Source organism: Sphingosinicella microcystinivorans (assembly GCF_003634215.1).
Taxonomy (GTDB): Bacteria; Pseudomonadota; Alphaproteobacteria; order Sphingomonadales; family Sphingomonadaceae; genus Sphingosinicella; species Sphingosinicella microcystinivorans.
The window spans coordinates 1759935-1814497 of record NZ_RBWX01000007.1 but is presented as its reverse complement, the minus strand read 5'-3'; the positions used below and the strand labels follow the sequence as shown (position 1 = coordinate 1814497).

59 protein-coding genes and 5 tRNA genes (1 of these 64 only partly in view) are annotated in these 54563 nt (G+C 64.1%); 43 read left to right on the top strand and 21 right to left on the bottom strand.

The annotated features are described in order from the left end of the window. Window positions 1-101 precede the first annotated feature (101 nt). Together DFR51_RS08665 and DFR51_RS08660 are read left to right on the top strand one after the other, a co-directional pair. The gene (locus DFR51_RS08665) at window positions 102-374 is read left to right on the top strand and encodes an HU family DNA-binding protein (RefSeq protein ID WP_121049309.1); all 273 of its coding nucleotides are present in this window, start codon (window positions 102-104) and stop codon (window positions 372-374) included. 138 nt (window positions 375-512) lie between these two features. Continuing rightward, window positions 513-587: transfer RNA gene (locus tag DFR51_RS08660), tRNA-Val, on the top strand. An 8-nt stretch (window positions 588-595) separates the two neighbouring features. On the opposite strand, the gene DFR51_RS08655 is transcribed toward DFR51_RS08660, so the two are convergent. Together DFR51_RS08655 and DFR51_RS08650 are read right to left on the bottom strand one after the other, a co-directional pair. Beyond that, complete coding sequence (locus tag DFR51_RS08655) at window positions 596-1054, bottom strand: hemerythrin domain-containing protein (RefSeq protein WP_121049305.1); 459 nt, start codon at window positions 1052-1054, stop codon at window positions 596-598. Between the two features lie 72 nt (window positions 1055-1126). Continuing rightward, window positions 1127-1202 (bottom strand) — tRNA-Val (locus DFR51_RS08650). Window positions 1203-1297: 95 nt separating this feature from the next. Here DFR51_RS08650 and DFR51_RS08645 point away from each other — a divergent pair. After that, the gene (locus DFR51_RS08645; RefSeq protein ID WP_121050020.1) at window positions 1298-1729 is read left to right on the top strand and encodes a peptidylprolyl isomerase; all 432 of its coding nucleotides are present in this window, start codon (window positions 1298-1300) and stop codon (window positions 1727-1729) included. A 56-nt stretch (window positions 1730-1785) separates the two neighbouring features. Here DFR51_RS08645 and DFR51_RS08640 read toward each other — a convergent pair whose 3' ends face one another. Then, complete coding sequence (locus tag DFR51_RS08640) at window positions 1786-2046, bottom strand: GlsB/YeaQ/YmgE family stress response membrane protein (RefSeq protein ID WP_121049302.1); 261 nt, start codon at window positions 2044-2046, stop codon at window positions 1786-1788. Window positions 2047-2125: 79 nt separating this feature from the next. Then, the gene (locus DFR51_RS08635) at window positions 2126-4192 is read right to left on the bottom strand and encodes a 3-hydroxyacyl-CoA dehydrogenase NAD-binding domain-containing protein (RefSeq protein WP_121049299.1); all 2067 of its coding nucleotides are present in this window, start codon (window positions 4190-4192) and stop codon (window positions 2126-2128) included. A 137-nt stretch (window positions 4193-4329) separates the two neighbouring features. On the opposite strand from DFR51_RS08635, the gene DFR51_RS08630 reads away from it, so the two are divergent. Next, entirely contained in the window at window positions 4330-5502 is a 1173-nt protein-coding gene (locus DFR51_RS08630) for a multidrug effflux MFS transporter (protein WP_121049296.1), read from the top strand. 69 nt (window positions 5503-5571) lie between these two features. Then, window positions 5572-6348, top strand: coding sequence for an SDR family NAD(P)-dependent oxidoreductase (locus DFR51_RS08625; protein WP_121049292.1), 777 nt, complete (start codon window positions 5572-5574; stop codon window positions 6346-6348). Between the two features lie 3 nt (window positions 6349-6351). Here the strand turns inward: DFR51_RS08625 and DFR51_RS08620 are convergent, their stop codons facing one another. Continuing rightward, window positions 6352-6834 (bottom strand): Lrp/AsnC family transcriptional regulator, encoded by a 483-nt coding sequence (locus tag DFR51_RS08620; protein ID WP_121049289.1) that lies wholly within the window; start codon window positions 6832-6834, stop codon window positions 6352-6354. A 157-nt stretch (window positions 6835-6991) separates the two neighbouring features. Between DFR51_RS08620 and DFR51_RS08615 the strand changes: the two genes are divergently transcribed. The 6 genes from DFR51_RS08615 (at window position 6992) to DFR51_RS08590 (ending at window position 14278) form a co-directional block, all read left to right on the top strand. After that, entirely contained in the window at window positions 6992-8734 is a 1743-nt protein-coding gene (locus DFR51_RS08615) for a sensor histidine kinase (RefSeq protein WP_121049286.1), read from the top strand. A gap of 58 nt (window positions 8735-8792) precedes the next feature. Next, window positions 8793-9758, top strand: coding sequence for a thioredoxin-disulfide reductase (gene trxB / locus DFR51_RS08610; protein ID WP_121049283.1), 966 nt, complete (start codon window positions 8793-8795; stop codon window positions 9756-9758). Between the two features lies 1 nt (window position 9759). After that, window positions 9760-10680 (top strand): LysR family transcriptional regulator, encoded by a 921-nt coding sequence (locus DFR51_RS08605; protein ID WP_121049280.1) that lies wholly within the window; start codon window positions 9760-9762, stop codon window positions 10678-10680. A gap of 242 nt (window positions 10681-10922) precedes the next feature. Beyond that, entirely contained in the window at window positions 10923-11954 is a 1032-nt protein-coding gene (locus DFR51_RS08600; protein WP_121049277.1) for a polysaccharide deacetylase family protein, read from the top strand. A 40-nt stretch (window positions 11955-11994) separates the two neighbouring features. Next, window positions 11995-12070, top strand: a tRNA-Ile gene (locus DFR51_RS08595). A gap of 84 nt (window positions 12071-12154) precedes the next feature. After that, window positions 12155-14278 carry a transglycosylase domain-containing protein gene (locus DFR51_RS08590; protein WP_121049274.1) on the top strand — a complete coding sequence of 708 codons (2124 nt, stop codon included), beginning with the start codon at window positions 12155-12157 and terminating at the stop codon, window positions 14276-14278. On the opposite strand, the gene DFR51_RS08585 is transcribed toward DFR51_RS08590, so the two are convergent. Genes DFR51_RS08585 through pgsA form a run of 3 tightly spaced genes read right to left on the bottom strand, consistent with a single transcriptional unit; the run spans window position 14275 to window position 15525 of the window. Next, on the bottom strand, window positions 14275-14715 hold the full coding sequence (locus DFR51_RS08585; protein WP_121049271.1) for a molybdenum cofactor biosynthesis protein MoaE: 441 nt from the start codon (window positions 14713-14715) through the stop codon (window positions 14275-14277). The two genes, DFR51_RS08590 and DFR51_RS08585, sit on opposite strands and share 4 nt — an antisense overlap. Further along, a complete protein-coding gene (locus tag DFR51_RS08580) occupies window positions 14712-14963 on the bottom strand; it encodes a MoaD/ThiS family protein (RefSeq protein ID WP_121049268.1) in 252 nt (83 codons plus the stop codon). Before DFR51_RS08580 ends, DFR51_RS08585 begins: the two co-directional genes overlap by 4 nt. A 4-nt stretch (window positions 14964-14967) precedes the next feature. Then, entirely contained in the window at window positions 14968-15525 is a 558-nt protein-coding gene (gene pgsA, locus DFR51_RS08575) for a CDP-diacylglycerol--glycerol-3-phosphate 3-phosphatidyltransferase (protein ID WP_121050017.1), read from the bottom strand. A gap of 24 nt (window positions 15526-15549) precedes the next feature. Here pgsA and DFR51_RS08570 point away from each other — a divergent pair, with 24 nt between their 5' ends. Together DFR51_RS08570 and DFR51_RS08565 are read left to right on the top strand one after the other, a co-directional pair. Beyond that, a complete protein-coding gene (locus DFR51_RS08570) occupies window positions 15550-16254 on the top strand; it encodes a nitroreductase (protein ID WP_338068300.1) in 705 nt (234 codons plus the stop codon). Then, complete coding sequence (locus tag DFR51_RS08565; RefSeq protein WP_121049265.1) at window positions 16251-16730, top strand: hypothetical protein; 480 nt, start codon at window positions 16251-16253, stop codon at window positions 16728-16730. Before DFR51_RS08570 ends, DFR51_RS08565 begins: the two co-directional genes overlap by 4 nt. Here DFR51_RS08565 and DFR51_RS08560 read toward each other — a convergent pair. Genes DFR51_RS08560 through uvrC form a run of 3 tightly spaced genes read right to left on the bottom strand, consistent with a single transcriptional unit; the run spans window position 16727 to window position 19808 of the window. Next, entirely contained in the window at window positions 16727-17122 is a 396-nt protein-coding gene (locus DFR51_RS08560; RefSeq protein WP_121049262.1) for an MAPEG family protein, read from the bottom strand. The genes DFR51_RS08565 and DFR51_RS08560 overlap by 4 nt on opposite strands. 24 nt (window positions 17123-17146) lie before the next feature. Further along, a complete protein-coding gene (locus tag DFR51_RS08555; RefSeq protein WP_121049259.1) occupies window positions 17147-17839 on the bottom strand; it encodes a glutathione S-transferase family protein in 693 nt (230 codons plus the stop codon). 49 nt (window positions 17840-17888) lie between these two features. Next, window positions 17889-19808 (bottom strand): excinuclease ABC subunit UvrC, encoded by a 1920-nt coding sequence (gene uvrC, locus DFR51_RS08550; RefSeq protein ID WP_121049256.1) that lies wholly within the window; start codon window positions 19806-19808, stop codon window positions 17889-17891. A 147-nt stretch (window positions 19809-19955) separates the two neighbouring features. On the opposite strand from uvrC, the gene DFR51_RS08545 reads away from it, so the two are divergent. After that, window positions 19956-20771, top strand: a complete 816-nt coding sequence (locus DFR51_RS08545) for an SDR family NAD(P)-dependent oxidoreductase (RefSeq protein ID WP_243445423.1) — start codon at window positions 19956-19958, stop codon at window positions 20769-20771. Continuing rightward, window positions 20768-21181: a dihydroneopterin aldolase gene (locus DFR51_RS08540; RefSeq protein WP_121049249.1), complete on the top strand. Its 414-nt coding sequence runs from the start codon at window positions 20768-20770 to the stop codon at window positions 21179-21181. Before DFR51_RS08545 ends, DFR51_RS08540 begins: the two co-directional genes overlap by 4 nt. Here the strand turns inward: DFR51_RS08540 and DFR51_RS08535 are convergent. Next, complete coding sequence (locus tag DFR51_RS08535) at window positions 21169-21855, bottom strand: hypothetical protein (RefSeq protein WP_121049246.1); 687 nt, start codon at window positions 21853-21855, stop codon at window positions 21169-21171. The two genes, DFR51_RS08540 and DFR51_RS08535, sit on opposite strands and share 13 nt — an antisense overlap. Before the next feature lie 446 nt (window positions 21856-22301). Between DFR51_RS08535 and DFR51_RS08530 the strand changes: the two genes are divergently transcribed. From DFR51_RS08530 to DFR51_RS08515, 4 genes are all read left to right on the top strand, one after another. Then, the gene (locus DFR51_RS08530; protein ID WP_121049243.1) at window positions 22302-22952 is read left to right on the top strand and encodes an energy transducer TonB; all 651 of its coding nucleotides are present in this window, start codon (window positions 22302-22304) and stop codon (window positions 22950-22952) included. Between the two features lie 87 nt (window positions 22953-23039). Beyond that, window positions 23040-23834: a MotA/TolQ/ExbB proton channel family protein gene (locus DFR51_RS08525; RefSeq protein ID WP_420853120.1), complete on the top strand. Its 795-nt coding sequence runs from the start codon at window positions 23040-23042 to the stop codon at window positions 23832-23834. A gap of 77 nt (window positions 23835-23911) precedes the next feature. Then, window positions 23912-24379 (top strand): ExbD/TolR family protein, encoded by a 468-nt coding sequence (locus tag DFR51_RS08520; protein ID WP_121049240.1) that lies wholly within the window; start codon window positions 23912-23914, stop codon window positions 24377-24379. 19 nt (window positions 24380-24398) lie between these two features. After that, window positions 24399-24818, top strand: a complete 420-nt coding sequence (locus tag DFR51_RS08515) for an ExbD/TolR family protein (protein ID WP_121049238.1) — start codon at window positions 24399-24401, stop codon at window positions 24816-24818. Window positions 24819-24901: 83 nt separating this feature from the next. On the opposite strand, the gene DFR51_RS08510 is transcribed toward DFR51_RS08515, so the two are convergent. Further along, on the bottom strand, window positions 24902-26122 hold the full coding sequence (locus DFR51_RS08510) for a polyhydroxyalkanoate depolymerase (RefSeq protein ID WP_121049235.1): 1221 nt from the start codon (window positions 26120-26122) through the stop codon (window positions 24902-24904). Between the two features lie 166 nt (window positions 26123-26288). Here DFR51_RS08510 and DFR51_RS08505 point away from each other — a divergent pair, with 166 nt between their 5' ends. The 9 genes from DFR51_RS08505 to DFR51_RS08465 all read left to right on the top strand — a co-directional run bounded on the left by DFR51_RS08505 (window position 26289) and on the right by DFR51_RS08465 (window position 34431). Continuing rightward, window positions 26289-27083 carry a 3-hydroxybutyrate dehydrogenase gene (locus DFR51_RS08505; protein WP_121049232.1) on the top strand — a complete coding sequence of 265 codons (795 nt, stop codon included), beginning with the start codon at window positions 26289-26291 and terminating at the stop codon, window positions 27081-27083. After that, window positions 27080-27802, top strand: a complete 723-nt coding sequence (locus DFR51_RS08500) for an SDR family NAD(P)-dependent oxidoreductase (RefSeq protein WP_197723626.1) — start codon at window positions 27080-27082, stop codon at window positions 27800-27802. The genes DFR51_RS08505 and DFR51_RS08500 overlap by 4 nt, the downstream gene beginning before the upstream one ends. Window positions 27803-28071: 269 nt before the next feature. Then, window positions 28072-29070 carry a TerC family protein gene (locus DFR51_RS08495; RefSeq protein ID WP_121049226.1) on the top strand — a complete coding sequence of 333 codons (999 nt, stop codon included), beginning with the start codon at window positions 28072-28074 and terminating at the stop codon, window positions 29068-29070. 126 nt (window positions 29071-29196) lie between these two features. After that, window positions 29197-29529, top strand: a complete 333-nt coding sequence (locus DFR51_RS08490) for a hypothetical protein (RefSeq protein ID WP_126494840.1) — start codon at window positions 29197-29199, stop codon at window positions 29527-29529. Between the two features lie 41 nt (window positions 29530-29570). After that, window positions 29571-31352, top strand: a complete 1782-nt coding sequence (locus DFR51_RS08485; RefSeq protein WP_121049220.1) for an ABC transporter transmembrane domain-containing protein — start codon at window positions 29571-29573, stop codon at window positions 31350-31352. An 89-nt stretch (window positions 31353-31441) separates the two neighbouring features. Next, entirely contained in the window at window positions 31442-32083 is a 642-nt protein-coding gene (locus DFR51_RS08480) for a PepSY-associated TM helix domain-containing protein (protein WP_121049217.1), read from the top strand. A gap of 11 nt (window positions 32084-32094) precedes the next feature. Next, complete coding sequence (locus tag DFR51_RS08475) at window positions 32095-32610, top strand: DUF2271 domain-containing protein (protein ID WP_121049214.1); 516 nt, start codon at window positions 32095-32097, stop codon at window positions 32608-32610. A 13-nt stretch (window positions 32611-32623) separates the two neighbouring features. Continuing rightward, window positions 32624-33442 carry a DUF4198 domain-containing protein gene (locus tag DFR51_RS08470; protein ID WP_121049211.1) on the top strand — a complete coding sequence of 273 codons (819 nt, stop codon included), beginning with the start codon at window positions 32624-32626 and terminating at the stop codon, window positions 33440-33442. 92 nt (window positions 33443-33534) lie between these two features. Beyond that, window positions 33535-34431 (top strand): FAD:protein FMN transferase, encoded by an 897-nt coding sequence (locus tag DFR51_RS08465; RefSeq protein WP_121049209.1) that lies wholly within the window; start codon window positions 33535-33537, stop codon window positions 34429-34431. Here the strand turns inward: DFR51_RS08465 and DFR51_RS18775 are convergent, their stop codons facing one another. From DFR51_RS18775 to DFR51_RS08440, 4 genes are all read right to left on the bottom strand, one after another. Next, the gene (locus DFR51_RS18775) at window positions 34432-35181 is read right to left on the bottom strand and encodes an energy transducer TonB (protein WP_126494838.1); all 750 of its coding nucleotides are present in this window, start codon (window positions 35179-35181) and stop codon (window positions 34432-34434) included. Window positions 35182-35273: 92 nt separating this feature from the next. Further along, a complete protein-coding gene (locus tag DFR51_RS08450) occupies window positions 35274-35957 on the bottom strand; it encodes a Fe2+-dependent dioxygenase (protein WP_121049200.1) in 684 nt (227 codons plus the stop codon). Between the two features lie 103 nt (window positions 35958-36060). Then, window positions 36061-38421 carry a TonB-dependent receptor gene (locus tag DFR51_RS08445; RefSeq protein ID WP_121049197.1) on the bottom strand — a complete coding sequence of 787 codons (2361 nt, stop codon included), beginning with the start codon at window positions 38419-38421 and terminating at the stop codon, window positions 36061-36063. Window positions 38422-38508: 87 nt separating this feature from the next. Next, a complete protein-coding gene (locus DFR51_RS08440; protein ID WP_121049194.1) occupies window positions 38509-40281 on the bottom strand; it encodes an ABC-F family ATP-binding cassette domain-containing protein in 1773 nt (590 codons plus the stop codon). A gap of 127 nt (window positions 40282-40408) precedes the next feature. Here DFR51_RS08440 and DFR51_RS08435 point away from each other — a divergent pair, with 127 nt between their 5' ends. Genes DFR51_RS08435 through DFR51_RS08425 form a run of 3 tightly spaced genes read left to right on the top strand, consistent with a single transcriptional unit; the run spans window position 40409 to window position 42783 of the window. After that, complete coding sequence (locus DFR51_RS08435; protein ID WP_126494836.1) at window positions 40409-40717, top strand: PepSY domain-containing protein; 309 nt, start codon at window positions 40409-40411, stop codon at window positions 40715-40717. Window positions 40718-40727: 10 nt separating this feature from the next. Continuing rightward, window positions 40728-41396 carry a response regulator transcription factor gene (locus DFR51_RS08430; RefSeq protein WP_121049188.1) on the top strand — a complete coding sequence of 223 codons (669 nt, stop codon included), beginning with the start codon at window positions 40728-40730 and terminating at the stop codon, window positions 41394-41396. Between the two features lies 1 nt (window position 41397). Further along, a complete protein-coding gene (locus DFR51_RS08425) occupies window positions 41398-42783 on the top strand; it encodes a sensor histidine kinase (protein ID WP_243446552.1) in 1386 nt (461 codons plus the stop codon). Between the two features lie 3 nt (window positions 42784-42786). Here the strand turns inward: DFR51_RS08425 and DFR51_RS08420 are convergent, their stop codons facing one another. Continuing rightward, window positions 42787-43458 carry a DUF4197 domain-containing protein gene (locus DFR51_RS08420; protein ID WP_121049185.1) on the bottom strand — a complete coding sequence of 224 codons (672 nt, stop codon included), beginning with the start codon at window positions 43456-43458 and terminating at the stop codon, window positions 42787-42789. A gap of 181 nt (window positions 43459-43639) precedes the next feature. On the opposite strand from DFR51_RS08420, the gene DFR51_RS08415 reads away from it, so the two are divergent. After that, window positions 43640-44419 carry a transglutaminase-like domain-containing protein gene (locus DFR51_RS08415; RefSeq protein ID WP_121049182.1) on the top strand — a complete coding sequence of 260 codons (780 nt, stop codon included), beginning with the start codon at window positions 43640-43642 and terminating at the stop codon, window positions 44417-44419. A 196-nt stretch (window positions 44420-44615) separates the two neighbouring features. Continuing rightward, a complete protein-coding gene (locus DFR51_RS08410; protein ID WP_121049179.1) occupies window positions 44616-45029 on the top strand; it encodes a DUF3597 domain-containing protein in 414 nt (137 codons plus the stop codon). 148 nt (window positions 45030-45177) lie between these two features. Here the strand turns inward: DFR51_RS08410 and DFR51_RS08405 are convergent. After that, window positions 45178-45251, bottom strand: a tRNA-Gln gene (locus DFR51_RS08405). A 191-nt stretch (window positions 45252-45442) separates the two neighbouring features. Between DFR51_RS08405 and DFR51_RS08400 the strand changes: the two genes are divergently transcribed. The 4 genes from DFR51_RS08400 to aguB are packed head-to-tail and all read left to right on the top strand — an operon-like array spanning window position 45443 to window position 49056. Beyond that, a complete protein-coding gene (locus DFR51_RS08400) occupies window positions 45443-46495 on the top strand; it encodes a Ppx/GppA phosphatase family protein (protein ID WP_121049176.1) in 1053 nt (350 codons plus the stop codon). A gap of 1 nt (window position 46496) precedes the next feature. Then, window positions 46497-47240 (top strand): RlmE family RNA methyltransferase, encoded by a 744-nt coding sequence (locus tag DFR51_RS08395; protein WP_121049173.1) that lies wholly within the window; start codon window positions 46497-46499, stop codon window positions 47238-47240. Further along, entirely contained in the window at window positions 47237-48211 is a 975-nt protein-coding gene (locus tag DFR51_RS08390; RefSeq protein WP_121049170.1) for an agmatine deiminase family protein, read from the top strand. The genes DFR51_RS08395 and DFR51_RS08390 overlap by 4 nt, the downstream gene beginning before the upstream one ends. Next, window positions 48208-49056, top strand: coding sequence for an N-carbamoylputrescine amidase (gene aguB, locus DFR51_RS08385; protein ID WP_121049167.1), 849 nt, complete (start codon window positions 48208-48210; stop codon window positions 49054-49056). Before DFR51_RS08390 ends, aguB begins: the two co-directional genes overlap by 4 nt. 6 nt (window positions 49057-49062) lie before the next feature. Here aguB and DFR51_RS08380 read toward each other — a convergent pair whose 3' ends face one another. Both DFR51_RS08380 and DFR51_RS08375 read right to left on the bottom strand, forming a co-directional pair. Then, a complete protein-coding gene (locus DFR51_RS08380; RefSeq protein ID WP_121049164.1) occupies window positions 49063-49641 on the bottom strand; it encodes a lambda-exonuclease family protein in 579 nt (192 codons plus the stop codon). Between the two features lie 3 nt (window positions 49642-49644). Continuing rightward, on the bottom strand, window positions 49645-50298 hold the full coding sequence (locus DFR51_RS08375) for a uracil-DNA glycosylase (RefSeq protein WP_121049161.1): 654 nt from the start codon (window positions 50296-50298) through the stop codon (window positions 49645-49647). A 23-nt stretch (window positions 50299-50321) separates the two neighbouring features. Between DFR51_RS08375 and folK the strand changes: the two genes are divergently transcribed. From folK to DFR51_RS08345, 6 genes are all read left to right on the top strand, one after another. Beyond that, the gene (gene folK / locus DFR51_RS08370; RefSeq protein ID WP_121049158.1) at window positions 50322-50834 is read left to right on the top strand and encodes a 2-amino-4-hydroxy-6-hydroxymethyldihydropteridine diphosphokinase; all 513 of its coding nucleotides are present in this window, start codon (window positions 50322-50324) and stop codon (window positions 50832-50834) included. Between the two features lie 51 nt (window positions 50835-50885). Beyond that, window positions 50886-50961 (top strand) — tRNA-Lys (locus DFR51_RS08365). 211 nt (window positions 50962-51172) lie between these two features. Beyond that, window positions 51173-52231 (top strand): phosphatase PAP2 family protein, encoded by a 1059-nt coding sequence (locus DFR51_RS08360; RefSeq protein WP_121049155.1) that lies wholly within the window; start codon window positions 51173-51175, stop codon window positions 52229-52231. A gap of 100 nt (window positions 52232-52331) precedes the next feature. After that, entirely contained in the window at window positions 52332-53324 is a 993-nt protein-coding gene (locus tag DFR51_RS08355; RefSeq protein ID WP_121049151.1) for a glycosyltransferase family 2 protein, read from the top strand. 16 nt (window positions 53325-53340) lie between these two features. Then, window positions 53341-54048 (top strand): class I SAM-dependent methyltransferase, encoded by a 708-nt coding sequence (locus DFR51_RS08350; protein ID WP_121050004.1) that lies wholly within the window; start codon window positions 53341-53343, stop codon window positions 54046-54048. Continuing rightward, window positions 54045-54563, top strand: partial view of a GtrA family protein gene (locus DFR51_RS08345; RefSeq protein WP_121049148.1) — the 5' end (the start) only. The gene runs 1380 nt beyond the window's last position; the window shows 519 of its 1899 coding nt (coding positions 1-519); its start codon is at window positions 54045-54047; its stop codon lies off the right edge, out of view. The genes DFR51_RS08350 and DFR51_RS08345 overlap by 4 nt, the downstream gene beginning before the upstream one ends.

Sequence of the window (54563 nt, the reverse complement as noted above, 5' to 3'; positions counted from 1 at the left end):
TTCTGGGGTTTTCCCTTTGACTCTCACAAAGCCGGGCACTTACATGGCGCCCGGCTTTTATTCGCCGATCCAACCACTCTTCCGTCTTGGGGGTACAGGGAATGAACAAGCAGGAACTTATCGGCTCGGTTGCGGACGCAGCAGGTCTTTCGCGCGTTGACGCGGGCAAGGCCGTTGAGGCCGTGTTCGAGAGCATCACGAAGGCTCTTAAGAAGGGCGACGAAGTTCGTCTCGTCGGCTTCGGTACCTTCGCGACGGCGAAGCGCAAGGCTTCGACCGGCCGTAACCCGCGCACGGGCGAAACGATGAAGATCGCCGCCAGCGTGCAGCCCAAGTTCAAGGCCGGCAAGGGCCTGAAGGACGCGGTCAACTAAGTCCGCGCCCGCAAGGGTTTAAACGAAGGGCGTCGCATATGCGGCGCCCTTCGCGTTTTGGGATCATGTTTCGGCAGAAACGGACTGGACAGGGGCAGGGGAGGACCGTATCTGCTCCGCCGGTCCGGTACATCCGGCGGGCGCGTAGCTCAGCGGTAGAGCACTCCCTTCACACGGGAGGGGTCACAGGTTCAATCCCTGTCGCGCCCACCATTCCCCCTTCAAGAACCCGCGCGGATTTCAGCTTTTTCAGCCGTCTTTCGCTTGGTGAATTTCTTGCCGAGTTCGTTTTCGCAGGAGCGGGAGAGCGCCTCTTCCGCCGCTACGAAAATCTCCTCTTCCTCTTCGTCGATGTGATGTTCGTAACGATCCTTCAGCTTTCGGAAGGTCGCCAGCCAGCCTGGGCTCGACATGTCCGTATCCTGCAGCTCTTCGAGGAAATCGTCGATCTCCTTGTGCTCCGCCACGGAATGGCGCCCCTTGTCCTGAAGCTCGGCATCGCCAAGCATCACCGCGTATAAAGATTGTTCCTCGGCGTTCGCATGAGCGCTCACCTCGATACGGAACGCTTCAAACAGCTTGCGCCTCTCCGGGCTGTCGCCGTGCGTCTCATCGATTTTGGCAAGCATTTCCCGGTGACGATCGTGGTCTGCCTTCAACAGCGTGAAAACGTCGGTCATTAGCCATCCTTCCGTTGTACTTTCACGTTCAACGGTCTTGGATGTCCCGGAGTTCCGCCGGAGGAGATGCGATGGTGGGCGGTGACGGGCTCGAACCGCCGACCCTCTCGGTGTAAACGAGATGCTCTACCAACTGAGCTAACCGCCCTTATTCGCTTGCGCGTGCTTTTGCCCAACGGCTAGGGACGCGGCAAGCCCCTATATCAGCAAAAAGGACAAGCCGTGACCGCAGATACACTCGTAATGACGCTCGCAACGGGCGACGTGAAAATTCGCCTTCGCCCGGATGTGGCGCCGGGCCATGCCGAGCGCATTCAGACGCTTGCCGATGAAGGCTTTTACGACGGTGTCGTGTTCCATCGCGTGATCCCCGGTTTCATGGCGCAGGGCGGCGATCCCACGGGCACCGGCATGGGCGGCTCGGACAAGCCTGATCTCAAGGCGGAGTTCAACGACGTGCCGCACGTGCGCGGCGTCTGCTCGATGGCGCGGAGCGCAAATCCGAACTCCGGAAACAGCCAATTCTTCATCTGCTTCGACGACGCGCGGTTCCTCGATCGTCAATACACGGTATGGGGCGAAGTGATCGAGGGCATGGAGCACATCGACGCGCTGCCCAAGGGCGAGCCGCCGCGCGAGCCCGGCAAGATCCTGAAGTTCCGTTCGGAAGCGTGAACAAAAAAAGGGCGTCCCGAAAGGACGCCCTTTTCGTCTTAAGCGAACTTCTGGCCTTAACGCACAGCGCCGCGACGGACCAGGTTGACGATCGCGAGCAGCACAACCGCGCCGAGCAGCGACCACAAGATGGTCATGAGGTTGAGCGGTGCGTTCAGGATCGATGCACCACCGCCGAGCAGGAAGCCCGCGATAAGCGCGCCGACAACGCCAACGACGATATTGAGAAAAAGGCCCTGCTGGGCGTCCGTACGCATGATCATGCTGGCAACCCAGCCGATCAGACCGCCGACAATAAGCACAAGTATGAGATTCATGGCGAACTCCCTCTATTGGCTCAGGCGCTGAACCTGAGCCAATAAAGCGAAGCAAGCGGCGGATTGTTCCGCGTGTGTCTTAGTTAAGGTCGCGGAAGGACTTTCCTTCGCCCGCGAGCCTCGCGAGAAGCGTGGCGGGTGCGAAGGCCGACCCGTGAACCTTCTCGTACTTCTGGAGGCCATCGAGAACGGCCTTGAGGCCCACGGTGTCGCCGTAGAACATCGGGCCACCGCGATAGACCGGGAAGCCGTAGCCATAAATCCACGCGACATCGATGTCGGATGGGCGCTGCGCGATGCCTTCTTCCAGGATCTTCGCGCCTTCGTTGATCATCGGATAGATGCAGCGCTCAAGGATTTCCTCGTCCGAAATCTGCCGACGCGTGATGCCGAGTTCGGCGGACTTCGCAAGGATGATCTCTTCGGCGACCTTGGACGGCGTGCGGTTGCGTTTCTCGTCGTAGTCGTAGAAGCCGCTGCCGGTTTTCTGCCCGCGCTTGCCCGCCTCGCAAAGCCGGTCGCGCACGGTTTCACCCTTCGAGGTCGCCGCGTTCCAGCCGATGTCGAGCCCGGCGAGGTCGGCCATCTGGAATGGCCCCATCGGGAAGCCGAAATCGTAGAGCACGCGGTCGACATCCCACGGCATCGCGCCTTCCAGGATCAGTGCCTGCGCCTGATCCTGACGCGCGCGGAGCATACGGTTGCCGATGAAGCCGAAGCACACGCCCGCGACGACCGCCACCTTGCCGATGGTTTTCGCGAGGCCCATCGCGGTGGCCAGCACGTCGGGCGCGGTTTTCGCGCCGCGCACGACCTCCAGCAGCTTCATCACGTTCGCGGGCGAGAAGAAATGAAGGCCGACAACATCCTGCGGGCGTGAGGTCGCGGAGGCGATTTCATCGACGTCGAGGTAGGAGGTGTTGCTGGCAAGGATCGCGCCGGGCTTTGCGATGCGGTCGAGCTTCGCGAAGATTTCCTTCTTGATGGCCATGTCCTCGAACACCGCCTCGATGATGAGATCGCAGTCCTTCAGCGCTTCGAGATCGAGCGTGGGGGAGAGGCGGCCCATGTTCGCCTCGACCGCTTCGGGCTTCAGTGCACCCTTGGCGGCGCTCGCCTCGTAGTTCTTGCGCATGATGCCGACGCCGCGCTCGAGCGCTTCAGGGTTCGTTTCCACGATCGTCACCGGGATGCCCGCCGACAGGAAGTTCATGGAAATGCCCCCGCCCATCGTGCCCGCGCCGATCACGCCGACCGACTTTATGGGGCGCGGCGTGGTGCCTTCGGGAAGATCCTTGATGCGTGCAGCCTGACGCTCGGCGAAGAAGATGTGGCGCTGCGCGGCGGACTGGGTGCCCGTCATCAGCCCCATGAACAGTTCGCGTTCGCGCTTCATGCCCCCTTCGAAAGGCAGGGTGACGGCGGCCTCGATGCATTTGATGTTCGCCTCCGGCGCGTCGAAGCCCCGGAACTTACGTGCGTTCGCGGCGCGGAATTCGGCGAACAGCGCAGGATCGGCAGTGACGCTGCGGTCCCGGATCTTCTTGAGCGGACGATTTTCAGCGACCACCTTCTGCGCAAAGGCGATCGCGCCGCCACGAAGGTCGGCTTCATCGACCAGTTCATCGACAAGACCCGAATCGAGCGCGGCCTTCGCACCGATCGGATTCCCCGACGTGACCATCTTGAGCGCGGCCTCGGCGCCGACGACGCGCGGCAGGCGCTGGGTGCCGCCTGCACCCGGCAGGAGACCGAGCTTCACTTCGGGAAGGCCGAGCTTCGCGGACGGCACGGCGACGCGGTAGTGCGCGCCGAGCGCGGTTTCGAGGCCGCCGCCGAGCGCGGTGCCGTGGATCGCGGCGATCACGGGCTTCGTCGCGCTCTCGATGACGTCGATCATCTGGTGCAGGCTGGTGCCGCGCGGCGGCTTGCCGAACTCGGTGATGTCGGCGCCGGCGATGAAGGTGCGGCCCGCGCAGATGAGCACGATCGCCTTCACATCGGGGTCGGAAACTGCCGACGTCACGCCTGTCGCGATACCATCGCGCACCGGCGCCGAGAGAGCGTTCACGGGCGGCGAATTCACCGTGATTACGGCGATTTCCCCGTCGCGGGAGAGGTCGACAACGTCGTTGATGGCAGTCATAGCGGCATTTCTCCATCCGATGGCCCGAATCGGCGATCACGCATAGTGACACCTGTGCGGAGAGTCACCCGCCTAGAGGAACAGGAAGCGTGCACGGAACTTCGCGGGAAAACGCGTCGAAAAAATCGACACTGGGCATGGTCGTCCTGCTGGGCGGCCTGACGGCGTTCGGTGCGCTTTCTATCGACATGTACCTGCCCGCGCTTCCCGTGATCGCGGCCGATTTCGGGGCGTCCGACGGTGTTGTCGAACGCTCGCTGGCGACCTTCCTTGCGGGCCTTGCGCTTGGCCAACTGTTCTATGGGCCGCTTTCGGACCGGATCGGGCGGCGGCCGCCGCTGATCGCGGGCATCGCCATCTACGTGCTGGCATCCGTGCTGTGTGCGTTTGCGGCATCGCCAAACATGCTTGCCGCGCTTCGCTTCGGGCAGGGGCTGGGGGCCTGCGCCGGGATGGTGATCTCGCGCGCCATCGTCCGCGACGTGTTCGATCATCAGGAATCGGCGCGGGTGTTCTCGATGATCATGCTCGTGTTCGGGCTGGCGCCTGTGCTGGCACCGCTGCTCGGCAGCTACCTGATGGTGGTGACGAATTGGCGGGCGATTTTCGTCTTCATGACGCTGTTCGGGCTCGTGATGCTCTACGCCATCGTGTTTCGCCTCGGCGAGACGCGCTCCGACGCGACCGAAGCGACAGCGCGGGGCGAGCATCCGATCGCCGCGCTGGCACTGCTGGCGACCAACCGCAAGCTGCTCGGTTACCTGCTCGCGAGCGCCTGCAACAGCGCGTGCCTGTTTACCTATATTTCGGCGTCACCGGCGCTCATCATGGGCACCTATGGCATTTCGCCCACCGGCTTCGGCTGGCTCTTCGGGGTCAACGCGCTTGGCCTTATCGTTGCGAGCCAGCTGAACCGCGTCGCCCTTGCACGCTTCCGGGCCGACAGCGTCCTTGCGGTTGCGAGTATCGTCGCCGCGCTGTTCGGGTTTGCACTTCTGGCGCTTTCGCTACTCAACGTCGGCGGGCTTGCGGCGGTCATGGTGATGCTGTTCGGCATCCTTTCCAGCTTCGGTTTCATCATGGGCAACGCGAGCGCGGGCGCGCTCAGCGTCGACCCGGCCCGGTCGGGCTCGGTGAGCGCGCTGATGGGGGCCACCGGTTTCACCGTGGGCGGCCTCGCGATGACAATTACCAGCCTGTTCGCGGACGGGACCGCGATTCCCATGGCCGCGGTCATGTGCCTGTCGCTCGTGATTGCTGCAGTGGCCTTTTTCGGGCTGACGCGAGAGGGCAGCCCTTCGCGTGGATGACCGTTTTCATAGCTGACGCGGCCGAGATGTAACGTCACAAATGGCCTCCAGACCAGATGGAGGCGCGATATGGGCAAGCTCGCAGGCAAGACGGCGATCATCACGGGCGCGGCGAGCGGCATCGGCCGCGCGAGCGCGATCCTCTTTGCAGAGGAAGGCGCGCGCGTTTTCATCGCCGACCGCAGCGAAGCGGTTCATGACGTCGCAGCCGGGATCGGAGACGCTGCCACAGCCTTCACTGGAGATGTCGGTGATAAGAGCTTCGTCGACGGCCTCGTGGTGGCGGCGACGGCGGACGGTCCGCTCGACATCGCCTTTGCCAACGCGGGCATTTCGGGCGGTATGCACCGCCTTCTCGACCTTGAGGTCAGCGAGTGGGAGCAGGTGCTGCGCGTGAACCTGATCGGCGTGTTTCTGCTCGTACAGGCCGCCGCGCGGGAGATGGTGAAGGCGGGGAAGGGGGCAATCCTCTGCACGGCCTCGGTCGCGGGTATCCGCTCAGGCGCGGGCGGATCGCCCTACAGCGCGTCCAAAGCGGGCGTGATCAATTTCGTGCAAACCAGCGCCTACCAGCTTTCCGGTACGGGCATCCGCATCAATGCGATCTGTCCGGGCGTCATCGAAACCGGCATGACGCAGCCGATGTTTGATATGGCGCGCGAGCGCGGCACCGAAGGCAAGATCGGTCAGCTCAACCCGCTGAAGCGCGCCGCGCAGCCGATCGAGGTCGCGCGGCTGGCGGCGTTCCTTGTCTCGGACGATGCGTCTTACGTGAACGGGCAGGCGGTCGCGGTTGATGGCGGGTTATCCGCCTCGCATCCAGTCGTGCCCGGCAAGATCTGGTAGCGCTCAGGCGTCGTCGACGGGAATGCCCGGCTGGTTCTTCGAGGTGCGGATGGTGAGCGACGTTTTCACGTGCTCGACATTCGGCGCTGAGGTGAGATGCGCGGTGAGGAAGCGCTGAAACTCCTGGAGGTCGTGCGCGACGATTTTCAGGATGAAATCGATCTCGCCGTTCAGCATGTGGCATTCGCGAACCGGTGGGAGCTGCGCGACATGCTCCTCGAAGGCGCGGAGGTCGTTCTCGGCCTGGCTTTTCAGGCTGACCATCGCGAAGACCATGATGCTGTAGCCGAGCGGCTCGGGATTGAGGTCCGCGTGGTATCCGCGGATGATCCCGGCGGTTTCGAGCGCGCGAACGCGGCGGAGTGTCGGCGGCGCGGTGAGGCCCGCGCGCGCCGCCAGTTCGACATTGGTGAGCCGGCCTTCGTCCTGAAGACTTTTCAAAACGATCCTGTCGGTTTCGTCGATAATATGTCGATTCGACGGCATTTGCCGCAACCTTTCGATGATTTCTTGCGAAGTGTTATAATATAGTTGCGGGGAAGCGCAATTCGAACACGTCGTAAAGGCGGATTTAACCGGAACGCTTCAATATTTGCGCTAAACGGGACACATTACGTTCCCGAAAGGACTGCGCAATTCCGCGATGCGGCACGACGATACGATAAGAACGGCCGTTGCGCTGGCGGAGCGGGATTCTCCCGACGCCCGTGCGGCGGCCTTTCGCCAGCTTATCGACCTGTCGCTCCAGCGACGGGATTGCGCTGATGCGCGCCTGCGGCGGCGGGCGCTGCGGGCGTTGTCGCGGCTGAGCCGCGATGTACCCGAATCGCTCAGGAACGCGATGATCGACAAGGCGACGCGCGCCGGCGCGCGCAGCCTGCATCTTCGACTGTTCCGGGACCATGTGTCGCACCACTACGATCGAATGTTGCAAGTCGCCCGCCTCGACGAGCCGGAATGGTGGCGGATGGCAAGGCGCGCGCCGAGGCATCTCCATGCCGGGATGCTTTCCCGTCGCGATTTGCCGGGTCCGGTGCGGGAGTTGCTGTCGGGCGGGGCGGCGTCTGCTTCAGGGGGCGGAGCTGAACGGCTGTTCGTACCGGATGCTGCAATTGCGGCAACGCCCGCAGCCGTGGTCGACAAGGCCCGCTTCGCGCCGGCAATGCCGTCCACGGTGCTTGATGAACCGACCGCTCCGGCGCTCGAGTCGGGGCGCAGCCAGATCAAGGAATTGCTGGACCGGATTTCGGCGTTCCGTTCGCGCGGGCACGAGCCCGAAGAGGATGACGCCCCGGAAGAAGCGGTTCTCGCGCCGCGCGAAACTCAGCCTGTCGAGGAGCTGGAGCGCCGATGGACATGGCGCTGCGACGAGCAAGGTGTTCTTGTTGAAAGCCCCGCGACGCCGCCGCAGCTTGTCGGCCACTGGCTGGTCGAGTTCGATACGCCGGACGGCAGCGGGCAGGTGCGTCGCGCGGCAGAGCGCCGCGTACCGTTCCGCGACGTGATCGTCACCTGTCAGCCGGAGCTTGGGCTTCCCGGCCGCTGGCGCATGTCCGGCCTGCCGCAGTTCGATCGCAAGACCGGGCGCTTCACCGGCTATTGGGGGAGCGCGATCGCGCTTGATCCGCCCGAACGTATCGCCGCGGCGGCATCGCAGGCGGCGGGCCTGTTCGGTACGGGCGCGTCGAGCGAGGCCTTCGCAACGATGGCGCACGAGGTGCGCACGCCGCTCAACGCCATCATCGGCTTCGCGCAGTTGATCGAGGGAGAAATTCTTGGCGAGGCCGGGGCCGAGTATCGGTCGCAGGCCGGCAGCATCCTGAAGCAGGCCGAGAAGCTGCTGAACGCATTCGATGATCTTTCCGATGCCGCGCGCATCGAGCAGGGGCGCTACCGACCGGGACTCGGCACCTTCGATGCGGCGGCGAAGGCGCATGAGGTAATCGCGCGCTACGAAGGTCTCGCCGGCGATCGCGGCGTGGCGCTGGTGCCGTTCGTCGCCGACAATATCCCCGCCGTCGCATCCGATTCGTCGGTTTTCGAGCGCGCGCTGGCGCGGCTGCTCACGGCGGCAGTGGCCTCTGCGGCGACGGACGAATCAGTGCTCGTCATCGTTCAGGCCGAAGGCGGCGCACTGCGCGTTGCAGTGACGCGCCCGCGCGCCACGCTCGGCAAGAGCGAGGACGAACTGTTCGATCCGGCAGGCATCCCGCGCGGCGAGGATGCAGCGCCTATTCTAGGTGTCGGCTTCGGGCTCAAGCTGGTCGGCAGCCTTGCCGCGACTGTCGGCGGGACGTTCCGACTTGCGCCTTACGTCTTCGAGCTTTCGATCCCGCTCGGGCAGCCGCCGCAGCGTCAGGACGAAGACGCAAGCGAGGCCTCGTAATTCGCGTATCCAGCGACTACATCTCCTGTCGACTTTTCGGCAGCAGGGATGCGGTGTGATGGGTGAAACGAAGCAGGTTCGCGTTGCGGTGATCGGTTCGGGTCCGGCTGGGTATACGGCCGGCGTCTATGCGGCGCGCGCCGCGCTCAATCCCGTCATCATCCGCGGCCTGCAGCCGGGTGGACAGCTCACCATCACCACGGACGTCGAAAACTGGCCGGGCGAATCGATGATCTTGGGCCCCGATCTGATGGATAAAATGGCGGCGCAGGCGAAGCACGTCGGCGCGGAGATCGTCGACGACCTCGTCTCCGATGTCGATTTCTCGCAGCGGCCGTTTCGGCTGACGCTCGATTCGGGGAACGTCTATCTGGCCGATACGGTCGTGATCGCGACCGGAGCGCAGGCGCGCTGGCTCGGGCTTGAGAGCGAGGGGCGCTTTCGCGGCTTTGGCGTTTCCGCGTGCGCGACCTGCGACGGCTTCTTTTATCGCGGCAAGACCGTCGCGGTCGTCGGCGGCGGCAATACGGCAGTGGAGGAAGCGCTGTTCCTCACCAACTTCGCGCAAAAGGTCTATCTCATTCACCGCCGTGACGAACTTCGTGCGGACAAGACGAACCAGGCACGCCTGCTCGCCAATCCCAAGGTTGAAGCGGTGTGGAACGTGGAGGTTGCCGAGGTGACCGGCGCCAGCGATCCGCTGGGCGTTACCGGGCTCAAGCTGCGCGGTACGAACGGCGCGGCGGATCGCACGCTCGATGTCGACGGCCTGTTCATCGCGATCGGCCATGATCCGGCGACGTCCCTGTTCAAAGGCAAGCTGAACATGGACGGGGAGGGCTATATCCTCACCGCGCCCGACAGCACCGCGACTTCCGTGCCCGGCGTGTTCGCGGCGGGCGATGTGAAGGACAAGGTGTTCCGCCAGGCTGTGACGGCCGCCGGCATGGGTTGCATGGCGGCGCTCGAGGCTGAGCGTTTCCTCGCGCACCACGAAGCCGGACTCGCGGAAGCGGCCGAGTAACGTGCTCGACTGGGAAAAGCTCAGGCTTTTTCACACCGTATCGGAAGCGGGCAGCTTTACCGAGGCTTCGCGCCGGCTTGGCATGAGTCAGCCGGCGTTGTCGCGCCAGATCGCCTCGCTCGAGGAGGGGCTCGGCGCCAAGCTCTTCCACCGTCATGCGCGCGGGCTCGCGATGACGCACGAGGGCGAGCAGCTTGCCGCAACGACAGCCGAGATGTTCGAGCGTGTCGAGCGGACGCGGCAGGCGATCGAACTGTCGAAAGACCGCCCGACCGGCGAGATCAGGCTGACGACCACCATGTCGTTCGGCTCAACCTGGCTGCCGACCATGCTTCCCGAATTTCTGGAGCGTTATCCCGACATCCAGATCAACATGGTGCTGGCGGACGAAGATCTCGACCTTCAAAAGCGCGAGGCGGACGTCGCTATCCGCTTTCACCCCTCCACGCAGAACGATCTCGTCCAGCGGCAGCTCGCTGCGATCCGCTATCGCCTGTGCGGATCGCCTGAATATTTCGCGCGCTACGGCGTGCCGCAAACCATCGCGGATCTCGATCATCACCGCATCATCGCTTTCGGCGAAACCGCGCCTTCCACGATTCGCGGCGTAAACTGGATTCAGGATGTCGGCCATCAGGGGCCGCCCCGCCGTCCGGCGCTCGTCGTCAACAGTGTCTTCGGTATTCTGCAAGCAGTGGAAGCCGGTGTGGGCATCGCAGCATTGCCGAGCTATCTGATCCGTGCATCCGGGCGTGTGAAGGTGATCTTGCCGGACGTGCAGGGCCCCGTGTTCCGCACGTACTTCGTCTATGTCCCTGAACTTAGAAATGCCATACGAATCAAGATTTTGAGGGATTTTCTCATCGAGAAAATGACTCCCGCGACGCTCGATATCGACGAGAGTTATGCGTTGGGTGCATAGCTGCATTGTGATTTGCGGCAGTGCACAATAGGGCCGACTTTCCGTACATCGGTTTCAACGCAGCAACACACCGCTGCAACGGAAATCGAAGGCCCGCTCCCCTCCCTCCCCGCGGGCCTCGGTAGACGGGTCCCCGGCTTCACCTCCCTCCCTCCCAAGAAGCCGGGGACCTAACCCGTTCCGAAACCTCCCTTTTTTGCAGCTTTACTTGCCGGAAACGTCCGAACGCTTATTGTCGCGACATGCTGGCCCCATCGGACAATCAGTACATCTCATTCGGCCCGGAATTCGGCCAACGCGTGCTCGTTTTCGTCGACACCGAAGAGGAGTTCGACTGGACGCAGCCGAAGAGTCGTGATTCGACATCGGTGAAATCGGTGAAATCGCTGCGCAAAGTGCACAGCCTGATGCGCGGCTTCGATATCAAGCCAGCGTACATGGTCGATTACCCGGTGGCGACGACTCCAGAGAGCGTCGAAGTGTTGCGGGCGCTTTCCGAAAATGATGGCGCCACCATCGGCACGCAGCTGCATCCGTGGGTGAACCCGCCGTTCCTCGAACGCGTCGGCGGCCCGAACAGCTTTCCCGGCAACCTGCCGCGCGAGGTGGAGCGCGCCAAGATCAAGGCGTTGACCGAGGCCATCGACGAGAATTTCGGCGCGGCACCGATCGTCTACAGGGCAGGGCGCTATGGCGTCGGGCCGAACACGGAGGCGCTGCTCGATGAACTCGGTTACCGGATGGATGTGTCGGTCCGGCCGTATTTCGACTACAGCGACGAAGGCGGCCCCAGTTTCCGCAACATCCGCCCGCAGCTCTATTGGACAGGGCCGGAACGGCGCCTCCTCGAACTGCCGCTGACCTCAACCTTCACGGGCGGCCTGCGCGTGATCGGCGAGCGCGCGTTCGAACTGGCCACGCGCGTGCCACGCCTCAACGGCCTCCTCTCGCGCACCTCGCTGCTCGGCCGCGTGGCGCTGACGCCCGAAGGCATTCCGCTCGACGAAGCGATCCAGGCGATCGAACTGCTCGTCGAGGCCGGAACGCAGATCTTCTCCATTTCCTTCCACTCCCCGTCCGTCGAGCCCGGCCACACGCCCTACGTCCGCGATGCGCGCGACCTCGCCGATTTCTACGCCTGGTGGGACGGCGTGCTGACGACCCTGACGCGCGCCGGCGTGAAGCCGGCGAGCGTCGAAGAGGTCGTCGCGGCGGCCCATGCCCAGCGCGACGGCAAGCCCGCCACTCTTGCGGAGCACGCCGCGAGCGTCTAAGCGCTGCGGTCGTCCGGCGCGGGGGAAAAGGCGGGGCGACGGGCCTGTAGCTCAATGGTTAGAGCTGGCCGCTCATAACGGCTAGGTTGGGGGTTCGAGTCCCTCCGGGCCCACCACGCATCGCCTCATCAGACGCCCATGACGATTGAACGGGCCACTGTTTTGCGTAAGTATGACAGTATGAGAATGGCGACTCCGCAATGATCTTCCGCCGCCCGCGCGTCGAGTCGCTCGATCCCGATGAATATCGCGCATGGTCCGCCGAGTTCGGCGGGCAGGAGCCTCCCCAGCCGTCCGAAGCGCCGAAGCCGCGTTCCCGCTGGCTGCGCTGGCTGCCCAAAATCGCTGCGGGACTGCTTCTCGTGTTCTTCGGAATCGTCGCGTGGCTGGCGATCACAGCGCCGCTCGGCAAGGCGCTGGAACCGCTGGAAACGCCCGCGCTTGTACTCACCGCCGCCGACGGCACGCCGATCGCGCGGCGGGGCAGCTTCAAGGCGAAGCCGGTCGATGTGACCAAGCTGCCCGATCATGTTGGCGAGGCATTCGTCGCGATCGAGGACCGGCGTTTCTACGACCATATCGGTATCGATATTCGCGGCATCCTGCGCGCAGCGCAGGCGAACGCGGCTGCGGGCCGCGTGGTGCAGGGCGGCTCCACAATCACGCAGCAACTCGCCAAGACGAGCTTCCTCAGCCTGGATCGCAGCATGGCGCGCAAGGCTCAGGAGGTGATCATCGCCTTCTGGTTGGAAGCCTGGCTGACCAAGGACGAGATCCTGTCTCGCTATCTCTCCAGCGTCTATTTCGGCGACGGCGCTTATGGGCTGCGCGCGGCGTCGGAGCAGTATTTCAGCAAGGAGCCCGAGCAGCTGACGCTTGGCGAGGCGGCGATGCTGGCAGGCCTGGTTAAGGCGCCGTCGCGGCTCGCGCCGACCAACAACTACGAAGCTGCGCGCGAACGCGGCAAGATCGTGATCGCCGCGATGAAGGAACAGGGCCTGATCACCGACGCCGAATGGCGCGGTGCCCGGCGCGCGGCGCTGCGTCCGGGCCGGAAGGGTCTGCCGACCGGAAGCTATTTTGCCGATTGGGCCTGGGGCGAGGCCGCGAACAGCGCGCCAGACACGTTCGGCGAGGTAAAGGTCGCAACCACGCTCGACAGCCGCCTCCAGAAGCTCGCCGAGCGCGTGGTGAAGCGCAACCTTGATCGCGCGGGCTGGCACAATGTCGGGGAGGCAGCGCTCGTCGCCATGCACCCGGATGGCCGCGTCGTCGCCATGGTGGGCGGCCGGGACTACCAGAAGAGCGAATTCAACCGGGCGGTGCAGGCAAAACGGCAGCCTGGCTCGGCGTTCAAGCTGTTCGTCTACCTCGCGGCGCTGCGCAGCGGCATGAACGTCGACAGCGAGATCGAGGACGAGCCTGTCACCATCGGAGACTGGAGCCCAAAGAACAACGACGGCAAGTACCGCGGCCCAATCACGCTGAAGCGCGCTTTTGCGCTGTCGTCCAACGTCGCGGCGGCGCGTCTGGCGAACGAGGTGGGGGCAGGGGCTGTTCGCAAGGCAGCGCGCGATCTCGGCATCAAGGATGAGATCAGCGACGACCTCACCATCGCGCTCGGCACCTCGACGATGTCGCTGCTCGATCTGACCTCGGCGTACGCATCGGTAGCGGGCGGCGCGCCGCCGGTCGTGCCCTACGCGGTTTCGGCTCCGCCGCGGGATGAAGGTGTGATGTCACGCCTGCGCGCGCTTGGCGGGGACAGCCTCCCCGAGCGCGCTGCGCTGCGCGAGATGATGCGCGCGACGATCGATTACGGGACGGGCACGCGCGCCAAGCTCCCGGTCGCGGCCTTCGGCAAGACCGGCACGACACAGGATTCGCGCGATGCCATCTTCGTGGGTTTCGCGGGCGATCTCGTCGTCGGCGTCTGGGTCGGCAACGACGATAATTCGCCGATGAAGGGCGTACTCGGTTCTACGATGCCCGCGGTGATGTGGCACGAGTTCATGATGGAGGCGCTGCCGGAAGTCCGCCAGATTTCTGAGCGCCAGACTGAGGAGCGCCGCGCGCGCGAAGAGGCGGACGCCGCCGCGCAGGTCGATCTCTCGGTCCTGCTCGGGCCGGATGCGGAGGCGGTGCTGCGCGGCGAACCGATTGATGTCGCACGGGCGGGCGCGCTGCTCGGCCAACTCGGCAATGTCATCGCCAACACGCCGGAAGACGCAGAGGGCATCCGTGCCGCGGCGCGTGCGCTTTCGGATCGGATCAACAAGGCGGTCGATGAGCGTGCGCCGGAAGAACCGCCCCCCGGACCCTAGTTCCAGCGGTCGCGCGCGGCGGCGTCTTCGTTCTTTGCCTCGACCCAGCGGCTTTCGCCGCCGGTTTCCTCTTTCTTCCAGAACGGCGCGCCCGTCTTCAGATAGTCCATGATGAACGCGCAGGCGGCAAAGGCGTCGCCTCGGTGCGCGGCTGTGATGGCGACAAGCACAATCGGATCGCCAGGAAGCAGCCGGCCGTGCCGATGAATGAGCGTGCCGCCGAGGATCGACCAGCGCTCTGCGGCCTCGGCGGCGATCGCTTCCAGCGCTTTCCCGGTCATCGCCGGATAATGCTCCAGCGTCATCGCTTCCACCTCGCCGCCGCGCACGAGGCCGACGAAGCTGGCAACCGCGCCAATGTCGGTCCGCCCCTCCGAAAGCACGCGGGTTTCCTCGCCCAGATCGAACGCTTCGGCCTGGACGCGTACGGTGATCATCCGCCGGTCACGGGCGGGAAGATGGCAAGCTCCGCGCCCTCGCGAAGTGCCGCGTCAGCATCGACGAAATCCTGATCGAGCGCGAAGCGCAGGCGATACGGCTCGGCGAATGCGGATGCATAGCCGTCCCCGAGCGCGGACAGCGCCACAAGCGCCTCGCCCACCGTGCGTGCAGCAAGGTCGCGCGTCTCACCGTCAAGGCCGATGCGTTCGCGCACCCATGCGAAATAGAGCAGATTGAGCTTCACCGCTTCAGGCCATGTGCTTGAGGCCGACCCGGAGATAGTCGTACCCTGTGACGAGCGTGAGGAGCGCGGCAGCCCACAGCGAGACGACGCCCACTTGGTACGCCGGCAGCCACGTGAACCTGATCTCTGCGGCACCCGCCAGGATGAGCGCGCCGAGCGATATCATCTGAAACGCGGTCTTCCACTTGGCGAGCTGGCTGACAGGCACGGAGACCTGAATTCCAGCCAGATATTCGCGAAGACCCGACACCGTGATCTCGCGGATGAGGATGATGATCGCGGCAATCACGGTCCAGCCCCGAACGATGTTATTCTCCACGAGCATGATGATTGCGCCCGCGACCATGATCTTGTCCGCGATAGGATCGAGAAATACGCCGAGCTTTGAAACCGTTCCCTGCGCGCGGGCGAGATAACCGTCGAGATAATCCGTCGCACCAGCGATACAGAAAACCACGAACGCAATGAGATAGCCCAACCAGCTCGCATTCCACATCAGGGCGACGAGAAGCGGCACCGCAAGGATGCGCGAGAGCGTGAGCAGATTGGGGAGGCTGGACAACATGGGCGGACGTTAGGCTATCGTATGCGCCTGCTCAACATGGCTTTGGGGAACGAAGTGGACGTCAGTGAAGCGATTGCAACCCGCCGCTCGGTGCGTGGCTTCCTCGATCGGCCCGTTGACCCGGCGCTGCTGCGCGAGATTATCGAGAAGGCGGCGCGTGCGCCTTCGGGCGGCAACCTGCAGCCGTGGCACATCTATGTCGTCGGCGGCGACGAACTGACGCGGCTGAAACAGATCATGTCGGCGCGCATCGTTGAAGCGCCGCGCGGCGAGGAGATGGAATACGACATCTACCCGAAGGGCCTTGCCGAGCCGTATGCCTCGCGCCGCTTTCAGGTCGGTGAGGAGATGTACGGCCACATCGGGATTCCGCGTGAGGATCGGGAAGCGCGTCGCCGTTGGTTCGCACGCAATTTCATGTCCTTCGGCGCGCCCGTTGCGCTGTTCTGCTATGTCAGCCGCACGATGGGGCCGCCGCAATGGTCGGACCTCGGCATGTATCTCGAAAACGTGATGCTGCTGCTGCGCGAAGCCGGGCTTGATTCCTGCCCCCAGGAGTGTTGGGCGATGTATCCGAAGACGATCGGCACGTTCCTTGATGCGCCCGCGGCGTGGATGCTGTTCACCGGCATGGCGATCGGCTGGAAGGATCCCGATGATCCCGCCAACAAGCTCCACGCCAAGCGCGTGCCGCTCGCCGAATTCGCCGAGTTTCGCGGCATATGAAGCGCTTAATCGTTTTTGCCGTGCTGCTGCTCGTCGCGGCGTGCGCGACGCGGCCCGTGACCTACAATCGCGGCTGGGGACTTTTCAACGCCGATGCTGCGGAAGGCAACGCCGTGAAGCTGGTGTACGGTGCCCCGAACAGCGACGACATAGATTTGTTCGCAGTGTGCGACCGGGACGCGAAAGTCTTTGAACTGGCCTTCTTCACAGCCGATTCGAGCGGATCGGTTGCGGAGGGGACGCGCACTCAGCTGCTTGTCGGCCCGCCGGGCAAGATCACGCCACTGATGGCGTCCGTTCAGCGCCATCCCTCGGGTGAAATGATGGTCGTCGCGCGCGTGAGTTTGCCGCCGACCTTCGTGCGCGATTGGGCAGGAAAACGCGTGACGCTCGCGGGGCAGGGAACAGCGATGACGCTGCTTGCCCGCCCCGACAAGGCGATGATCGATGATTTCCTGACGCGGTGTGGAGCCTAACGGACGAGGTCGATCACCACCGAGACGATCGCCCCAACCAGCGCCGCAAGGCTGGGGAGGCCGGAAATCAGGAAGCCGGCCCCGCGCTTTTCCGGATCCTTGATGTAGCCGATCACGTAGGCGATTCGCCCCACGACCCAGGCCGCCGCATAAATGCCGCCCCAGAGATCGCCAAACAGTGTCGCCACAATCCAGACGAGCGGCAGGAACAGCACAAGCTGCTCCATCGTGTTCTGGTGGGCGCGAAAGGCGCGCTCGAATTCGGGCGGACCGGTCACGGAGGGCGCCTTCACGCCGAACTTGCCGCGCGCCTGACCAACCGGGATCGACGCCCATACGTAAACGGCAAGCGCGGCGAGCGTGCCGAGCAGCGTCAGCGGAAACGTCATCATTGGTTTTCCCCTGCTTGAAGGCGATCAGGCGGGTTTGCCCGTCACCACGATCTTGCGTGCCTGTTCGGCAAATTTCTTGGCCGAGTCCTCGTCGTCGTCGCGGATTCGCGCGCGCATGTCCTCGGGCACGGTGATGCCCTTCTGCACGCCCGGTCGCGCCATGATCGCCTCCAGCCAGCGCTGGAGGTTCGGCAAGCCATCGATGGAAATGCCGGACCACTTGTGCGTGCGCACCCAGCACCAGTTCGCCATGTCGGCGATCGAATAGTCGCCCGCGAGATATTCGGTGCGCGAAAGCTGGCGCTCCAGCACCTCGAACAGGCGGCGGCCCTCGTTCTGATAACGGTCGATCGCCGGCTGAATCTTTTCGGGGAAGTAGCGGTAGAAGACGTTCGCCTGGCCCATCATCGGGCCGATGCCGCCCATCTGGAACATCAGCCACTGCTCGACACGGCTCTGCGACTTCGCGTCCGTCCCATAGAATTTTCCGGAAAGGCGGGCGAGATAGAGCATGATCGCCCCCGATTCGAAGATCGGGAAATCGTCGTGGACAAGCGCGGGGATGCGGCCGTTCGGGTTGATCTCCAGGAACCAGTCCTGCTTCTGCACCCCGCCTGTAAGGTCGATCTTCTCGAATTCGTAGTCGAAGCCCATTTCCTCTAGCGCGACCGAAGCCTTGTAACCGTTCGGCGTTGCTGCGGTGTAGAGCTTCATCATGCGGAATGCCTCCCCCCAAGACCCATTCGAGTCGCACTCACGTTAGTCTTTATCCGCGCGGATGGAAGTGGTCGTAGATCGCTTCGGCCATCGCCTTCGAAATGCCGGGTGTCGCCATCAGCGATTCGAGCGCGGCGGAGCGCACGGCCTTTGCCGTGCCGAAGTGCATCAACAGCGCGCGCTTCCGGGTCGGGCCGATGCCGGGCACGTCGTCCAGCGGATTGGCGGCGATGGCCTTGCTGCGCTTGGCGCGGTGCGCGCCGATGGCGAAGCGGTGCGCCTCGTCGCGCAGGCGCTGGAGGTAGAACAGCACCGGCGAATTGAGAGGGAGGGTGAGTTCGCGGCCGTCCATCAGGTGGAAGACCTCGCGTCCGGCATTCCTGTCCGGCCCCTTGGCGACACCGACGAGCGTCACGTCGTCGATGCCCTGTTCGGCAAGGATATCCATCGCGGCGGACAGTTGCCCCTTGCCGCCGTCGATGAGGACGAGGTCGGGCCAGTCCGATCCCTTGCGGTCTGGGTCTTCCTTGCCGAGCCGCGCGAAGCGGCGACCGAGCACATGGCGCATCATGCCGAAGTCGTCGCCGGGCGTGATCGATGCGTCCTTGATGTTGAACTTACGGTAGCTGTTTTTCAGGAAGCCCTCCGGCCCCGCCACGATCATGCCGCCGCCTGCGCTGGTGCCCTGAATGTGGCTGTTGTCGTAAACCTCGATGCGGCGCGGCGGCTCGGGCAGCTCAAAAATGTCGGCAAGCTCGGCGAGCAGCTTCGTTTGCGTCGCGCCCTCGGCGAGGTTGCGGTCGAGCGCCTCGACGGCGTTGCGCGCCGCCTGATCGACAAGGCGCTTCAGTGCGCCGCGCTGCGGCTGACGGATCGCGACCTTGCGTGTGCTGCGGCTGGAAAGTGCCTCGGCGATCAACTCGTGCTCGACGGGCAGGCGGTCGACGAGGATTTCGGGCGGCAGCGGCATGTCCTCGTAGAACTGCACGATGAAGCTCGCCAGCACCTCCTCGGGCGCGCTTCCCGCCGTGTTTTTCGGGAAGAACGCGCGGTGGCCCCAGTTCTGCCCGCCACGGATGAAGAATGCCTGGATCGAGAACTGCCCGGCCTTTTCCGCGAGTGCGATGACGTCAACGTCCTTCACGCCTTCAGCGGTTCCGGTCTGGCCCTGAATGTAGGTGAGCGCGCGCAGGCGGTCGCGGTAGACGGCTGCGAGTTCGTAGTCCTGCTTCTCGGCCGCGATCTGCATCGCCTCACCGAGCTTGCGCTGCACGGCCTGACTCTTGCCCGCCAGGAAGTCCTTCGCATCCCCGACGAGCTCCGCGTACCCCGCCGCGTCGATCCGGTCGACGCACGGGGCTGAGCAGCGGCGAATTTGATAAAGTAGACAGGGACGCGCGCGATTCGCCATGAAGCTGTCCGAACAGCTTCGCAGCAGGAACACCTTTTGAAGCGCGTTCAGCGTGCGGTTGACCGCGCCTGCGCTCGCGAACGGGCCGAAGTAGATGCCTTTGCCTTTGCGCGCGCCGCGATGCTTCGAAATGCGCGGGTAGGCGTGGTCCTCGTTCAGGAAGATGAAGGGGAAACTCTTGTCATCCCGCAGCAGCACATTGAACGCGGGCCGGAAGCGCTTGATGAGTTGCGCTTCAAGGAGAAGCGCCTCGGCCTCGCTCGCGGTGGTGACGATCGTCATCGCCCGCGTCAGCGACACCATGCGCTGCAGCCGCTTCGGTAGCCGCGCGACCTGCGTGTAGTTCGTCACCCGGTTCTTCAGGCTGCGCGCCTTGCCCACGTAGAGCACGTCTCCGCCGGCATCGAGCATCCGGTACACCCCGGGCCGCGTCGGAAGCGTCTTCAGCACGTTACGGATCGCCGACACGCCCGCGTCGAGATCGGGCGCATCGCGACCGCGCACGGCGAAGGTCGCCTGCTCTTCGGAAAACCGATCAATCTGCGGGGGTTCAGCCATTGCCTTCAGATGTAGGCGAGGGAGGCGGCCCCCTCAACTGTCACGGAAATGACTTGTCCCCGGTGCCTGTGGATAAGTCTCTGGAGATGTCGCGCTCATCGGCGCTGGCACTGATCTGCTCGGACTGCCGAAAAAAAGGGCAGCGGCTTGCCCGTTGGTACGCTGGCGGGTAAGCGCTCGCCGATGACACCGGAGTTCGGCATTCCTGCAAGCGCACTCGTCACCGGCGGTGCGAAACGCATCGGCGGCGCGTTGTCGCGCGCGCTCGCAGCGGAGGGCTGGCACGTCCACATCCACTGCAACGAATCGGTGGCCGCGGCAGAGGCGCTCGTTGCAGAGATCGGGTCGTCCGGTGGCAGTGCGTCGCTCGTGCGTGCGGACCTTGCCGACGCGGAGGCGTGCCGCACGCTGTTCGATCGGTTGGAGCCTGGAAAACCGCCGGTTTCCTTGCTGATCAACAATGCCTCGCTCTTCCGCTACGACACGCAGGCGGATTTCAGCACCGCGCAGTGGGATGAGCAGATCGACGTGAACCTGCGCGCGCCCGCGCTGCTCACGCAGCAGTTCGCAGCGCAGTGCGGGGAACGCAATGGCCTCGTCATCAATCTGCTCGATGCGAAGGTCGCTGCGCCGAATCCCGATTTCTACAGCTACTCGGTGAGCAAGCTCGGTCTTGCCGGGCTCACCGAGCTGCAAGCGAGGGCGCTTGCGCCCAATATCCGCGTGAACGGTATCGCGCCTTCGGTAACGCTGGTCAGCGGCCCGCAGACGCGGGAAAATTTCGATCGCGCGCATGTGTATAACCCGCTGCGGCGCGGGGTGCTGGTGGAGCATGTTGTCATGACAATGCAATATTTGATCGCCCTTCCGACGATCACCGGACAGGTAATCGTGCTTGATTCGGGGCAGCGCATGCTCGGTATGCCGCGCGACGTCGCGTTCATGGTGGGAGAGGGCGCATGAGCCCCGCACCGCGCGGCCTCGTTCCCGAAGCGCTTGCGCCGAAGGCGCGGCGGATTCGGCTGCACGGTTATGAGCTTCTCGTGGATATCGGTTTCCACAGCTTCGAGGTGGGGGCGCCGCAGCGGCTACGCGTCGACGTCGATCTCTGGGTGGACGAAGCCTCGTTTCCCACGGACGATCAGGTCAAAAGCGCCTGGAACTACGATTTTCTGCGCGAAACCGTGAAGACGCTGGCGGCATCGCGCCGCTTCAACCTGCAGGAAACCTTCTGCCGCGCGGTTTACGATATCGTCGCGGCCCGCAAGGGCGTGTTGGGGCTGCGCGTCGCGACCGCCAAGCCCGACATCTATCCTGACTGCGATTTCGTTGGCGTCGAACTGTCGTCGCTGCCGATGGCCTACTCCGAATAGGCCCGGTCGCACGGGCCGAGCGAATCGAGTACGAAACGATAATCCGCCTTTGCGGCGGCGGCGGTTTCCGAATCGAGCGTCGATGTGCTGCCGACGGGCAAGCTGCGCGGCAGGCCGCACGCGAGCTGATACCAGAGCAGGCTGCCGTCTTTCACCCCCGCGGCCGCATCGTCGATGATATCGCCGGTCGCGACACTGAACATCTTGGGCTGGCCGGGGCGCGTCAGCACCACGAGTGACATCGGGTCGCCCGCCTTCGTCTGGATGAAGATCTGGCTTTCGGATTCGCCTGGAAGGCTGCCGGGCACATGGAAGGCCTGTCCAAGCCCGGAAATCTCCATGTCGCGAATATCCGGAGAGGCGACGGCCTCGGCCGCGACGGCGCGCACATAGGCGTCGCGCTCGGCTGTCCAGTCCACCTGCGCCCAGGGGCGGACGAGCTGGTACTGCGCTTCGCGGTTCCCCGGCGCAAGGAACAGCAGAACCGGGAGTCCCTTGAGTTTCGGCGTTTTTCCACGTGCGTCAGCGCCGATGTCGACGAGATACTCGATATTTTTCGAAACGAATCCAGGCGCGATCATCACGTTGCTGACCTCCGCGGTGATCAGGAAACGGCGAAAGCCGGGTGCGAGCCCGGGGGATAGCTTTTCGCTGAGCCTTGAGGCCTTCGTCACTGTCGCGCGGACAATAATCGGTGCCTCGGTAGTCAATGCCACGAGGTCCGCACGTCCCGGGTTTGCTGAAGCGCCGGTAAGCGGAATCAGTGCCCCACAGAGAAGAAACGCAAAAAAAGCCCACAGGCGCATCAGGCCGTCCCTTTTGTTATGAAATCGAACAAAATCCATATTTGCTGGCAGCTTAACGCATTTGAGCCATGTTTGACATGACCGTGGCATGAATTGGGCAAGCGGCCAATGCCGCCACAACCCTGCCACAAAGCAGTTGCGGGTGCAGGGCGCCCAAGCTAGTAGGTCGCTCAGGGACGGAATGAGCCGGTTTTCAACCGCTTCATGAGCGTTGCAAAAAGGGATAAGATTGCGGTCTAAGCCGCAACTGGTTTCTGATCGATTCCTGAGGGATCGATGGTTAAGGGTCAGCTAAGAGGGAGTAACCCGCGTCCATGGCATATGCAGATCAAGGCGTAAGCTCGAAGCGCATGGTCTCCTTGGCGCTCGTTGCGCTACTCCACGCCTTTCTCGGCTACGCATTCATAAGCGGCCTTGCGCTGCGTGTTGTTAAGGTCGTGACGGGTCCGATGGAGACGTTCGAGGTCGAGGAGCCAACGGTCGATGAAGAGCCGCCGCCTCCGCCGCCGGAACTCGAAGAGATTCCGCCGTATGTTCCACCGCCCGAAGTGATCGTTGAGACGGCCGCACCGCCGCCTCCCGCGATCACTATCCAGACGGAGGCTCCGCGACCAGAACCGGTCCGCGTTGCGCCGCCGGCGCCGCCGGCACCGCCGCCTGCCGGTCCAACCAAGCGTGCTGAGCCGCGTGGTCGCCTTGGCGCCACCATCACTGCTGACGACTATCCGCAAGCCTCCATCCGCGCAGAGGAAGAGGGTTCGGTGGTCGCGCGCTACACCATCGATGTCGATGGTAAGGTCGTGAAGGGCAGCTGTTCGATTCAGACGTCGAGCGGCTTCAACCGTCTCGACACGCAGACCTGCAGCCTGATCGAGCGTCGCTTCCGGTTCAATCCGGCGCAGCAGAACGGCCAGCCGGTTCAGGAAACGCGCAGCCAGGCGTTCCGCTGGCAGATTCCGAAATAAGCAGGATGTCGCCGTGGGCCGGGCAAGACCGGTCTGCGGCTTTTCTGTTTCAAACCAACATTCTCTATTCAGTCTAGGGGACTACACATGAAGAATTTTGTTTCGCGCGCCGGCCTTGCGGCAAGTGTTGCGCTCGGCACGCTGATGGTTTCGGTTCCGGCGTTCGCGGCGGAAGAGATCGCGACCGAAAACCCGTACGGCCTCCGTGCTGCGCTTGAGCAGGGCGGCCCGATCGCTCAGGGTACGTTCGGCATTCTCGTGCTGATGTCGCTGACGTCGTGGTACGTCATCTTCACGAAGTGGTGGGATCAGCGGAAGCTGCTCATCGAAGCCAAGGAACTCGACAAGAAGTTCTGGTCGGCGCCGAGCCTGAAGGACGGCGCAGCCAAGCTCGACAAGAACTCGGCGTTCCGCCAGATCGTTGACGACGGCCTGCGCGCTGCCGATCATCATGAAGGCCGCCTGACGGACAGCATCGACAAGAACGAGTGGGTGACGATGTCGATGGCGCGCTCGACGCACGCGATCAACGCTCGCCTGCAGAGCGGCCTGGCCTGGCTCGCGTCGGTGGGTTCGACCTCGCCGTTCGTCGGTCTGTTCGGTACCGTCGTCGGTATTTACCGCGCGCTCATCAACATCGGCGTTGCCGGTCAGGCTTCGATCGACAAGGTCGCGGGTCCGGTCGGTGAAGCGCTCATCATGACCGCGCTCGGTCTCGCCGTGGCCGTTCCGGCCGTGCTCGGCTACAACTGGCTCATCCGTCGCAACAAGGACGTTCAGGACCGTCTGAACAACTTCTCGGCCGACGTGCATGGCTACATGATGTCCGGTGCGCGCGTGGCCCGCACGGGTGTGACGCCGACGGCGGCTCCGAAGGCCTGATCGTACGAAGGGGGTGTCGGTGGCTCGGCTGCCGCACCCCCTCCCGAAGTGTTTGATATCAGGAAGGATCGCTAGACATGGCGATGCAAGTAGGACCCTCGGACGACGATGACGCGCCGATGGCGGACATCAACACGACGCCCCTCGTGGACGTCATGCTGGTCATGCTCATCATCTTCCTCATCACCGTTCCCGTGGTCATCCAGACCGTGCCGCTCGAACTTCCCAAAGTGAGCAGCATGCCGACGACGACGAAGCCGGAGAACGTCCTGATCGCGGTCGATAATTCGGGGGACATCTTCTGGGGTGTCCAGCGTCTCGACAGCAAGCAGGAGCTCTTCGACAAGGCCGTTGCGCACCTGAAGAAGGAAATCGAGCGTCAGGAAGCCGCAGGCACACCGATCGAACTGCCTGAAGTCCATATCCGCGGCGACGCGGGCACGGAATTCAGCAACATCGGCGGCGTCATCTACACGATGCAGCGTGCCGGTTTCGTGAAGGTGGGCTTCATTTCGGAACCGCCCGCCGGTTCTGTCAGCCGCTAAGGAAACCAAAACTATGGCAATGAACGTAGGAGGCGGAGCCGAAGGCGGCGAAATGGTGGACATCAACACCACGCCGCTGATCGACGTGATGCTGGTGCTCCTCATCATGTTCATCATCACGATTCCGATCCAGACGCACGCGGTGAAGCTCGACCTTCCGTCGAACCAGAATCAGCCGCAGAACTCTCAGGTCGATCCGGTGATCAACCGCGTGAGCATCGACTTCCTGAACACGATCTACTGGAACGATCAGGAAGTGGACCTTGCCACGCTGCGCTCGTACTTCAACGACGCGGCCCGCATGGAGCCTCAGCCCGAAATCCATCTGAAGCCTGACGCTCTGTCGCGCTACGACGTTGTGAACAACGTCATGGCACAGGCCCAGATGTCCGGCGTCACGAAGATCGGTTTCGTCGGCAACGAGGCCTACGCCAACTAAGGCGAAGTCCTCGATCCAAAAGAAGAGGGGCGGACTTTCGGGTCCGCCCCTTTTTTGTTCGTTCGACGGAAGCGACGGGTGGATCAGTCGTGCTTGGCGATGAAGTCCTCGACGACGGGGGCGATCTTCTCGCGCCAGCGGCGGCCGTTGAAAATGCCGTAGTGGCCGACTTCCATCGCGAGCAGGTATTTCTTCTTCGCGGCGGGAAGCGCGCTCGCGAGCGTTAGGGCAGCCTTGGTCTGGCCCACGCCGGAGATGTCGTCGCGCTCGCCTTCCACCGCCAGCAGGGCGACATCCGTGATGGCGCCGGGGTCGATCCGCGTGCCGCGGTGCATGAACTCGCCCTTCGGAAGCAGATGGCGCTGAAAGACGCTGTCCACGGTTTGCAGGTAGAATTCGGCGGTCATGTCGCAGACTGCGCGGTACTCGTCGTAGAACGCCTTCGTCGAATCGGCGCTTTCGCCATCGCCTTCGACGAGATGCCTGAACATCTCCCAGTGGCTCATCATGTGGTTGCCGAGATTCATCGACATGAAGCCGGCAAGCTGCAGGAAGCCGGGATAAACGCGGCGTCCGGCACCAGGGTAGATCGGCGGCACCGTCGCGATGGCGTTGTGTTCGAACCAGCTGTGCTGGCGCCCGGTCGCAAGCGTGTTGACCTCGGTCGGGGCCTCACGCGTGTCGATGGGGCCGCCCATCATGGTGAGCGATCGCGGCCGCGCCTTGTGCTTCTTGGCGGACATCAGTGCCGCCGCCGCATAGGCGGGCACGGAGGGTTGGCAAACGGCGATTACGTGCGCGCCGGGGCCGATGTGTTCGAGGAATGCGACGATATAATCGATATAGTCGTCAAGATCGAACTGACCCTCGTCAAGGGAGACGAGCTTCGCGTCGCGCCAGTCGGTGATGTAGACATCATGGCCGGGGATCATGCGCTCCACCGTACCGCGCAGCAGAGTGGCGTAGTGGCCGGACATCGGCGCGACGATCAGCAGCTTCGGGCCTGCGGGAACGCCGCCCTGCTTCACGAAATGCTTGAGCTGCCCGAACGGCAGGCGGAAGCTGATCTCTTCCTGCACCGCGACATCGGCATCGCCGATTTTCACGCTGCGGATGCCGAATTCCGGCTTGCCGCGCGGCGCGGATGCGTGGGCGAACACGTCGAGCGCCGAGGCGATCACCGGGCTCATGCCGATGTATGCCAAGGGATTTGACGGGTGTGCCAGCCAGTTGGCGCCCATGCTGGCGAAGGCGCTGGCCCCGGCCATCATGGAACGATGCAGCTCGTAGCTATGATAAATCATTCACAATACCCCGCTCGCAACGCCGAAATTTGCATCGAATGCCGGTCGTTTCCTGATCAGCTTAACCCGTGCAAATCGCGAGTCCATCGATTATTGCATTGCACAATGAGCGGCCCGTTAACGACGGCGCCGCAAGCTGTTCGCAAATGCTGCAAAGGAGAACGCGATGACTGCCAGAACACTCGAAGGCCGCGTGGCCCTTGTTACCGGCTCCACGAGCGGAATCGGGCTCTCCGTGGCGCGCGGCATGGCCGCGGCAGGCGCGAACATCGGCATCAACGGATTCGGCGACGCCGACGCGATCGAGCGTGAACGTGCCGCGATCGAAGCGGACTTCGGCGTGCGCTGCGCCTTCCTGCCTGCCGACCTTTCCAAGGGCGCGGAAGCCACGAAGCTCGTCTCCGACTGCGCGGCGGCGCTCGGCGGGGTCGATATCCTCGTCAACAACGCCGGCATCCAGTACGTGGCGCCCGTGGACGAGTTTCCCCCGGCGAAGTGGGAAGCGATCATCGCGATCAACCTTTCGGCGGCTTTCTACACGACGCAGGCCGCGCTCCCGGCGATGAAGGCGAAGAACTGGGGCCGCATCATCAACATCGCGTCGGCGCACGGCCTCGTCGCATCGCCGTTCAAGGCGGCTTATGTGTCCGCGAAGCACGGCATCGTCGGCCTCACCAAGACGGCGGCGCTCGAACTTGCTGAAACCGGCATCACCGTGAACGCCATCTGCCCGGGCTACGTGCGCACGCCGCTCGTCGCGGGGCAGATCGCTGACCAGGCGAAAGTACACAATATGTCGGAGGAGGAGGTCGTACGGAACGTGATCCTCGCCTCGCAGCCCAACAAGCGCTTCATCGAACCCGAGGAGATCGCCGACTTCGCCGTGTTCCTCGCAGGCGAGACCGGGCGTTCGTTTACCGGCGACATCCTATCGATCGACGGTGGTTGGACGGCGCGGTGAGCTTTCCGACAGACGCTGTGGCTCTCATCACCGGAGCCGCTTCCGGCATCGGCAAGGCGACGGTCGAGCACCTCTACGCCGAAGGCGTCCGGCGTTTCGCGCTGGTGGACGTCAACAGCACGATGCCGACGTTCGATGATGCCGACGTTCTGCACCTCTGCGGCAGTGTCGCCGACCCATCCACCTGGGATGAGGCGGAGCGTGCGATCACGGAGTGTTTCGGCCGCCTCGACCTCGCCGTCGTCAACGCCGGCATCTCCGGCGCCGGGCCGATCGCCGATCTGGCGTTCGAAGACTGGCGCCGCATACTCTCGGTAAACCTCGACGGAGCCTTTCTGACGCTGCGCGCCGCAATGCGCCTGATACCGGGGGAAGGGGCGATCGTGATCGTCTCCTCGATCGCCGGGATCAAGGCCGAGATCGGTGTCGCCGCTTACGGCGCATCCAAGGCCGCCGCCGCGCATCTCGCGAAGGTCGCGGCGAAGGAAGGCGCAGCGCGCCGCCTCCGCGTGAACGCCATCCTTCCGGGCGGCGTCGATACGCCGATCTGGACCGGAATGTCCTTCGAAGCGCTGCAAGCCATGGCCGAGGCATCTACACCGCTCGGGCGGTTTGCCACGGCCGATGAAATCGCTCGGCAGATCGCCTTCCTCCTTTCGGATCGCGCAGCAACGATCACGGGCGCGCTGCTGGCGAGCGACGGCGGGTATTCGCTGTAAGACCGGCGCAATGCGCTCTCCAGCCCCCATTGACAGGAGCACCCGGCGTTCCCATTAAACGGGAGCGGCCCGGGCCCCTCTGGCGAGACACGTCTCGTGATGTCGGACCGCATCGGATGATCCGATGTTCATGGCCCGGTGCAATGTCATCTCCTGGAACACGCGGATCCTCCGGCGACCAAAACGGTCCACAAGAGGAGATTGCGAATGCCGTATCCAGGCCTGATCTTTGAGCGTTTCGTTTCCCTGATTTCCGAACGAGCGCACTGATGGAATTTCTCTTTGCGCTTTGGCTGGGAACCCCGGCCTGGTTCTGGCTGTCCTTCCTCTTCCTCGTGATCGCGCTGACGGCGTTCGATCTGGGCGTGCTTCACAAAGAAGACCGCGAAATGGGGATTGGAGAGAGCCTAAAGCTCTCGGTCTTCTACATCAGTATCGCGCTGCTGTTCGGCGCCTGGGTCTGGTATGCGCGCGGCCCCGAGTCCGGCATGCAATATTACACCGGGTTCTTCATCGAAAAGGCGCTGTCGATCGACAACGTCTTCGTTATCAGCCTGATCTTCACCTATTTCGCGATCCCGCCCAAATATCAGTACCGGGCGCTGCTGTGGGGCATCATAGCGGTGATCGTGCTGCGCGGCCTGATGATCGCGGGCGGCGCCGCGCTGGTGAACGAGGCCTATTGGGTGCTCTATCTGTTCGCGGCTTTCCTGATCTTCACCGGGATCAAGATGTTCTTCGCCGGGGACGAGCCCATGGATGTGGCGAACAACCGGGCGGTGAAGTTCATTTCACGCCATATGCGCGTCACGCCGGACCTGCATGGCCAACATTTTTTCGTGAAGGCGCCGGATGCCCGCACGGGAAAGGTGGTGACGTCGGCCACGCCCTTGTTCCTGGCGCTCGTCGTCATCAATCTTGCCGATCTCGTTTTCGCGGTGGACAGCGTTCCGGCGATCTTCGCGATCACGACAGACACCTTCATCGTTTATACGTCGAACATCATGGCCATCCTCGGCCTGCGGGCACTCTACTTCGCGCTCGCCGCGATGGTGCACCGCTTCCATTATCTGAAATATGCGCTGGCAGCGGTTCTCGTCTTCATCGGGGCGAAGATCTTCGTTGCCGACTTCCTCCTGGGTGGCGACAAGTTTCCGCCCGTGCTGAGCCTCGGCGTCACCTTCGCGCTGATCGCTGCCGGGATCGCCTATTCGCTTTTGAAAACCAGAGGGCAACCGGAGCCCGACTGGCCCACCGACGGGCAATGAGGCACGCCCACACCGGGGAGCGATCGTTGAGGCTCTGTCACGAAAAATTCACGGGCACTTTTCCGAAACCGGAAACCATTGCGCGGCAATTCGGGCGCACGGTCCATCTTGCGGGGAGCAGTGTGCGTGCGTGTGTTGATGGTTCTTCTGGGCTTGGCCGGCGCAGCGCCGGCGACGGCTGCGACAACATGGCCCGAGGCGGCCTCCGGTGCGCTGCGGGCGGCGCAGGCGATGCCGCGTTCGGCGGTGGTGCGGCATGCGACCTGCGTTGCCCGGGTACGCGTTGCCGTGGACGGCAACGGCCTCATCACGCGCTACGACATCGTGAAACCATGTGCGGAGCCGATCCTCACGCGCTCCACCGATGAGCTGTTCTTCAAGGTCGGCCAGCTACCGCCGCCACCTGCACGGCGCCCGGCGAGCCTTGAGATCGAGGTGCGCTGGCCGCCAAAGGGCTGAGCGCCATTGAGCGCGGGCGCGGGCACTGCTAATCCGCCGCTATGAGCACCAGCGAGCCCGGCAAAGAGCCCAAGGAAAAGCGTTCCCTCAGCAACCTGCAATTGCTCTGGAGCTTTGCGCGACGTTACCCCCTGCAGGTGACGGCGTTCTTCGTCTCGCTGTTCATCGCGGCGCTCGCGACGCTGGCGATTCCGCGCAGCTTCCAGCGTATCGTCGACAACGGCTTCGGCGCGGAAACGGACGCGACGATCGCACCCTATTTCTACGGTATGCTCGGCGTTGTCGCCGTGCTCGGCATCGCGACGGCGGTGCGCTTCTATTACGTGTCGTGGCTCGGCGAGCGGGTCGTGGCCGATCTACGGCAGAGCGTCCATGCCAATCTCCTGACGCTCGATCCGGCCTTCTTCGAGGAAAACCGCCCCTCCGAGATCGCCTCGCGGCTGACCGCGGACACGTCGATCATCGAGCAGGTGGTGGGCACCAGCCTTTCGATGGCGCTGCGTAACACGATCCTGGGTATCGGCGGCGTGATCTACCTGTTCACGATCAGCCCGAAGCTGACCGGCATGCTGCTGCTCGGCATCCCGCTTGCCGTGTTGCCGATGGCGCTGATGGGGCGCCGCGTTCAGGCGCTGTCGCGCAGTTCGCAGGACAGTGTCGCGAGTGTCGGCACCATCATCAGCGAGGTGCTCGGCGCGATCCGGATCGTGCAGGCCTTCACGCAGGAACGGAACGAAGCCGAACGGTTCACGCGGGCCGTGGAATCGACATTCGCGGCGGCCAGGCGGCGCATCCGTATGCGCGCGCTGCTGACCGCGATCGTCATCACCATCATTTTCGGCGGCATCACGATGGTGCTGTGGGAAGGCGCCACCGACGTGATCGACGGGGTGATGACGGGCGGCGAGATCACCGCGTTCGTGCTGACCGCCGCGATCGTGGCGGGCGCGTTCGGCGCGCTTACCGAGGTTTACGGCGACGTGATGCGCGCGACAGGCGCGGCGGGTCGCATGATGGAACTGCTCAATTCCGTGCCGCAGATCAAGGCGCCGGCAAACCCCGTGGCGCTTCCGCAGCCGCCGGTGGGCAGCGTGACGTTCGACCGTGTCACCTTCCGCTATCCCACACGGAAGGAAACGGCAGCGCTCAGTGACTTCTCTCTGGACATTGCCCCCGGTGAGACCGTGGCCGTCGTTGGGCCTTCGGGTGCCGGCAAATCGACATTGTTCCAGCTGATCCAGCGTTTCTATGACCCCGAGAGCGGCGCCGTGCGGGTGGACGGCGTATCGCTGCGCGACGCGGACCCCGCCGCCGTGCGCGGGCGCATCGCAATGGTGCCGCAGGAAAGCGTGGTCTTCGCCGAGAGCGCCTACAACAATATCCTCTATGGCCGCCCGGATGCGACCGAGGCCGAGGTGTGGGCCGCGGCAGACGCTGCGAACGCTTCGGAATTCCTGCGCGCAATGCCCAACGGCATCCACACCTTCCTCGGTGAAGCCGGGACGCGGCTTTCGGGCGGGCAGCGGCAGCGGCTTTCGATTGCGCGCGCCGTGCTGCGTGATGCGCCGATCCTTCTGCTCGATGAGGCCACCTCGGCGCTTGACGCCGAAAGCGAACGGCTGGTGCAGGAAGCACTGGAACGGCTGATGCAGGGCCGCACGACGCTGGTGATCGCGCACCGCCTTGCCACCGTGCGCGGCGCCGACCGTATCGTCGTGATGGATGACGGACGCATCGTGGGGCAGGGTCGGCACGACGAACTGATGGCGGGCGGCGGCCTTTACGCACGGCTCGCGCGCCTGCAATTCGAAGATGCGGCCTGATCGCGCGGGTCGCGCCGGAATTATATTGTAATTGATAATCGTTCTCGTTAACGCTGCCGCCAGGCAGAAACGGGATTGATTCAGCGCAGATGCACAGCGTGACGCCCAACAGGGTGGCGAAGAAAAGCCGCAAGGCGTTCTGGCTGAAACAGCTGCACACGTGGCACTGGATGAGTTCTGCCGTCAGCCTTGTCGGGCTGCTGCTGTTCACGATCACGGGGATTACGCTCAATCACGCTGCTGAGATCGAAGCAAAGCCCGTGATCGAAGAGCGCACGGCGCAGCTTCCGGCGGCGCTGCTGGGCGGCATCGCGCCGAAGGACGGCGAGGCGGAGCGGGCACCGCTGCCGGCACCTGTGGCCGCATGGGTTGCGGAGACATTTTCGGTGAAAGCCGTGGGCGAGGCGGAGTGGTCGCCTGATGAGGTTTACCTCGCGCTGCCGCGCCCCGGCGGAGACGGCTGGGTGGCGATCGACCGGGCGACGGGCGAGGTGACCGCCGAAAGCACCGACCGCGGCTGGATCTCCTACCTCAACGACCTCCACAAGGGCCGCAATTCGGGCACGGCGTGGAAGTGGTTCATCGACATTTTCGCAGGCGCCTGCCTCGTGTTCGCATTCACCGGCCTGATCCTGCTGCAGCTTCACGCCGCGAAGCGCCCGAGCACGTGGCCGATCGTGGGGGTGGGGCTGCTCATCCCCGTCCTCATCGCCTTGATTTTCATTCACTGAAGGGTGTCAGAATGCAGCTTTCCACGCGTATCGTGATGACCGGTGCCGCTTTCGCAGGGCTGGCGGCGCCCGCCGCCGCGCAGAGCATCGACCTCACCGTCACCATCCCGCGCCTCAGCGTCGCGGAATATCACCGGCCCTATGTGGCGATCTGGCTGGAGAAGACCGGCGCGTCCGCGAAGACGCTCGCGGTCTGGTACGACCATGACATGCGGGACAACGAGGGCACCAAGTGGCTGCGCGACGTGCGCCAGTGGTGGCGCGCCTCGGGCCGGGGACTGAGCTTCCCGGCGGATGGCATCACCGGCGCTACCAAAGCACCGGGCACGCACAAGGTGAGCTTCGGCGCGGATGCGCTCGGGACGCTCGAAGCCGGGCAATATACGCTGCTGGTGGAGGCCGCGCGCGAGGTGGGCGGCCGCGAGCTGGTGAAGTTGCCGTTCAGCTGGCCGCCGAAAGCCGGAGCCAAGGCCGATGCAGCCGGTTCGACCGAGCTGGGCGCTGTCAGCGCCGTCTTCAATCGCTGAAAGGACAAGACCCATGAAAACCGGAATCCTGCGCGCGCTCGCCATCTCAACAGCGCTGTTCAGCGCGACCGGCGCCCAGGCGCATCGTCAGTGGATGCTGCCGTCGTCGACCGTGCTTTCTGGCCAGTCGAGCTGGGTGACGGTGGATGCCGCCGTCTCCAACGACCTGTTCTATTTCGAGCACCAGCCGGTGCGGCTCGGCAACGTGAAGGCGTGGGCGCCGGACGGCAGCGAGGTGGCGCTACAGAACGCGTCGACCGGTCGCTACCGCAGCACCTTCGATGTCGAGCTGAAACAGCAGGGAACGTACAAGATCGCGAACGCCGGGGGCGGCATCTTCGGCAGCTACAAGGAAGGCGGCGTCGAGAAACGGCTTCCGCGCGGCGCTTCGGTGGCTGACATCGAGACGCTGATTCCGGCAGGTGCGACAGACGTGAAGCTCTCCGAAAGCCTGAGCCGCAACGAGATCTTCGTGACGCTCGGCGCGCCGACGGAGACGGTGCTGAAGCCGAGCGGCAAGGGGCTTGAGCTGGTGCCGGTGACGCATCCAAACGACCTCGTTTCAGGTGAGGCGGCGACGTTCCAGTTCGTGATCGACGGCAAACCCGCCGCCGGGATCGAGATCGAGGTCGTGCCGGGCGGCATCCGCTATCGCGACCAGCTCGGGCAGATGGACATGAAGACCGACGCCGAGGGCAAGGTGACGATCACGTGGCCGAACCCGGGCCTCTACTGGATGAGCGCGGAGGCGAGCGATGCGAACGTCAGCGTGAAGGGCGCCCAGCAGCGCCGCCTCGGCTACGTCTCGACGCTGGAGGTGCTGGCGCCCTGACCGCGCGGATACTCGTCCCGAAGGCGCTCTCCGCCGCGGCCTTCGCGCTGCGGGAGCCTGCGGGGTATATTGCAACGCTTTCCGGCGAGACGATGGGGACGCGCTGGTCGGTGCGGCTTGTCGTGACTGCGCCGCGCAAGATTGCGGATGTCGGCGCGGGGGTGCAGGGCGCGCTGGACGGGGTCGTTGCGGAAATGAGTACGTGGGAGGCGGCGTCCGACATCAGCCGGTTCAACCGCGCGGCGGTTGGGGCGTGGCAGGCGATGCCGCCGGGTTTTCTGACCGTGCTTTCCACAGCGCTCCGGATCGCGGGGGAGAGCGGGGGGGCGTTTGATCCGACGGTCGGGGCGATCGTGGATGCCTGGGGGTTCGGCGCGGCTGGGCCTGTTGCTTCCGTGCCCGATACTGAGACGACCGAGACGCTGTGTCGCGCGGGCGGTTGGGGGCGGGTGGAGTGTGATACGCTGCTGCAGCGGGCGCGGCGGACCGGTACGCTTGCGCTCGACTTTTCGGGGATCGCCAAGGGGTTCGGGGCGGACCGTGTGGCAGCTTGGCTGAAGAGCCAAGGGTTCCGGCACTTCCTTGTCGAGGTGGGCGGCGAACTCGTGGGCGAGGGCGTGAAGCCCGATGGGCAGCCGTGGTGGGTGGACATCGAGATGCCGCCGGGCGCGGCGCTGCCGCCGCTGCGGCTTGCGCTGCATGGCCTCTCCGCCGCGACGTCAGGCGACTATCGGCGCTGGTTCGAAGCGGACGGCCAGCGCTTCGCGCACACGATCGACCCGCGCAGCGGCAGGCCTGCAGAGGGGGTTGCCTCGGTGACGGTGCTCCATCCCGAGTGCATGTGCGCTGATGCTTATGCGACGGCGATCGCGGTTCTGGGTGCAGAAGAGGGGCTTCGGTTCGCAAACCGCCTCGGCCTTGCCGCGCATATCATCTCTCGCGATGGCGGCGAGGCGATGAACCTTGCCTTTACGGCGATGCTCGACTGATCACCCCTGCAGAACGAAGGGAATTTCGACGGTGCCCCGGACGGCAACCGCGACGCCGTCGCGGATCGTAGGGGACCAGCGCCAGTGACGGACGGCGCCGAGCGCGGCGCGGTCGAGCCGATCGTAGCCGCTGCTCTTTGCCAGGTGGATATCGGCGACGTTTCCGTCCGTGCCGAGCGTCAGCGCCAGAACGACGATGCCCTGCTCGCGTTTGCGGCGCGATTCGAGCGGATAGGCGGGCGGCTTTGCGGAGATCATGGTGGCGCCGAGATCGTCGGCGACAAATGTCGGCGGCGCCGCCGGGCGCGGCGCGGGCGGGGCCTTGATCGCCACGGGCGCCGGCGGCACGGCCAGCGGCTGATCGGCGGTTGCGACGATCGGAGGCGTGTCGCGCGCGAACTCGACCGCGGGCGGCGGCACGTAGATTTCAGGCTCGGCAAGCTCGGGCGGCGGCGGCGACTCACGTGCGGGCGGGGGCGCCGAGAGATCGAGCAGATCCATCGCCGTCTGCACAGTGCGAGGCGGGATCACCTGCGTGCGGATGAGCACCGCGCCAAGCGCGACATGAAGACCGGCGACGACGAGCAGGGCACGCCAATCGAGACGGCCCGGCTGGTAGCCGTCCGCGCCTGCCGTCGGCAACCGCTCTGGAAGGCCGATCCGTACGGGCGCCGAGGTCGCCGATACGCGCTCGTGAAACACGATATCGTCGAAACTATCATCTGTGCTGCGTGCGTGAACCGTATGCATCCGAACGCCCCGTTACCGTGCTTTCAAGCCACGCGTGGTCTATAGGGCCTCAACTAATGCAAATCAATCGCATTATTGATTGCGCACGTGCGTCAGGTCGTCGCCCAGCGGCGGAGGAGATTGTGATAGACGCCGGTGAGCTGGATGATCGCGGCATCATCGTGCCCGCGGTCCTGCGCAATTGTCTGGATCGCCGTATCGAGTTCGAACAGCGAGCGGCGCGCTTCCCCGTCGCGGACCATCGACTGAATCCAGAAAAAGCTCGCGGTGCGCTTGCCGCGCGTGACGGGCTCGACACGGTGCAGGCTGGAGGCGGGGTAAAGGATCATGTGCCCGGCGGGCAGCTTTACCTGCTGGACGCCGAACTGGTCCTCGATGGTGAGCTCGCCGCCGTCGTAAGCATCGGGATCTTCGAGGAAGAGCGTTGCCGAGAGGTCGCTGCGGATGCGGAATTCGGTGCCGCGCTGGATGCGAATGGCGTTGTCGATGTGGACGCCGAAGGTCTGGCCGCCCTCGTAGCTGTTGAACAGTGGAGGATAGACCTTGAGCGGCAGCGCGGCAGCGATGAACAAGGGCGCCTTGCCGAGCGCATCGAGGATGATCGTGCCTGCCTCCCGCGCGGCGGCGCCGTCTTCGGGAAGCTGCATGTTGCGCTTGGCGAGCGCCGACTGGTAGCCGGAAGTGACGTTGCCATCGACCCACTCGGCGGCATCGATGATCGCGCGGACACGGGCGAGCGCCTCTGCATCGAGCACGTCAGGAATTGCGATCATCATTTGTGTGAAACCGATCTTCGTTGGACCTAGCGAAACATCAGCATCGCATAATGCTGGTGGGCAAGAGCGATCCCCCTGAACCGCTCTTGCCCCTAGCCCATGCTCAGAAGCTGTAGAACAGGCTGAGCACGGCCGACCGCCCTTCGCCCGGCGTGGCCCAGCCGTTGTTGCGGATGCCGGTGTAGTACTTCTCGTCCGTGAAGTTCTGGACGTTGAGCTGCGCGGTCAGGCCGTTGCCGAACGGATAGGCGAGGAACGCGCGGTGCGTCATCCAGTCCTTCGCCTTCGTGAGCGGCGTCACCGTGTTCGAAAGCACGAAGCTGCCCTGATAGGTGAAGCCGTAGCCGACCTGCAGGCCGAACGGGAGCGTGTAGGTCGTGAACAGGCTGCCCGAGTGCTTCGGCGTGTTGGTGAGCGGATTGCCGGCCTGCGCGTCAGTGAGCGGGCAGGTGATCGCCGTGCCGCCCGGGGGCGTGAACGTCGCGCCGGGATTGGCGAGGCAGTAGTTCGAAACGCTCTGCTTCACCTTGCTGTCGAGGTAGGTGTAGTTCGCGAACACGGCCCAGGCATCGGTGATGTTGCCCGAGGCGCCGAGCGCGAGGCCGTCGACGCGGCTCTGACCATCGAGCACCTGAAGCGTGCCGAGCGTCGGGTCGTTGCTCGCCACCGGATAGTTGGTCCGCTCGTTGCGGAACAGCGCGGCGGTGAGCTGGAGCCTGCCGCCCACGAGGTCGATCTTGCCGCCGATCTCGTAGTTGACGGCCTCCTGCGGCGCGACGGTGCAGGGATCGAGGTTGAGGTTCTGCGCCGTCGGTGATCCGCAGCCGCTGCGGACGGAAGACCCGGCCGGCGTGCGGCTGTTGCCGTAGGCCGCGTAAAGGCTGGCGTTCGGCACCGGCTTGTAGACGAGGCCGACGCGGTAGCTGAACAGATTGTTATCCGACCGCTGCACGGTCCCGCGCGTTACTTGGCCGAAGGTCGCCCCCGGCGTGCCGACGATCTCGTCGACGCGGAAGTCCGATTTGTTGTTTTCCCAGCGGATGCCGCCGTTGATTTCGAACTGATCGGAGAGCTTGATGGCGTCGAAAAGATAGAAGGCGATGTTGCGCGTGTCGCCCTGCGAGAAGCGTGTCGGGATGTAGTTGATCGGCCCCCCGTAAATGGGATCGGGGTCTGAAATGTCGATCGGCGGCAGCGCGGGGTTCGGTGTCGCGCCGCCCGGATTGCGCATCGAGTTGCCGTTCGACAGGTCATAGTCTTCCTGCGCGTAGGAGGCACCGAGCGTGACCGTGTGCTCGATGCCGCCGGTATCGAACACGGCTTTCAGATCGAGCTGGTTGTAGAGCATCTGGTTTTCGGAGAAGCGCGAAACGCCGCGCGGGCCGGAGGGGTAATAGGTGCCGGGGACCTGGCCGTCAGCGCAGGGTGCGCCCGTGTAGAGCGTGCCGCTGTCGAGGCAGTAGGCGCCCTGCGGCGGGTTGACGACGAGGTTCTGCTCGACGCGCTGCCAGCGCGCGAGATTGCGGAGCGAAACGCGGTCGCTGAATTCATGAGCGAAGATCGCGGTTGCCTGATCGATGGTCTGCTTCTGGTAGTCGACATCCTTGTAGCCGTAGTAACCGCCGTAATCGGCGCCGGGGAACAGGCCGCCCACCGAGGCAGAGTAGGGCACGCCGTAAATGGGCGTGTTGTCGTCTTTCTGATGCACATAGAGCAGGGTCAGGCTGGTCGGGCCATCGATGCCGATGGTGACGGACGGCGCGATACCCCAGCGCTCGTAGCTGTCGAAGTCCCGCGCCGGGACGTCGTTCTCGTGGTACATGGCGTTGAGGCGCACGGCGACGAGGTCCGACAGGCGCAGGTTGCTGTCGACGGTGGCGCGGTAATAATTGTCCGTGCCGATGCCGCCCTGGACGACGGTGAGGTCTTCGCCTTTCGGGCGCTTGGTGACGAGGTTGATCGTGCCCGAAATCGAGCCCGCGCCGCTGTAGACCGAGTTCGCGCCGTTCACGACCTCGATCTGTTCGAGATTGAATGTGTCCGAGCGGCTATACTGCGCACTGTCGCGGACGCCGTCGATCTGGAGATCGGTGTCGGCGCTCTGGCCGCGCAGGTTGATCTTGTCACCATAACCGCCGCCGCCTTCACCCGCGCCGAAGGTGATGCCGGGAATGGTGGTCAGCGCCTCGCGCAGCGTCAGCAGGTTCTGCTGGCGGATCGTGGTGTTGCCGATGACGGTGATGCTCTGCGGCGTATCGAGGAGAGGGCGGACGTATTTGGGAGACTCGGCCCTCTCGACCTTGATCTCTTCTTCAATCGCAGTGCCGGTGACGGTGACGCCGCCGAGCTTCTGTTGCTGATCCTGTGCGTGCGCGGGCAGGGCGCTGGCGACGAAGCCGACGCAGGAAAGCGCGAGGAAGGCGGGACCGGCGACGGACGCGCGGGCGGCTGGTTCTGCAGACATTGGAACACCCCCAAACAGTTACAAGGTTTGGGCGTGTTATTGAGAGTGATTTGCAGAGTCAACGCTATTACGAGTCACTCGCAATAATTAGCCGAGTGCCTCGGATTGTTCCGCAAGTTCAAGCCAGCGGTCTTCGCAGATGGCGAGGCGGCTGCGGGCGGCGTCGAGCGCGGCGGAAATTTTCATGAAGCCGTCTGGGTCGCGCGTGTAGAGCGCGGGGTTGGCGAGACTTTCCTCGTGGCGGGCGATCTCCGCGTGCAGAGCGTCGATCTCGCCGGGGAGCATGTCGAGTTCGCGCTGATCCTTGTAGCTGAGCTTGGTTCGGGCGGTACGCGGGGCCTCCGCGGCCGGGGTGCTGCTCGGCTTCGCGGCGGTGCGCTGCGTGCGCTTCTTCTCCCAGTCTGCAAAGCCGCCCGCGACGACATCGGCGCGGCCGCTGCCGTCGAGGCCGACGACCATCGTGACGGTGCGATCGAGGAAGTCGCGGTCGTGGCTGACGATGAGCACGGTGCCTTCGTAGTCCGCGATCACCTCCTGGAGGAGGTCGAGCGTTTCGAGGTCGAGGTCATTGGTCGGCTCGTCGAGGACGAGGAGGTTGGAGGCGCGGGCGAACTCGCGCGACAGGAGCAGGCGGGAGCGTTCACCACCTGAGAGCGCGTCTACGGGCGCGTCGGCATAGGAGGGGTCGAACAGGAACTCCTTGAGGTAGCCGATGACGTGCTTCTTCTCGCCGCGCACATCGATCCAGTCGCCGCCGTCCGCGAGGATGTCGCGCACGCGTTTGCCGGGTTCGAGGAGCTTGCGCTGCTGATCGATGGTGATGCCCGCGAGCGTTTTCGCCCTCTTTACCGTGCCCGTATCAGGCGCGATCTCGCCGGTGAGGAGCCTCAGCAGGGTCGTCTTTCCCGCGCCGTTGGGGCCGACGATGCCGATGCGGTCGCCGCGCTGGATGCGGAGCGTCAGATCCTTGATGATCGTGCGGCCGTCGTAGCTTTTGCTGACGCCTTCGGCATCGATGACGATCTTGGCCTTGGCGTCGTCGGTTTGCAGGCCGAGCTTCGCCTTGCCGGCCTGACCGATCATGCTTGCCCGCTGCGCACGCATCTCGTGCAGCTTGGCGAGACGGCCCTGGTTGCGGCGGCGGCGCGCGGTGACGCCGCGCTGCAGCCAGTGGAGTTCGTCGCGGAGCTTCGAATCGAGCTTCTCGGCGGCGCGCGCCTCTTCGGCATAGACCTGCTCCGTCCACGCTTCGAAACCGCCGAAACCGATCTCGGCGCGGCGGATCTGACCGCGATCGAGCCAGAGCGACGAACGCGTGAGGCGGGTGAGGAAGGTGCGATCGTGGCTGATCGCGACGAACGCGCCCGTGTAGCGGCCGAGCCAGCCTTCGAGCCATTCGATCGCGGCGAGGTCGAGGTGGTTGGTCGGCTCGTCGAGCAGGATCAGATCCGGGTTTTCTGCAAGCGCGCGGGCGAGCGCGGCGCGGCGCCGTTCGCCGCCGCTCGCGGTTTCGGCGGCGCGGTCGAGATCGAGGCCGATCTGCTGAGCGATGGCATCCACCTCATGCGCCTCCGGGGCGCCCGGTCCGCGCATGGCGAAATCGCGAAGCGTCGCGAAGCCCGTGACCTTCGGGTCCTGCTCCAGCAGCACGATGTGCGTGCCGGGGCGGGCCTTGCGCTGGCCCTCGTCGAAATCGACGAGTCCGGCGATGAGGCGGAACAGCGTCGTCTTGCCCGCGCCGTTGCGCCCGATGAGCGCCAGCCGGTCGCGTTCCCCGATGAAAAGATCGAGGCCGCGCAGCAGCCAGCCCGTGCCTTGTACGAGGCCAATGGATTCAAGCGAGACAATGGGGGCGGACACGCGTTAGACTTCCGGTCGAGAGGAACGAGGGGGAGTTAGGGTGATTGCGGCGTCTGCGCAATATTCATGGGCTATTCACCGCGTGGGGGGTAATCGTGTCGGGTGGTCCCAAGGAATGAGTTCGCGTGTGAAGTTTCGTGTCGCCTTTGTCTGGCTTGCCCTTTGCGTCTCCGCGGCGACCGCGGCGCCCGCGCAGGCGCTCGATCCGAAGATGAAGGATCACGATGCAGCGCGCGCGGCGACGAAGAGCGGCGAGATTCGATCGCTCGGCGAGATCAAGAGCCGCGTCGGCAACCGCGTGGGCGGCGAGCTCGTCGGCAGCAAACTCGATATGGATCGGAAGCGCTACCGTCTGCGTTACCTGCGAGAAGGCTCGGTCGTCGAGGTGGACGTTGACGCCAAGACCGGCCATATCATCGATATAGACGGCAACTGAAAGTTTCCCCATGCGCCTGCTGATCGTCGAAGACGAACCCACGCTTGCACGCCAGCTTCGCGAGACGCTGGAAGGCGCCGGCTATGCGGTGGATGTCGCGAACGACGGCGAGGAGGGGCACTTTCTCGGCTCCTCCGAAAGCTATGACGCGATCGTGCTCGATCTCGGGCTTCCCGAGATGGACGGGCTTACCGTGCTCGACAAGTGGCGCAAGGCCGACATCGGCATCCCCGTGCTGGTGCTGACCGCGCGCGACAGCTGGTCAGACAAGGTGGCGGGGCTCGATGCGGGCGCGGACGACTATCTCGCCAAGCCCTTCCAGATGGAGGAGCTGATCGCGCGGCTGCGCGCGCTCATCCGCCGCTCGACGGGCAACGCCTCCTCCGAACTGGAGGCCGGCGACGTGCGGCTCGATACGCGCTCGGGCCGCGTTACGCTGAGCGGCACGCCGGTGCGGCTTACGGCACAGGAATACAAGCTGCTCGCGTATCTGATGCACCACAAGGGCAAGGTCGTCTCCCGCACCGAGCTGATCGAGCACATCTACGATCAGGACTTCGACCGCGATTCGAACACCATCGAGGTGTTCATCACACGCATCCGCAAGAAACTGGGCGCGGACCTCATCCAGACCATCCGCGGTCTCGGCTACAGCCTGGACGACCCGCAAGCTGCCTGAGGTGGCCGCTACCGCGCCGCGCGAATCCCGTTTCGGCCAGCTGTTCCGGCGCGGCTCGCTCAGCCGCCGTATGCTGGCGGTGTCGGCGCTTTGGATCATCACGCTGCTGCTGATCGGCGGATACGCGCTGGAACGCACGGTCGGACGCATCATCGTCGACGGGTTCGACGAGCGTCTGCGCAGCGTGCTCACCGCACTGATCGCGACCGTGGAGCTGGGTCCCGAGGGGGAAATCCGGCTGAATCGCTCACTGGGCGACCAGCGGTTTCAGGAGCCTTATTCCGGCCTCTACTGGCAGATCAGCATGGCGGGGCAGGAGCCGCTGCGCTCGCGCTCGCTCTGGGACCGCGCGCTGACGCCAAGCACCTTCGACGCAAGCAAGGAGCCGGTCGCCTTCGACAGCGACGCCTTCCAGGGGGAACGGCTGCGCATCGTGGAACGCGACATCGTTCTGCCCGACAGTCCGATCATGCTCCATGTGCAGGCCGCGCAGAACCGCGCCGAACTCGACCTCCAGCTCGCGCGCGTACGATCGACCGTGCTGTGGTCGCTCGGCGTGCTCGGCATCGGGCTGATCGGCCTCGCGGGGCTTCAGACCGGCTACGGCCTCTGGCCGCTGCGCCGCATCAGCGACCAGATCGCGGCGGTACGCAGCGGTGCGGCTCGGCGTGTTTCTTCCGATTTCCCCGCGGAAGTCTCCCCCATGGTCGCCGAACTCAACGAACTGCTGGATCATACGGAGGCGCAGGCGGAAGCCGCGCGGATGCACGCCGGCAACCTCGCGCACGCATTGAAGACGCCGCTCGCGATCGTGATGAACGAGGCGCAGGGTCAGACGAACCCGCTCGCGGACACGGTGCGCGGCCAGCTCGCCATCATGCGCCGCCACATCGATCACCACCTTGCCCGCGCCCGCGCTCTCGGCCGCCGCTCAGCGGTGAACGCGCGCGCCGAAGTGTGGCCCGCGCTCGAAGGCCTGCGCCGCGCAATCAGCCGCATCTATCCCAATGTCACGATCGACCTCGACGGCGACCGCGCGGCGGTGTTTCACGGCGAGCGCCAGGATCTGGAGGAAATGGCGGGCAACCTCATCGAGAATGCCGCCAAATACGGCGCAGGGCGCGTGTTCGTCTCAGTCTCGCGCACGGAAGGGCCGACGCGCTTTATCGAAATCCTTGTGGAGGACGACGGCCCCGGCATCGCGGAAACCGAGCGCGGCCGCATATTCGGCCGCGGCGCGCGGCTCGACACGGAAAAGCCCGGCACGGGCCTCGGCCTATCCATCGTGAAGGACGTCGCAGAAATCTACGGCGGCAGCATCAAGCTCGACAGCAGCGAGGATCTGGGCGGCCTTGCGGCCACGCTTCGCCTGCCGGCGGCGGTGTGATCCTTACTTCCTGAGACTTTCCAGGAGCTTCTTGCCGGCGTCGAGCGGGTTGGCGCGCAGCTTCGCCTCTTCGGCGCCGATATATTTGAAGATGCCCTTCAGCGCCTGATCGGTGACGCTGTCCGTCAGGCCGTCGCGGCTGAGGCCTGCGCCCGAGAGGAGCGAAGAGGCGCCGCCCAGCCTGTCCAGCTGATCGAAGGCGCCGACGTTGCCAAGCGCGGCGGCGACGAGCGGGCGGACCTTGGCGTGCAGGTCGGCGCCCGCGCTTTCCTCCAGATACCGGGTCGCGCCGTCGCTTTTCGAAACCACGCCGACACCGTCTTCCAGCGTCATATTATTGATCGCGCTGCGGAAGATCGGCTTGGCTTCCTTCGCAGCCAAACCGGCGGCGTCGTTCAGGCTTTTCGTGAGATTGCCGGTGAGGCCGGCCTGATCGGTGTATTTCAGCAGCTTGGAGGCCTTCTTGAGCGGCCCCGGCAGCAGGATGCGGATCGCCTTGTCGGCATAGAAGGCGCCGGGCTGGGCGAGCGTATCGAGCGCGCTGTCCGAAGCGTCTCCGAGGATGGACTTCACCGGCGCGCCGAAACCCTGCGCCGTGGCGGGCGAAGCGGCGGAAAGCGTGCCGACAAGCACGGTTGCCGCCAAAGCGGTGCGAATAAAAAGGCTGCCGGTCATGCGCTTTCTCCTCACCCAGTGCGCGAACAGCGTACCACAGCGCAGCCGGACGAGAAATCGCACGGCGCTTCATTCGGGCGAATGTCCCTTCGGCTGTTTTTTCGTGCCCTGATGCCGGAACGCGGACGATGGGCTATAGGTTGAGTGCTTGTGGCGCTCCCGCCCGCCTGAACGGAATTCGATGCGCCTCTCGATCGAAACGATGCTGGATTACCAGCTCACTGCGCCTGCCGACCTGCTGCTGGCGGTCGAGGTTGCGCAGATGCCGGACCAGATTCTCGTCAGCGACCAGCTGACGGTGCAGGGCGTCGAGGTGCTGACACCGGTGGCGGCGGAGGAGGCGCTGGGGCGCCGCACGTGGACGCACGCCGAAGGCCGGGTGACGGTGCATTACCGGGCCGAAGTGGATGTCGATCGGCCCACGCCTTCGCTCGGCGGGCTGAAAGCCGACGAGAAGCGGCATTTGCCCGCGCTCGTGGTGCCCTATCTCTTCCCGAGCCGGTACTGCGAGGCGGACCGGTTCGTCTCGCTGGTGGAGTGCGAGTTCGGCGAGCTTTCCGGCGGGGATCAGGTCCGCGCGATCGCGGCGTGGATCCGCGACCATGTCGATTACGTGCCCGGCGCCAGCAATGCCACGACCACCGCGGCGGATACGTTCATCGCCCGCCGGGGCGTATGCCGGGACTACGCGCACCTGATGATCGCCATGACACGCGCCGCAGGTACGCCCGCCCGCATGGTCGCCGCCTACGCATGGCAGCTGGAGCCGCAGGACTTCCATGCCGTGGTGGAGGTGTGGCTCGAAGGCCGCTGGCATCTGGTCGACGCGACGAACCTTGCGCCCTGCGAAGGCATCGTGCGGATCGGCGTTGGACGCGACGCCACGGACATCAGCTTCCTGACGATATTCGGCGAGGCGCAGCTGATCGCACAGCGCGTGGATGTGCGGCAGATCGGGTGAAGCACAGTGTAAAATTTCGTCTTACGTTTTCGCGTAAAGCAGCACGTTACGGGGAGCGCCGGGAAAACCTTTGCGGGAGTTACGCGCGGGCGTTCGTGCTACGTAAAGATCATCTGGTCCGTCCGGACCCGACTCATGGTCTCGTAGGTTATCGCTTCGCCGCCGCATGGGCGGGGAAGAAAGGGATACCCGGGACATGAGCATATTCGGCCGCATCAAGGACGCTATCTTTGGTCGCAAGGCAAAGGCCACGCCGGCTGCGCCTGCGAAGCCTGCCGCTCCAGTCGCGCCCACGGCGACAGCGCCCAAGCCTGCACAGCCTACACCCCCCGTTGCCCCGCAGCCGCTTAGCGAAGTCGATGTAGAAGCGATCCTCTCGGAGCTGGCCAGTGAGAACGGTCAGAAGCTTAACTGGCGGACATCTATCGTCGATCTGATGAAGCTGGTCGGAATGGATTCAAGCCTCGCCGAACGCAAAGAGCTTGCTCAGGAGCTCGGCTATACCGGCGAACTCAACGGCAGCGCAGAAATGAATATTTGGCTGCACAAGGCCGTCATGCGCGAACTGGCGAAGAACGGTGGCAAGGTGCCAGCGAACCTGACAGACTAGCTGTAGTCGGCAACTTCACGGCTCGGTGGCAAGTATGACCCGGCCACTGAACAGCGGGCGTGCTGGGCCGGTGTGGGAGCGAATGTGGGAACGCATCCCGCTATATCCCTATATTTTCCTGTAAATCCCGCAGCTTGCCGGGAATAGATGGATGCCCCGCGAGGATTCGAACCTCGATTGACGGAGTCAGAGTCCGTAGTCTTACCATTAGACGACAGGGCACCAATGGGCGGCGGGTGCCGCCCGATAGCGGTGGGCGTAATATGGGGGCGGCCGCCCAATGTCAAACGGTCTGATGCGGGCGGCACGTGCGCGGAGGTTGCGAATTTTTACAAAAGAGTGTTAGCCTCGCTTTCAAGTGAACGGTGGTGGCCTCTTCGGGCTTTCACCGTCTTGATTACAGGGCGACCATCATGCCTTTCGACGTGAATACCGCGCCCGACACGGGCGTTGCCGATTCCCCGCCCTTGCTGCGGGGCGAGACAGGTCAGACGCAGCGGCGCGCCTATGCCGCGCTCGACCTAGGCACCAACAACTGTCGTCTTTTGATCGCCCGGCCCGCGCGGGGCGGGTTTTATGTGGTGGATGCGTTCTCGCGGATCGTGCGGCTGGGCGAAGGGCTGATGGAGACCGGGCGGCTTTCGGACGCCGCGCAGGACCGCGCCGTGGCCGCACTGAAGGCCTGCGCCGAGAAAATCCGCCGCCGGGGCGTGTGGGTGAGCCGCAACGTCGCGACGGAGGCCTGCCGCCGGGCGAGCAACCGAGACGCTTTTGTGGACCGGGTGTTCGCCGAAACCGGCATCGCGCTCGACGTGATTTCGCCCGAGGAGGAGGCGCGGCTCGCCGTGCTCGGTTGCCGGACGCTGCTGGACCGCAGCGGCGGACACGCGCTGGTTTTCGATATCGGAGGCGGCAGCACCGAGATCATCCTTGTCGAGATCGGGGAGGGCGGGCGCGAGCGGATCGTGAGCTGGGCAAGTGTGCCGTGGGGTGTCGTTTCGCTCACCGAAACCGAGCTGACGCATTTCGAGACCATTGAAGAGCGCGCGGCCGCCTATGCGCGGATGACGGCGCGCGTGGCCGAGCATCTTTCGGCCGTGCGCGAAGACCTGCATCCGCCTTGCGGCCCGGAAGCGCTGCAGCTTCTGGGCACATCGGGGACGATCACGACGCTTGCGAGCCTGCACCTTGGCCTTGCGCACTACGACCGGCGCAGGGTGGACGGTTGCAACGTGCCCGCCGCGGCGCTTCGCGAGGTCGGCACGTCGCTCTCGCGCATGGCGCACGCGGAGCGTGCCGCGCTTGCCTGCATCGGAAACGAGCGCGCCGACCTTATCATCGCGGGATGCGCCATTCTTGATGCTATCCTTGCGATGTTTCCGGCGCGCGAGGTGTGCGTTGCCGATCGCGGTATCCGCGAGGGCATTCTGCGTACGCTGATGCGGCGCGACGGACACAGGCTTTAACATGACAAACGGTATCGGCGGCCGCTCCGTGGGCGGCAAAGTGCGGGTGAAGACGGCGCGCCGACGTTCGGCGGCCTCGACACGCTGGATCGAGCGGCAGCTCAACGATCCCTATGTGAAGGCGGCGAAATCGCAGGGGTATCGCTCGCGCGCGGCGTTCAAACTGCTGGAGCTTGACGAGAAATATCATTTCCTGCGCGGCGTGCGCCGTGTGGTGGACCTTGGCGCGGCGCCCGGCGGCTGGTGCCAGGTACTGCGCGAGAAGCACCCCAAGGCGGCGGTGGTGGGCATCGACCTTCTGGAGATGGAGCCGCTGGCCGGCGTGACCTTCCTGCAGATGGACTTTCTTGCCGATGAAGCGCCGGACGCGCTGAAAACCGCGCTTGGCGGCGCGGCGGACCTCGTGCTTTCAGACATGGCGGCGAACACCATCGGCCACAAGCAGACCGACCATCTGCGCACAATGGCGCTGGTGGAGGCGGGGCTTCATTTCGCGTGCGAGATTCTGGCGCCCGGCGGTACATTCGTCGCCAAGGTGCTGGCGGGCGGCGCAGACCATGCGCTTGTCGCAGAGCTGAAACGCAATTTCCGCACGGTGAAGCACACGAAACCACCCGCAAGCCGCAAGGATTCGTCCGAATGGTATGTGGTGGCGCAAGGCTTCAAGGGAACTGCGTTGCCTGGGGAGGGTTCGAGTGGCAGAGGCGCGGACGAAACCGACTTCGTGCAAGAGGAGAATTCATGAAACGTCAGCCTGCCGAATGGGCGCCGCACGCCGCGATCTGGACGGCGTGGCCCTCCGACGCATCGCTTTGGCAGGAAGACCTTGAGCCTGCGCAGGCCGAGGTCGCCGCGATGGTGGCCGCGATCATTGCGGATGGCGGAGAGCCCGTAGAGCTCCTCGTCGATGGTCCCGAGGCGGAGGCGAGCGCGCGGTTCGCATTGGCCGACCACCCCTCCGTGCGTATCCATCAGCGCAAGTTCGGCGACATCTGGCTGCGCGACACCGGGCCGCTGTTCCTTTCAGACGGCAGCGCGGCGGGCTTCCGCTTCAACGGCTGGGGCGGCAAATTCGACCTGGAAGGTGACGATACGGTCGCCGAGTTCGTCGCAGAAACGCAGGGCGTGCCGCTCGTACGCAACGACTGGGTGCTGGAAGGCGGCGGAATCGAGCCGGACGGCACAGGGCGCGTGGTGACGACGCGGCAGTGCCTGCTCAATCCGAACCGCAATCCGGATCTGTCGCAGGCAGATGTCGAGGCGCGGCTGGCCGCCGATCTGGGGCTCGATACGGTGATCTGGCTTGGCGACGGGCTTATGAACGACCACACTGACGGGCATGTCGACAACCTGGCGCGGTTCGTTGCCGAGGGCGTCGTCGTGGTGCCGGAAGCGGCGGGCGCGGACGATCCGAACGCCGAGGTTTATGCCGAGGCGCGGCGGACGCTGGAGGCCGCGGGGCTTGAGGTGAAGACGATCCCGTCGCCGGGTCTGCTGGAGGTCGACGGCGAGGCGGTGCCCGCGAGCTACATGAACTTCCTGATCACCAACAAGAAGGTGATCGTGCCGATCTACGGTCAGCCGAACGACGAAGCCGCCGTCGCGGCCGTGCAGGCGCTGTTTCCCGGCCGCACGGCGGTGGGGCTTCCCGCCAACCATATCCTGACCGGGGGCGGCTCCTTCCATTGCATCACACAGCAGGTTCCCGCGCTATGAGCACCATGAACGTTGCCGCGCTCCAGCTTCCGCTGGGGGGCGATATCGACAGCAATATCGCGCGGGTCAGCGAACTTGTGCGTGAAGCGGCGGGGAAGGGCGCGAAGATCATTCTGCCGCCCGAGCTCTTCGAAGGGCCGTATTTCTGCCAGGTGCAGCACGAGCGCTTCTTCGCGACCGCGAAGCCCCTGGGCGAGCACAAGGCCGTGGTGGCGATGCAGAAGCTCGCCGCCGAACTGAAGGTCTATATCCCGACGAGCTTCTTCGAGGCGGACGGGCCGCACTTTTACAACACGCTCGCGATGATCGACGACAGCGGCAAGGTGATGGGCATCTACCGCAAGAGCCACATCCCGGACGGCCCCGGCTATACGGAGAAGTTCTATTTCCGCCCCGGCAACACCGGCTTCAAGGTGTGGCCGACGAAGTACGGTACCGTCGGCGTCGGCGTTTGCTGGGACCAGTGGTACCCGGAAACCGCGCGCGCGATGATGCTGATGGGCGCGGACGTGCTGTTCTTCCCCACCGCGATCGGCGACGAGCCGGCGTCGGAAGAACTCGATACCTCGCGGCTGTGGCGGCGGGCGATGATCGGCCATGCGGTTTCGAACGTCGTGCCGGTGGTCGCCGCGAACCGCATCGGCAGCGAGGACGCGATGAGCTTCTACGGGCACAGCTTCATCACCGACGAACGCGGAGACTTCCTTGCCGAATTTGGCGCCCAGGAAACGGGCGTGCTGACGGCAGAGATCGATATCGACCGCGTGAAGAAGCACCGCGCGACGTTCGGGTTCTTCCGGGACCGGCGGCCGGAGCTTTACGGGCGGCTGACGCAGGATATCTGAGCGGGCTTACCCCGCCAGCACTTCGTCCCAGAACGCGGCCTCGGTATCGAGCATCCGGTCGATGTAGGCCGCGTCGCGTTCGGCGACGATGTGCTGCGGCGTGCGGCCCGGCACCCAGCACCAGAAGTCGATCCGCGCATAGCCGGTGACGGCGAGGATGTGCTGGAGCTGGCCGTAGTAGTAGCGCGGGACCGCGCGCTTTTCGGCGCTGTGCGCGTAGGCCTTGTCGCCGCACTTGATCTCCACGACCGCGCCCGCGGTGAAGCAGATGCCGTCCACGCTGGCGCGCAGCCATTCGTAGCGATTGCTCTGAAGGCAGGCGGGGGCGACGTTGTGGCCGGTGTGGCCCGCATAGAGCCGCCGGGCTTCCGGTTCCAGCGCATTGCCCCGCGACATCGCCGCATTGCCGCGCCAGTGCGAAACGACACCCGCCATCGCATCCACCTTCTCCTTGAGCAGGCGCTTGCGGCTTTTCCACGGGTTCTCACCCATCACGGCGGGCGCATCCGACGCACCGAGGCCGCCGCTGCGCCATTGCAGCCAGCGGGCGTTCCCCTGATCGAGATCGACGACCGAGAACGGCATGGGTTATGCGGCCTCGCTCAGCGCCATGCGGAAGACATCCTCGAACATCGGCGCCGTCAGCCGCCCCGTGTTCGTGTTGTAGCGCGAGCAGTGATAGCTGTTGAAGAGGATGCGGCCGCCGGGAAGCACATGGCGCGCGCCGTGCCCGAACTTGTGATGCGAGGGTTTGAGCCCGAAGCTGCGCAGGGTCGACTGGTGCGCGATGAGGCCGAGTGCGATGAATGCCCGCACGCGGGGCAGGGCCGCGATCTGCGTTTCAAGGAACGGGCGGCAGGTGTTCATCTCCTCCGGCGTCGGCTTGTTTTCCGGCGGCAGGCATTTGACCGCGTTGAGGATGATCGCACCCTTCAGGCGAAGGCCATCCTGCGGATCGGCGGCATAGGTGCCGGTTGAAAGGCCGAACTTGTCCAGCGTCGCATAGAGGAGGTCGCCCGCATAATCGCCCGTGAACGGCCGCCCGGTGCGGTTCGCGCCGTGCTTGCCCGGGGCGAGGCCGATGACCGCGAGCCACGCATCGGGGTCGCCGAAAGCGGGAACGGGCGCATTCCACCAATCCGGGTATTCGACGCGGCACGCATGGCGGAAATCGGCGAGGCGCGGGCAGCGCGGACAGTCGCGCGGCGGCTCGGTTTGGGGAAGCGGGCTTTCCATGAACATGGCTTTCCGATTAAGCGGCGCGCATGGCCTTAGCAACCGCCGCAACACCGATCGTGATCGCCATCGGATCGAACCGCCCGCACGGACGGCACGGGCGACCGGCCGGTGTCGTGCGTGCTGCCGTGAAGGCGCTTGCGGAGGCGGGGTTTCCGGCGTTCGCGGTGTCGCCGATTCTGGCGACACGCGCCGTGGGGCCTGGCGGCCGCGACTACGCGAATGCTGTCATGACGTCGTCGACGCACCTCACGCCGCCCGAGATCGTCGCGGCGCTGAAAGCGGTGGAGCGTAGCTTCGGACGCCGCCGGGGGCGGCGCTGGGGCGCGCGTGTGCTCGACCTCGACCTCATCGCCTGGGGCGCTGGCGTGTGGCCGGGACGGCTGCTCTGGCGGCAGTCGCGCGGCATCGCCGCACCGCACCGATCCATGCACATGAGGGACTTTGTGCTGACCCCGATGCTGGCTGTCGCGCCGCACTGGAGGCACCCCGTACTGGGCCTTAGCGTACGCCAGATGCACGCCCGTCTCAGAAACGGTTGACCGAAGCCCCCGCGCTCCATAGATCAGCCCCGCACACGCCACGCGGCGCAAGGGCCCTTAGCTCAGTCGGTAGAGCAACTGACTTTTAATCAGTAGGTCGCTGGTTCGAATCCAGCAGGGCTCACCATCGCAGTGTCATTCGATTTTGGATGACCGGCATCCGCATCCCGACAGAACGAAAAAATGGCCTGACCGCTGGGCCGGGTCAGTCACACCACGATGTAAACAACGCGAGAACAAGAAACTCGCGCGGTTCGGCGGTTCGCATCACGGTTTCTACGTATCGTTAACGCCTTGTCTCTACTGCTGAGATAGCTGCAGCTATCGATCGGGTGTCCATGTACGCTGTTCTTGGAAGGCCGTTTTCCATCGCGCGCGAAGAGTGGGTGTGGCTTGCGCCGCTCTTTCTGATGGTCGCCGGGATCTACGGTGTTTCCGAGGTGGCGGCGCAGTGGAACGGTGTGTCCACGGCAACGCTTGTTGCCGACTACGTAGGCAAGGCGCTTCGTGCCATTCCTCTCGTGGTATCGCTGGGCCTTCTTTACCATTTGATCCGCGCACTGCTTTCAGGAGATGCGCAGCCGCTTTCCAGCATGGTAGCTGCCCTGCGCCCGCAGCTTCGGGATGCGAGCGGTCTCATCTCCCGATTGCTGCCGCTCGCGCTGATGCCGGTGCTGTTCGCAGCGATGGGTATGCTGAAAATGCAGATTCCGCACATCATGCCGTTTTATCTCGACGACCTGTTCGCCGCGGCTGACAGGCTTTTGTTCCTTGGCCGGCAACCGTGGGAAGTGACCCACGCGGTGTTCGGATCGACGGGCGCCACGATGGTGATCGATCGTCTTTATACGCTCTGGGTGTTCGGGCTTTCCGTGGCAATCGGCTATTTCGCGCTGATCGCGCCGCGCAGCGAACGCGCGCGCTTCTTCCTGAATTTTACCGCCATCTGGATCGTGCTCGGCGTGTTCGGCGCCTACATCGGCAGCTCCGCAGGACCGTGCTTCCTCGCATCCATGGCGTCTCCATCTGCCCCTGAATACGCGGGGTTGATGGAGAGACTGGTATCGATCGACGCGGCATTGAAGGCAAACGGCGGCATGGGCCTTGGCGCGCTGCAATGGCAGCACATGCTGTGGTCGGCGCACGAGACGGACACGATCGCCTTCTCAATGGGCATTTCCGCAATGCCTTCGCTCCACAACGCGATCGCGTTTCTTTACGTGCTGCTGGCGTTCCGTATCGGACGTGTGGCGGGTATCATCGCCTCGCTCTTCGCGCTCACGACTTTTGTGGGTTCGGTTCATCTCGGCTGGCACTATGCCGTGGACGGGCTGGTTGCGTTTGCAGGGACGTATGCGGTGTGGTTGGGGGTTGAGCGGTATTTGCGGACGGCATGATGGCGACCGTGTCATTCAGCCGTGCAATGGAGCAGGCTTAGCCGCGAATTAACTATTCTGGTGTTTGAATACCGATAATTATTCAAGCAAGGCACACGGCATGCGCAACGTCCGGACCAAAAGGATTTCTTTGGTCGTCCCCGTTCTGAATGAGCAGGAATCAATAGGTTTGTTCCTCGAACGCGTTCTGCCGGTCGTAGAGGCGGCAAGCGAACGCATTTCCGAACCGCTCACGGTGGAAGTCGTTTTCGTTGACGATGGCAGCCGGGACGAAACTGCAGCGATCATTTCAACCTTCGCGCGGCGAGACAAGCGGATAAAGCTCGTGAGCCTATCCAGGAATTTTGGAAAGGAAGCCGCACTTTCGGCTGGTCTGAAATATGCAGCCGGCGATGCTGTTATCCCGATGGATGTGGATTTGCAGGATCCCCCTGAAGTCGTTCCCGAAATGATTTCCAAGTGGACGGCCGGGGCCAAGGTTGTGGGAGGCGTGCGTATAGACCGCTCGTCGGATACGTTGCTGAAGCGCCTGACAGCCGGACGATTTTATGACCTTTTCAATCGGCTTGCAGATCATCCAATTCCAGCAAATGTCGGGGACTTCCGGCTGATGGACCGCGAAGTTGTTGATGTGCTGCTAACCTTGGGAGAGCGGACTCGTTTCAACAAATCCCTTTTCTCCTGGGTGGGCTTTAGTCGCGACGAGGTCGCGTTTGTGCGTGAGCAGCGCTCAAAAGGAACCAGTAAATGGCGGTATTGGAAACTCTGGAATTTCGCGCTGGACGGCATATTTTCTTCATCGACCGCGCCCCTTAGAATCTGGACCTATGTCGGCACCGTGCTGGGATCGCTCGCGATTGCTTATGCCGGGTTCATCCTTGTCGCGAAGCTGCTCGGCAACGTTGATGTGCCGGGCTATGCGTCTCTGATGGTAACGGTACTCCTGCTCGGTGCGTTGAACCTCATTTCGCTGGGTATTCTTGGGGAGTATATCGGGCGCATATCTACCGAAGTACGCGGAAGGCCTCTTTACATCGTCGAACACACGTTTGGCATAGACGCTTCAGATCAATCGAAGGTGTCTCGTGGATAGAGCCGTCTACACGCGCATGGCTGAGCAGGAAGACGAACATTGGTGGTTCGTGGGTCGGCGGCATGTTCTGAGGCGTTTGCTGGCTCGGAATCTTAAGAACAAGGCGCGTGCGCCACTTCTCCTCGATGCGGGTTCCGGTACCGGCGGAAATTTACCCTTATTGGCCGAATTCGGAAACGTACACGCGTTTGAATATGATGCCGGTGCGCGACAAAGCGCGCGTGCAAAATGGACCGGAGACATCCTCTTTGGCGAGATGCCCGACCGCATTCCGTTTGAGGAGAAAAGCTTTGATCTGATCACGATGTTCGACGTCCTCGAACACGTGGAACGAGACAGTGATTCACTACGCTCATTGTCTCATCGACTTGCCGAAGGCGGGCGAATACTGCTGACAGTGCCCGCTATGCCTTGGCTTTGGTCGCGCCATGACGAATTGCACCACCATCAGCGCCGCTACACCGCCGCTTCCCTTCGTGAAGCCGCAAAGAAGGCGGGCTTGGAAGTGGTCGAGTTGTCGTACTTCAACACTTTGTTGTTCCCGCTAGCCGTGGCCCAGCGAATGATGGAGCGGATTTTTCATACCCATGCCGAGACCGACATGATGCCTCATCCTGTCGTCAATGCTGCCTTGGCCAGCGTATTCGGGCTGGAGCGTTGGATTGTCGGGAATGTGTCCTTGCCATTCGGACTCTCTCTTTACGCTTCGCTGCGGAAATCATGACCGCACTTGCAGTGCAGGCGGGCCGTTTTGGAACGGTGGGATTGGCCGCGACGGCTCTTCATCTTATTGCGGCTTATCTGGCCAATAGCCTTGGCGGCTTTGCGCCCGGAACGGCCAACACTGCCGGCTTTATGTGCGCGATCGTATTTGCTTACTTTGGCCATTTTAGTTGGACGTTCAGTAGACGAGCGGGACATTCAGAAGCTCTAGGCAGGTTCGCAGTCGCAAGCCTTCTCGGTTTCGCAATCTCGTCCTTTATTGTGTTTGTTGTCACACAGATGTTGCAATGGCCGATGCTGGCAGCATTGGCGCTAGTCGGCATCGCTGTGCCTGGCCTTAACTTCATCGCATTCAAATTTTGGGTGTTTCGTCCAGCCCGCGGCCGCGATGAAAGTACTATGTTCGCATCCTGCATGGCTTGGAGCTTTGCCGCGACGGTTTTGTTTGCCTGCTACTTCTGGGGACGACCGTTCAATCATGATACCAGTTGGTATCTGGTCGCTACGGAAAAATTC

Coding starts and splice junctions, on each gene's coding strand:
- DFR51_RS08665 (WP_121049309.1), top strand. CDS start 102: ATGAACAAGCAGGAACTTATCGGCTCGGTTGCGGACGCAGCAGGTCTT.
- DFR51_RS08655 (WP_121049305.1), bottom strand. CDS start 1,054: ATGACCGACGTTTTCACGCTGTTGAAGGCAGACCACGATCGTCACCGG.
- DFR51_RS08645 (WP_121050020.1), top strand. CDS start 1,298: ATGACGCTCGCAACGGGCGACGTGAAAATTCGCCTTCGCCCGGATGTG.
- DFR51_RS08640 (WP_121049302.1), bottom strand. CDS start 2,046: ATGAATCTCATACTTGTGCTTATTGTCGGCGGTCTGATCGGCTGGGTT.
- DFR51_RS08635 (WP_121049299.1), bottom strand. CDS start 4,192: ATGACTGCCATCAACGACGTTGTCGACCTCTCCCGCGACGGGGAAATC.
- DFR51_RS08630 (WP_121049296.1), top strand. CDS start 4,330: ATGGTCGTCCTGCTGGGCGGCCTGACGGCGTTCGGTGCGCTTTCTATC.
- DFR51_RS08625 (WP_121049292.1), top strand. CDS start 5,572: ATGGGCAAGCTCGCAGGCAAGACGGCGATCATCACGGGCGCGGCGAGC.
- DFR51_RS08620 (WP_121049289.1), bottom strand. CDS start 6,834: ATGCCGTCGAATCGACATATTATCGACGAAACCGACAGGATCGTTTTG.
- DFR51_RS08615 (WP_121049286.1), top strand. CDS start 6,992: ATGCGGCACGACGATACGATAAGAACGGCCGTTGCGCTGGCGGAGCGG.
- trxB (WP_121049283.1), top strand. CDS start 8,793: ATGGGTGAAACGAAGCAGGTTCGCGTTGCGGTGATCGGTTCGGGTCCG.
- DFR51_RS08600 (WP_121049277.1), top strand. CDS start 10,923: ATGCTGGCCCCATCGGACAATCAGTACATCTCATTCGGCCCGGAATTC.
- DFR51_RS08590 (WP_121049274.1), top strand. CDS start 12,155: ATGATCTTCCGCCGCCCGCGCGTCGAGTCGCTCGATCCCGATGAATAT.
- DFR51_RS08585 (WP_121049271.1), bottom strand. CDS start 14,715: ATGATCACCGTACGCGTCCAGGCCGAAGCGTTCGATCTGGGCGAGGAA.
- DFR51_RS08570 (WP_338068300.1), top strand. CDS start 15,550: ATGCGCCTGCTCAACATGGCTTTGGGGAACGAAGTGGACGTCAGTGAA.
- DFR51_RS08565 (WP_121049265.1), top strand. CDS start 16,251: ATGAAGCGCTTAATCGTTTTTGCCGTGCTGCTGCTCGTCGCGGCGTGC.
- DFR51_RS08560 (WP_121049262.1), bottom strand. CDS start 17,122: ATGATGACGTTTCCGCTGACGCTGCTCGGCACGCTCGCCGCGCTTGCC.
- DFR51_RS08555 (WP_121049259.1), bottom strand. CDS start 17,839: ATGATGAAGCTCTACACCGCAGCAACGCCGAACGGTTACAAGGCTTCG.
- uvrC (WP_121049256.1), bottom strand. CDS start 19,808: ATGGCTGAACCCCCGCAGATTGATCGGTTTTCCGAAGAGCAGGCGACC.
- DFR51_RS08540 (WP_121049249.1), top strand. CDS start 20,768: ATGAGCCCCGCACCGCGCGGCCTCGTTCCCGAAGCGCTTGCGCCGAAG.
- DFR51_RS08530 (WP_121049243.1), top strand. CDS start 22,302: ATGGCATATGCAGATCAAGGCGTAAGCTCGAAGCGCATGGTCTCCTTG.
- DFR51_RS08525 (WP_420853120.1), top strand. CDS start 23,040: ATGAAGAATTTTGTTTCGCGCGCCGGCCTTGCGGCAAGTGTTGCGCTC.
- DFR51_RS08520 (WP_121049240.1), top strand. CDS start 23,912: ATGGCGATGCAAGTAGGACCCTCGGACGACGATGACGCGCCGATGGCG.
- DFR51_RS08515 (WP_121049238.1), top strand. CDS start 24,399: ATGAACGTAGGAGGCGGAGCCGAAGGCGGCGAAATGGTGGACATCAAC.
- DFR51_RS08510 (WP_121049235.1), bottom strand. CDS start 26,122: ATGATTTATCATAGCTACGAGCTGCATCGTTCCATGATGGCCGGGGCC.
- DFR51_RS08505 (WP_121049232.1), top strand. CDS start 26,289: ATGACTGCCAGAACACTCGAAGGCCGCGTGGCCCTTGTTACCGGCTCC.
- DFR51_RS08495 (WP_121049226.1), top strand. CDS start 28,072: ATGGAATTTCTCTTTGCGCTTTGGCTGGGAACCCCGGCCTGGTTCTGG.
- DFR51_RS08485 (WP_121049220.1), top strand. CDS start 29,571: ATGAGCACCAGCGAGCCCGGCAAAGAGCCCAAGGAAAAGCGTTCCCTC.
- DFR51_RS08480 (WP_121049217.1), top strand. CDS start 31,442: ATGCACAGCGTGACGCCCAACAGGGTGGCGAAGAAAAGCCGCAAGGCG.
- DFR51_RS08475 (WP_121049214.1), top strand. CDS start 32,095: ATGCAGCTTTCCACGCGTATCGTGATGACCGGTGCCGCTTTCGCAGGG.
- DFR51_RS08470 (WP_121049211.1), top strand. CDS start 32,624: ATGAAAACCGGAATCCTGCGCGCGCTCGCCATCTCAACAGCGCTGTTC.
- DFR51_RS08465 (WP_121049209.1), top strand. CDS start 33,535: ATGGGGACGCGCTGGTCGGTGCGGCTTGTCGTGACTGCGCCGCGCAAG.
- DFR51_RS18775 (WP_126494838.1), bottom strand. CDS start 35,181: ATGCATACGGTTCACGCACGCAGCACAGATGATAGTTTCGACGATATC.
- DFR51_RS08450 (WP_121049200.1), bottom strand. CDS start 35,957: ATGATGATCGCAATTCCTGACGTGCTCGATGCAGAGGCGCTCGCCCGT.
- DFR51_RS08445 (WP_121049197.1), bottom strand. CDS start 38,421: ATGTCTGCAGAACCAGCCGCCCGCGCGTCCGTCGCCGGTCCCGCCTTC.
- DFR51_RS08430 (WP_121049188.1), top strand. CDS start 40,728: ATGCGCCTGCTGATCGTCGAAGACGAACCCACGCTTGCACGCCAGCTT.
- DFR51_RS08420 (WP_121049185.1), bottom strand. CDS start 43,458: ATGACCGGCAGCCTTTTTATTCGCACCGCTTTGGCGGCAACCGTGCTT.
- DFR51_RS08415 (WP_121049182.1), top strand. CDS start 43,640: ATGCGCCTCTCGATCGAAACGATGCTGGATTACCAGCTCACTGCGCCT.
- DFR51_RS08410 (WP_121049179.1), top strand. CDS start 44,616: ATGAGCATATTCGGCCGCATCAAGGACGCTATCTTTGGTCGCAAGGCA.
- DFR51_RS08400 (WP_121049176.1), top strand. CDS start 45,443: ATGCCTTTCGACGTGAATACCGCGCCCGACACGGGCGTTGCCGATTCC.
- DFR51_RS08395 (WP_121049173.1), top strand. CDS start 46,497: ATGACAAACGGTATCGGCGGCCGCTCCGTGGGCGGCAAAGTGCGGGTG.
- DFR51_RS08390 (WP_121049170.1), top strand. CDS start 47,237: ATGAAACGTCAGCCTGCCGAATGGGCGCCGCACGCCGCGATCTGGACG.
- aguB (WP_121049167.1), top strand. CDS start 48,208: ATGAGCACCATGAACGTTGCCGCGCTCCAGCTTCCGCTGGGGGGCGAT.
- DFR51_RS08380 (WP_121049164.1), bottom strand. CDS start 49,641: ATGCCGTTCTCGGTCGTCGATCTCGATCAGGGGAACGCCCGCTGGCTG.
- DFR51_RS08375 (WP_121049161.1), bottom strand. CDS start 50,298: ATGTTCATGGAAAGCCCGCTTCCCCAAACCGAGCCGCCGCGCGACTGT.
- folK (WP_121049158.1), top strand. CDS start 50,322: ATGGCCTTAGCAACCGCCGCAACACCGATCGTGATCGCCATCGGATCG.
- DFR51_RS08360 (WP_121049155.1), top strand. CDS start 51,173: ATGTACGCTGTTCTTGGAAGGCCGTTTTCCATCGCGCGCGAAGAGTGG.
- DFR51_RS08355 (WP_121049151.1), top strand. CDS start 52,332: ATGCGCAACGTCCGGACCAAAAGGATTTCTTTGGTCGTCCCCGTTCTG.
- DFR51_RS08350 (WP_121050004.1), top strand. CDS start 53,341: ATGGCTGAGCAGGAAGACGAACATTGGTGGTTCGTGGGTCGGCGGCAT.